At 35.6% G+C, this 42759-nt stretch carries 44 protein-coding genes; 4 read left to right on the forward strand and 40 right to left on the reverse strand.

Annotation, left to right across the window (positions count from 1 at the left end):
• Nucleotides 1-168 precede the first annotated feature (168 nt).
• The 4 genes from FD31_RS10425 to miaA all read right to left on the reverse strand — a co-directional run bounded on the left by FD31_RS10425 (nt 169) and on the right by miaA (nt 4167).
• Nucleotides 169-1152 carry a cation diffusion facilitator family transporter gene (locus tag FD31_RS10425; protein WP_057892721.1) on the reverse strand — a complete coding sequence of 328 codons (984 nt, stop codon included), beginning with the start codon at nt 1150-1152 and terminating at the stop codon, nt 169-171.
• Between the two features lie 292 nt (nt 1153-1444).
• Nucleotides 1445-1576 (reverse strand): hypothetical protein, encoded by a 132-nt coding sequence (locus tag FD31_RS14500; protein ID WP_263390693.1) that lies wholly within the window; start codon nt 1574-1576, stop codon nt 1445-1447.
• Nucleotides 1577-2000: 424 nt separating this feature from the next.
• Complete coding sequence (locus tag FD31_RS10430) at nt 2001-3251, reverse strand: methionine gamma-lyase family protein (RefSeq protein ID WP_057892722.1); 1251 nt, start codon at nt 3249-3251, stop codon at nt 2001-2003.
• Complete coding sequence (miaA, locus tag FD31_RS10435; RefSeq protein ID WP_057892723.1) at nt 3244-4167, reverse strand: tRNA (adenosine(37)-N6)-dimethylallyltransferase MiaA; 924 nt, start codon at nt 4165-4167, stop codon at nt 3244-3246. Before miaA ends, FD31_RS10430 begins: the two co-directional genes overlap by 8 nt.
• 85 nt (nt 4168-4252) lie before the next feature.
• Here miaA and FD31_RS10440 point away from each other — a divergent pair, with 85 nt between their 5' ends.
• Nucleotides 4253-4447 carry a DUF3042 family protein gene (locus FD31_RS10440; protein ID WP_057892724.1) on the forward strand — a complete coding sequence of 65 codons (195 nt, stop codon included), beginning with the start codon at nt 4253-4255 and terminating at the stop codon, nt 4445-4447.
• Between the two features lie 421 nt (nt 4448-4868).
• Here the strand turns inward: FD31_RS10440 and FD31_RS10445 are convergent, their stop codons facing one another.
• The 13 genes from FD31_RS10445 to FD31_RS10500 form a co-directional block, all read right to left on the reverse strand.
• Nucleotides 4869-5276: a rhodanese-like domain-containing protein gene (locus tag FD31_RS10445; RefSeq protein WP_057892725.1), complete on the reverse strand. Its 408-nt coding sequence runs from the start codon at nt 5274-5276 to the stop codon at nt 4869-4871.
• 12 nt (nt 5277-5288) lie between these two features.
• Nucleotides 5289-6251 (reverse strand): ROK family glucokinase, encoded by a 963-nt coding sequence (locus tag FD31_RS10450; protein ID WP_057892726.1) that lies wholly within the window; start codon nt 6249-6251, stop codon nt 5289-5291.
• The gene (locus FD31_RS10455) at nt 6248-6484 is read right to left on the reverse strand and encodes a YqgQ family protein (protein WP_083483652.1); all 237 of its coding nucleotides are present in this window, start codon (nt 6482-6484) and stop codon (nt 6248-6250) included. The genes FD31_RS10450 and FD31_RS10455 overlap by 4 nt, the downstream gene beginning before the upstream one ends.
• A complete protein-coding gene (locus FD31_RS10460; protein WP_235805356.1) occupies nt 6477-7157 on the reverse strand; it encodes a rhomboid family intramembrane serine protease in 681 nt (226 codons plus the stop codon). The genes FD31_RS10455 and FD31_RS10460 overlap by 8 nt, the downstream gene beginning before the upstream one ends.
• On the reverse strand, nt 7138-7707 hold the full coding sequence (locus tag FD31_RS10465) for a 5-formyltetrahydrofolate cyclo-ligase (RefSeq protein WP_057892728.1): 570 nt from the start codon (nt 7705-7707) through the stop codon (nt 7138-7140). Before FD31_RS10465 ends, FD31_RS10460 begins: the two co-directional genes overlap by 20 nt.
• Nucleotides 7708-7756: 49 nt before the next feature.
• Nucleotides 7757-7906: a 50S ribosomal protein L33 gene (gene rpmG / locus FD31_RS13975; RefSeq protein ID WP_075887565.1), complete on the reverse strand. Its 150-nt coding sequence runs from the start codon at nt 7904-7906 to the stop codon at nt 7757-7759.
• An 87-nt stretch (nt 7907-7993) separates the two neighbouring features.
• Nucleotides 7994-10090, reverse strand: a complete 2097-nt coding sequence (locus FD31_RS10470; RefSeq protein WP_371862664.1) for a peptidoglycan D,D-transpeptidase FtsI family protein — start codon at nt 10088-10090, stop codon at nt 7994-7996.
• Between the two features lie 37 nt (nt 10091-10127).
• Entirely contained in the window at nt 10128-10424 is a 297-nt protein-coding gene (locus FD31_RS10475; RefSeq protein ID WP_057892730.1) for a HesB/YadR/YfhF family protein, read from the reverse strand.
• Nucleotides 10425-10473: 49 nt separating this feature from the next.
• On the reverse strand, nt 10474-10953 hold the full coding sequence (gene greA, locus FD31_RS10480; RefSeq protein WP_057892731.1) for a transcription elongation factor GreA: 480 nt from the start codon (nt 10951-10953) through the stop codon (nt 10474-10476).
• A gap of 101 nt (nt 10954-11054) precedes the next feature.
• Nucleotides 11055-12164: an endolytic transglycosylase MltG gene (gene mltG, locus FD31_RS10485; protein WP_057892760.1), complete on the reverse strand. Its 1110-nt coding sequence runs from the start codon at nt 12162-12164 to the stop codon at nt 11055-11057.
• Between the two features lie 107 nt (nt 12165-12271).
• Nucleotides 12272-14677 (reverse strand): phenylalanine--tRNA ligase subunit beta, encoded by a 2406-nt coding sequence (gene pheT / locus FD31_RS10490; RefSeq protein ID WP_057892732.1) that lies wholly within the window; start codon nt 14675-14677, stop codon nt 12272-12274.
• A 4-nt stretch (nt 14678-14681) separates the two neighbouring features.
• Entirely contained in the window at nt 14682-15728 is a 1047-nt protein-coding gene (gene pheS / locus FD31_RS10495; protein WP_057892733.1) for a phenylalanine--tRNA ligase subunit alpha, read from the reverse strand.
• Nucleotides 15729-16054: 326 nt separating this feature from the next.
• The gene (locus FD31_RS10500) at nt 16055-16816 is read right to left on the reverse strand and encodes a TrmH family RNA methyltransferase (protein WP_057892734.1); all 762 of its coding nucleotides are present in this window, start codon (nt 16814-16816) and stop codon (nt 16055-16057) included.
• Nucleotides 16817-17081: 265 nt separating this feature from the next.
• Between FD31_RS10500 and FD31_RS10505 the strand changes: the two genes are divergently transcribed.
• On the forward strand, nt 17082-17357 hold the full coding sequence (locus FD31_RS10505) for an acylphosphatase (protein WP_057892735.1): 276 nt from the start codon (nt 17082-17084) through the stop codon (nt 17355-17357).
• Nucleotides 17358-17605: 248 nt separating this feature from the next.
• Complete coding sequence (gene yidC, locus FD31_RS10510) at nt 17606-18622, forward strand: membrane protein insertase YidC (protein WP_057892736.1); 1017 nt, start codon at nt 17606-17608, stop codon at nt 18620-18622.
• 180 nt (nt 18623-18802) lie between these two features.
• On the opposite strand, the gene FD31_RS10515 is transcribed toward yidC, so the two are convergent.
• The 18 genes from FD31_RS10515 to FD31_RS10600 all read right to left on the reverse strand — a co-directional run bounded on the left by FD31_RS10515 (nt 18803) and on the right by FD31_RS10600 (nt 33762).
• The gene (locus FD31_RS10515; protein ID WP_057892737.1) at nt 18803-19720 is read right to left on the reverse strand and encodes a peptidoglycan recognition protein family protein; all 918 of its coding nucleotides are present in this window, start codon (nt 19718-19720) and stop codon (nt 18803-18805) included.
• 41 nt (nt 19721-19761) lie between these two features.
• On the reverse strand, nt 19762-20730 hold the full coding sequence (locus tag FD31_RS10520) for a hypothetical protein (RefSeq protein ID WP_057892738.1): 969 nt from the start codon (nt 20728-20730) through the stop codon (nt 19762-19764).
• Between the two features lie 98 nt (nt 20731-20828).
• Complete coding sequence (locus FD31_RS10525; protein WP_057892739.1) at nt 20829-21941, reverse strand: sensor histidine kinase; 1113 nt, start codon at nt 21939-21941, stop codon at nt 20829-20831.
• Nucleotides 21938-22624 (reverse strand): response regulator transcription factor, encoded by a 687-nt coding sequence (locus FD31_RS10530; RefSeq protein ID WP_041499563.1) that lies wholly within the window; start codon nt 22622-22624, stop codon nt 21938-21940. Before FD31_RS10530 ends, FD31_RS10525 begins: the two co-directional genes overlap by 4 nt.
• 654 nt (nt 22625-23278) lie before the next feature.
• Nucleotides 23279-24703 (reverse strand): NADP-dependent phosphogluconate dehydrogenase, encoded by a 1425-nt coding sequence (gndA, locus tag FD31_RS10535; RefSeq protein ID WP_057892740.1) that lies wholly within the window; start codon nt 24701-24703, stop codon nt 23279-23281.
• A gap of 71 nt (nt 24704-24774) precedes the next feature.
• Nucleotides 24775-25329 (reverse strand): YceD family protein, encoded by a 555-nt coding sequence (locus FD31_RS10540; protein ID WP_057892741.1) that lies wholly within the window; start codon nt 25327-25329, stop codon nt 24775-24777.
• Entirely contained in the window at nt 25329-26426 is a 1098-nt protein-coding gene (locus FD31_RS10545; protein ID WP_057892742.1) for a nucleotidyltransferase, read from the reverse strand. The genes FD31_RS10540 and FD31_RS10545 overlap by 1 nt, the downstream gene beginning before the upstream one ends.
• A gap of 11 nt (nt 26427-26437) precedes the next feature.
• Nucleotides 26438-27169 carry a class I SAM-dependent DNA methyltransferase gene (locus FD31_RS10550; protein WP_057892743.1) on the reverse strand — a complete coding sequence of 244 codons (732 nt, stop codon included), beginning with the start codon at nt 27167-27169 and terminating at the stop codon, nt 26438-26440.
• Nucleotides 27166-27525 (reverse strand): ribosome silencing factor, encoded by a 360-nt coding sequence (rsfS, locus tag FD31_RS10555; protein WP_057892744.1) that lies wholly within the window; start codon nt 27523-27525, stop codon nt 27166-27168. The genes FD31_RS10550 and rsfS overlap by 4 nt, the downstream gene beginning before the upstream one ends.
• Before the next feature lies 1 nt (nt 27526).
• On the reverse strand, nt 27527-28129 hold the full coding sequence (yqeK, locus tag FD31_RS10560) for a bis(5'-nucleosyl)-tetraphosphatase (symmetrical) YqeK (RefSeq protein WP_057892745.1): 603 nt from the start codon (nt 28127-28129) through the stop codon (nt 27527-27529).
• Nucleotides 28122-28760 carry a nicotinate-nucleotide adenylyltransferase gene (locus FD31_RS10565; RefSeq protein ID WP_057892746.1) on the reverse strand — a complete coding sequence of 213 codons (639 nt, stop codon included), beginning with the start codon at nt 28758-28760 and terminating at the stop codon, nt 28122-28124. Before FD31_RS10565 ends, yqeK begins: the two co-directional genes overlap by 8 nt.
• A 550-nt stretch (nt 28761-29310) precedes the next feature.
• Nucleotides 29311-29625 carry a YhbY family RNA-binding protein gene (locus FD31_RS10570; protein ID WP_057892747.1) on the reverse strand — a complete coding sequence of 105 codons (315 nt, stop codon included), beginning with the start codon at nt 29623-29625 and terminating at the stop codon, nt 29311-29313.
• Between the two features lie 10 nt (nt 29626-29635).
• Nucleotides 29636-30760: a ribosome biogenesis GTPase YqeH gene (gene yqeH / locus FD31_RS10575; RefSeq protein ID WP_057892748.1), complete on the reverse strand. Its 1125-nt coding sequence runs from the start codon at nt 30758-30760 to the stop codon at nt 29636-29638.
• Nucleotides 30747-31274, reverse strand: coding sequence for a YqeG family HAD IIIA-type phosphatase (locus FD31_RS10580; RefSeq protein ID WP_057892749.1), 528 nt, complete (start codon nt 31272-31274; stop codon nt 30747-30749). The genes yqeH and FD31_RS10580 overlap by 14 nt, the downstream gene beginning before the upstream one ends.
• A gap of 72 nt (nt 31275-31346) precedes the next feature.
• Nucleotides 31347-31703, reverse strand: a complete 357-nt coding sequence (rplT, locus tag FD31_RS10585; RefSeq protein WP_057892750.1) for a 50S ribosomal protein L20 — start codon at nt 31701-31703, stop codon at nt 31347-31349.
• Between the two features lie 35 nt (nt 31704-31738).
• Nucleotides 31739-31936, reverse strand: coding sequence for a 50S ribosomal protein L35 (gene rpmI, locus FD31_RS10590; protein WP_025084493.1), 198 nt, complete (start codon nt 31934-31936; stop codon nt 31739-31741).
• A 14-nt stretch (nt 31937-31950) separates the two neighbouring features.
• The gene (gene infC, locus FD31_RS10595; protein ID WP_057892751.1) at nt 31951-32484 is read right to left on the reverse strand and encodes a translation initiation factor IF-3; all 534 of its coding nucleotides are present in this window, start codon (nt 32482-32484) and stop codon (nt 31951-31953) included.
• Nucleotides 32485-32742: 258 nt separating this feature from the next.
• Nucleotides 32743-33762 carry an NAD-dependent epimerase/dehydratase family protein gene (locus FD31_RS10600; RefSeq protein WP_057892752.1) on the reverse strand — a complete coding sequence of 340 codons (1020 nt, stop codon included), beginning with the start codon at nt 33760-33762 and terminating at the stop codon, nt 32743-32745.
• A 91-nt stretch (nt 33763-33853) separates the two neighbouring features.
• Here FD31_RS10600 and FD31_RS10605 point away from each other — a divergent pair, with 91 nt between their 5' ends.
• Nucleotides 33854-34294, forward strand: a complete 441-nt coding sequence (locus FD31_RS10605) for a MerR family transcriptional regulator (protein WP_057892753.1) — start codon at nt 33854-33856, stop codon at nt 34292-34294.
• 11 nt (nt 34295-34305) lie between these two features.
• On the opposite strand, the gene FD31_RS10610 is transcribed toward FD31_RS10605, so the two are convergent.
• The 5 genes from FD31_RS10610 to FD31_RS10630 form a co-directional block, all read right to left on the reverse strand.
• Nucleotides 34306-34629 (reverse strand): bacteriocin immunity family protein, encoded by a 324-nt coding sequence (locus FD31_RS10610; protein WP_057892754.1) that lies wholly within the window; start codon nt 34627-34629, stop codon nt 34306-34308.
• Nucleotides 34630-34717: 88 nt separating this feature from the next.
• On the reverse strand, nt 34718-35929 hold the full coding sequence (locus tag FD31_RS10615; protein WP_057892755.1) for a DUF2399 domain-containing protein: 1212 nt from the start codon (nt 35927-35929) through the stop codon (nt 34718-34720).
• On the reverse strand, nt 35919-40004 hold the full coding sequence (locus FD31_RS10620) for a TIGR02680 family protein (RefSeq protein ID WP_147007380.1): 4086 nt from the start codon (nt 40002-40004) through the stop codon (nt 35919-35921). Before FD31_RS10620 ends, FD31_RS10615 begins: the two co-directional genes overlap by 11 nt.
• A gap of 7 nt (nt 40005-40011) precedes the next feature.
• Nucleotides 40012-41112 carry a DUF2398 family protein gene (locus FD31_RS10625; RefSeq protein WP_057892757.1) on the reverse strand — a complete coding sequence of 367 codons (1101 nt, stop codon included), beginning with the start codon at nt 41110-41112 and terminating at the stop codon, nt 40012-40014.
• Nucleotides 41112-42590: a TIGR02677 family protein gene (locus FD31_RS10630; RefSeq protein ID WP_057892758.1), complete on the reverse strand. Its 1479-nt coding sequence runs from the start codon at nt 42588-42590 to the stop codon at nt 41112-41114. Before FD31_RS10630 ends, FD31_RS10625 begins: the two co-directional genes overlap by 1 nt.
• Nucleotides 42591-42759 lie beyond the last annotated feature (169 nt).

Genomic DNA, 42759 nt, shown 5'->3' on the forward strand with positions numbered 1-42759 from the left:
CGAATCTCACCTGTGACATAAATTAAACTCTCTGGAGTTTCACTTAATAATTAAAATAACTCATAAACGTCGTTCATTCAACGTTTATGAGTTATTTTTTTGCTTCCAATTAATCAAATTAAAAATTTTGCCCACATTATGCCCACAAAAATGGAAATATTATTTAACTTACTTTTTAGTAAATGGTACAGCCATCACGTCAGTATCAACAATTCCAAACTGACGTCTCATCTGGGCCTCAATCCGTTCTCCCAGACGATAACTGTCCTTAACTTCCATATATGGATCAACTGCAATAATAACGTCTAAAGTCACCATATTGCCATTATAACTAGCATTCAAATCAACTACATCTTTGACTTCTTCATATTTTTCAATTGCTGCTTTAAATTGCTCTTCAACTTTTGGATCAAAGTAATCCGCCAAATTTAAACTACTCTCACGAAAAATCTTAATCCCTGACGTCAAGATAAAAATACCAACAGCGATACTAGCAACGCCATCGAGCCAGACAATTTTAAAGAGTAAAGCCCCTGCAATGGCCACAAACGTACCTAAACTAGTCATCGCATCACTCAAACTATCTTGAGCTGCTGCTGTCAAAGCCGCATTTTGCAACTTCCGACCTCCAGCTTTGTTGAACCACCAAACAACCAACATAATAATCGTAGCAATCCCTGCCCCAGCCAAAGTTACTGGTTGTGGCACATCCATAGTTGTCCGCTTTATTAAACTCATCAAACCGGTATACATAACATTACAGGCAATAGCAATCATAATGATTCCAGTAATTAACGTAAAGACCGTTTCATAGTGAAAACGAGCTAATTGTAATTTTTGACCACTTTTAGTTGGATCATCAGGCAATGGCTCGCCCATGATATCGTCATCATCCGTATCACGAGCGATAAATATTCCAATCAACAATAAAACAGCCGAAATAATACCTGCCAAATTATTCAAAGCATCCGCACGTAAGGTTTGCGAATGACCAATAATCGCTAAGTAATATTCAATAACCGAAATTAACAAATACGCAGCAACGTTAAACCAAAGGTGGTGCTGGGCACTATGGAGTCGCTTAAGCTCTTCTTTTTGCATCTTTTTCCATATTTGTTGTTCTGCCTGCCTATGTGCTGTTTGTTCTTCCATAAATTCAAGTCCTTTTGATACGAAAAATATCTCTTCTTAAAATACAATGTCATAAATAATTACAACAAAGTACGCCATTCACCACTATTCTAACAATTAAAAAATCAGACCAAAACAAAAAGCCCTTTCTTTTTAGAAAGGACTTTCTTTAGTTATCGTTGAGGATAGAACTGCAACTCTCGTTGCTTATTCAATATATCATCTCATAAGCCAGAATTCTACTAATTCATACATACGTAAAGTATCTGTATTCTGAATTACATTTCTGTTAATAAATGATAACGAATTAAAACTAGGCGACCATCTTCAACAACTTATTCATAGCTTCTTCAATTGACTTACCGCATGCAGAAACCCTAGTGTTTTTCTTATCAAATACGGTAAACAACTGGTGCTTTGTGTCCAAAGTCACTTTATATCTCATATTGCTTACCTCCAATTATTTATGATTCCTAATCATACACGCATTTTTAAGAAAATCAATAGAAATAGACAAACTATTTTATTTTTTATTATAAAAATTGTTCGGCAACATACTCATGACGTTTCCCAAGCAATTCAGCTAAATTTATAAATAGGCTCTCATTTCAAAAAAATTAGGTCAATCTAAAACAGATTCAATTAAATCCCATAAATAGGCATTCTGTAATTTAATCGTAATATTGTAACAAAAGTTCTGGCATTAAAACACTTTCCAGAAAACATTCTTATTGTTCTGTTAAAACTGAATATTATTTTTAATATAGTCTCATTTGGCCCTATATTGTTCGGATTTCAGTCCATGTTAAGCACTTACAGCCTTAGAAATGTTTCATGAAAACAAAAAGCCTGACCGCTTGGTCAGACCCTTAAAAGAACAATTCTTTACATGCATTAGAAATGGCAATCTTAACGTGTTCGTAAGTTAGGCCACCTTGAATATAAATGATATATGGAGCACGCATTGGTCCGTCACAGGAGAATTCGATACTAGCACCTGAGACAAATGTTCCAGCAGCCATAACAACATTATCTTCATAACCTGACATTGGACTAGGAATTGGTGAAACATCTGAATCAATTGGTGAAAACTTTTGAACCATTTTGGCAAATTGAACCATTTTATCAGGATCTCCAAATTCAATCGTTTGAATCAAATCAGTCCGATCATCATTCCACTTAGGTGAAACATTTAATCCCAATTTTTCGAAGATCGCTGCTTCAAAAATAGCACCCTTGATAGCATTACCAGTTACTCGAGGAGCTAAGAAGAAGCCTTGGAACATTTCTGATTGACGATCGATCGTAGCACCCTCAGAAGCGCCAATACCAGGTGCTGTAAGACGATAACTAGCTAATTCAACTAAATCCTTCTTACCGACGATATATCCACCAACTTTAGCTAAGCCACCACCAGCATTTTTGATCAAAGAACCAGCCATTAAATCTGCTCCAACTTCAGTAGGTTCAATTTCTTCAGAAAATTCACCATAACAGTTATCAACAAAAATAATTGCATCAGAAACAGTCTTCACTTGTTTAATGATTTCAGCAATTTCCTTAACAGTTAAACTCTTACGTGTCGAATAACCGCGTGATCGTTGAATTGCAATAACCTTAGGTTGTTCTTCTTGAATCTTTTGTTTCATTAAATCAAAGTCAACTTGGTCACCATTCATTTTGACAGAATCAAAACCAACTTGATAATCAATTAAAGAACCCCGCTTATTACCGGCAATTCCGATAACTTCTTGCATTGTATCGTAAGGTTCACCTGTTACGTACAAGAGATTATCTCCTGGACGCAGAAGGCCAAAGAGTGCCGTAGCCAAAGTATGTGTTCCTGAAACAAATTGTGGACGTACTAAAGCTGCTTCAGTCTTAAAAACATCCGCATAGACAGCTTCAAGTTGGTCACGTCCACGGTCATCATCGCCATAACCAGTTGTTCCCAATAAACTTGATTCATCGATACTTTCTTTTCTAAAAGCAGCCAACACTTTATTTTGATTATCCAAAACTTGCTCGTCAATTTCAGCTAGTTTTGGTGCAATCATTTGGTCAGTCTCTTTGATAACTTCCTTTAATTTATCTGGAAATGCTGCGTTCCATTTAGTCATTTTGTCCCCCTAAAAATTTCATAATATTTTTTTCAATATCATTTTGATAATTTTTATCATCACTAATATTATACCAATCTACATCCATCTGATTACGGAAATAAGTAAATTGACGTTTAGCAAAATGACGCGAATTTTTCTTAATTTCATCAAGACAATCATCTAGGCTAGCCTGACCCTCAAAGTAAGGAAATAGTTCCTTGTAACCAATTCCATTCTTAGCTTGAGGAAAAGACTCCCGATGATCGTAAACGTACTTAGCTTCGTCTAATAATCCCATTTCAACCATCTTATCTACCCGTGCATTAATTCGTTGATATAACTTGGGACGATCATCAGTCAAACCAACTAAATAAAAATCAGCCCACTTTTGACCATTATTTTGCTCAGTAATTGATTTACCAGTCGAACGTTTAACTTCAATTGCCCTAATCAAACGACGCGAATTCTCAATATCAATTTGTTGATAGGCCAAAGGATCTTCTTGCTTCAAAATAGTTTGTAATTGATCAAGTCTACCAGCCTGTTCTAATTGAACCAATTCTTGACGATACAAATCGTCATCCTTCTTACCACCAAGATTAAGATTATTAACTAATGAACTTAAATAAAAGCCCGTCCCACCCACAACTAGCGACACTTTTTTAGCAGTTGATAAATCAGTAATAATTGTTTTAGCTTTAGCTTGAAAGTCTTTGACCGTATAACGTTGGTCAGCATCACAAATATCGACTAAGTGATGTGGAACTGCTGCTAATTCAGCAGGTGAATCTTTCGCCGTTCCAATATCCAATCGCCGATAAATTTGCATCGAATCCCCGGAAATTATTTCACCATTTAATTTTTGGGCTAATTTTAACCCTAGGGCACTCTTACCAACAGCAGTCGGCCCTACAATCGCAACAACTTTTATCAAAAAATTACCTCTCTTAGACAGTCTTTTATAGATATTTTAACCGAAATAAGCCATAATGAGAATTAAAGACAGGAGGAATATTATTATGGCAAAAAAACAAAAACATCTTCGTTTTGTTAAAGGCTTCCTTGTTGGTTCACTAACAACAGCTACAGCAGTTTATGGAGCATTACACGCTTTCAAGAAAAAGGTTATCGAACCCGAAAATGTTGAAAATGAACGTGTCGAAGCTAACCGCAGACGTGCTAACCGTAAGAGTCTCCAAGCACACCAAGGCTAATAACAATAGAATAATAAATTATAAAACAGATAGATTTTCTATCTGTTTTTTGTTTGCTTGAAATCTTGTCTCTATCTAATGTAATTGGAGATTCTGCCTCCAAGAACAAGAAATTTAGGTCGCTATGGGGACCGACCCGAGCCAAAGGACGGTCTCGTATCTCGATTTTGAACCTCGCAAAATGCGCGAGTTTCAAAACTCGTCCCGTGGTGTAATGGCTAAAGCCTAACGCCACCTTCACAGCGACCTAAATTCTTGTTCCTTCCGGCTAGTTTATTCGGCAAATTTTATAATCAAGTTAAAAAATTAATAGCAAGAATACCTTTATCTCAAAGAATAAAACTTTTCAGTTCTGGGGACGGAACCCTTCAATATCCCCAATAAAAAATGCTGTGTCAGATAATCTCTGCACAGCATTTTTTTAGATTTTAGTAGTTTTCTTTGTTTTGCCTTCCCAATCAACAAAACGGTCTTCTAACCACTTAACGTCAGTAAAGCCCCATTTGTTTTGCAACTTAAGAGCCGCACGGACACACATATTTTTGTTATCACTGTAAAGATAAACTGGAAGGTCTGGTCGTAATTCGCCCTCATTGTACTTGAGTTGTGAATATGGAAGACTTCTAGCACCCAAAATATGTTTGGCATCAAATGCGTTTTTCTCTCTTAAATCAACAATTTGAGCTTTTCTCATTGTTTCCTCAAATGACTTTTGATCCATTGAACCACCCATGCTTCTACCTTTTAACCAGTAGTATAGCCATGAGCCAACCCAATAAACTAAAAATCCGATTACAATAATATACAAAACCACATTCAAAACTTGCATTAACAAAAACTCCTAATCAACTTTAATCAATGAAGCGGCACCGATAACACCGGCACCATTACCTAGACTGGCTAGTTTTAGCTCAGTTGCATCCTTGATTGTAGCAAATTCGTTAGCACGCATAGCTGTGTCAACTTTTGCACGAAGGAATTCACCAGCAGCTGAAACACCACCACCGATAACGATGTACTTAGGGTTCAATGTGTTAGCAATGTTACCAAGAACAAATCCAAGTGAATCACAAACATAATCAGCAACGATCAATGCTAGATCATCGTTCTTCTTAGCTAAATCAAAAACATCTTTAGCTGAGATATCTTGACCATCATCAAGCATTTCTTTCAATTCTGAGTTGCCAGCATATTCTGAAGCACGATCTCTAGCAACACGTACGATACCAGTAGCTGAGGCGATTGTTTCCAAACAACCTTTCTTACCACAAGTACACATGAAACCGTTAGGATCAACTGTAACGTGACCGATTTCACCACCGGCACCATTAGCACCTTGAACTAGTTTACCGTTAGCGATGATACCACCACCAACACCAGTACCTAAGGTTACAAAGACAACATCATTAGCGTTGTTACCAGCACCTTGCCATCTTTCACCAAGAGCTGCAACGTTAGCGTCATTTTCGATTACGACAGGAAGGCCTGTACCCTTTTCAATGTCGCGAACTGGATAAACTTCGTTAGTCCAGTTAAGGTTGTAAGCACCTTTGATTGTTCCTTTTTCGTGGTTGATTGTACCAGGTGAACCTAGTCCAATACCATCAAATTGGTCAGGATTCATGTCATACATCTTGATATGGTGATTGATTGAATCAATGATATCAGGGATGATCAATTGTCCATCAGATAGAATATTTGTTTCAATACTCCATTTTTGTTGGATCTCACCTTTGTCAGTAAGAATAGCAAATTTAATTGTTGTACCACCAAGGTCAACACCGATTAACTTTTTGTCTGTCACTTTGATCTGTCCTTTTCTTCTTCTTTTTTCTCTTCTTTTCTGTGCTCACGTTTTAAGACTAATTGAACACGAATGAAAGTCTGTTTGTCGATTAATCCACCTTCGTACAAGCGTCTGATCTCGCTAGACATCAATTCGATATCCCAGATTCTTTTGCCCAAATGAACAAAAGTCCCAAAGCGTTTCAAAAGCTGTTGTACATCATAGAGGGTTCTAAAGCTCATATTATCCATAAACTATCATACCCTTTGCATACATATAGTAAGAAATAACGACAACTAGCACGATTGCCAGTATTCGAAAAACCATCTTAGGGCGACTGATCTTGGGTAATCCCAAGGCATAACCAAGGAGTAACCCACCAATTGCGCCACCAACATGACCCCAAATATCGATACCAGACATGGTCAGGTCCATTAACAAGTTAACTGCAATTAGACCTAAAAAACTTTTACCAAGTTCTCTCAAAAAACGATTTTCACGATAAATCACGCCTAATGCTAAAAATGCCGCAAACATCCCGAATAAGGACGTACTAGCACCAGCTGAAATAACATTTTCGGCACCGAAAGCAAAACTAGCTAGATTGCCCATAACACCGCTTAACATATAAATCACGAAAAATCGCCAATGACCGACCATTGGTTCTAAGATTTGACCAACATATAACAGTGTAAACCCATTCATAAAAATATGAAAGATGCCAATGTGTAAAAATATTGGTGTAATCAAACGCCACCATTGACCAGCTTGCACCAAAGAGTTGGTTTTAGCACCCATCAATAATAACGTTCGATAGTTTTGTGATCCACCAGCCAACGTTTCGACAAGGAAAATACCGATCGTAACAACCAATAGAAACCAAGTAACATATGATTTACTCTCTCTATTGATTATTTGCATCATTATCACCTGTTGATACTAAAATCTTATCTATTGGCTTATCGAGCACATATACTGGCCACGGAGTATCAGTATAGTATTGTCTCGACGAGGCTAAGGAAATTGTTTTTGTTGGATACTTGGCTAAGTAACGGTCAAAATAACCCGCACCAAAACCGAGCCGGTTGTTTGTCTTTGAATATGCCAAACCAGGCACAAGTAGAAGATCAGGTGGATCCATAATGTTATTATCAAAATTCTTAGGTTCTCTAACGCCAAAAGAACTCTCAGTTAGTTCAGTATCTTTCGTATATTTGACAAAAGTCATTGAATAATCCGCAAAAGTCTTGGGGATATAAACATCCTTCCCCATTTCCCAACATTGATTAATGATTGGAAAAGTAGGAATTTCATCATTCATACTCAAAGTAATACCGATACTTGGGGCGTTTTTAAAATCTAAATCATCAAATAATTGCATATATAAATCATTGATCTCTTTTTGAGCCTTATCGGATTTCATAAACTCACTGACTAAGTCAATTTGCTTTTTTCTGAAGCTTATCTTATCCAACTAATCACTCCCTTAGTAAAAAAAAACAACAGGGGTTTTAACCTGTTGTTTATTTTGTTTCACGGTGCAATGTAACAGTGCGTTCGCGAGGACAATATTTCTTAAGTTCAAGGCGATCAGGATTGTTACGTTTGCTCTTGTTTGTTAGATATGTACGTTCGTGACATGAAGTACATTCCATTGTTATGTTTACTCTCATATTGGGAACATCCTTTCATAATACTTAACTAAATTCAACTAATTAAATATATCATTTTTTCACATATTTTAAAAGGCTAAATTCAGATTATTTCTGACCCGTCATCTTATAATAGTCTGTATAAATTTGATGTGCAAGTAAGTTTGGATAACTACCATTCTCACTTGAAAGGTTAGGAAAGACAATTGCCATCGCCACATTAGGATCTTCATAAGGTCCAAAACTTACCAAACTAGTTGTAATTGTTTCTGGAGGATCAGAAGATGGATTATCAGGATCGTAGTAGAATGATTGAGCAGTACCAGTCTTAGCAGCTACAGCTGGTGAAAGATCAGCCAGTTTTGTAGCAGTCGTCCAGTAACCACTACCATGAACAGCAGCGTACATACCTTTTCTAACCACGTTTAAATCATCCTGAGTAAATCCAACTTTATTCAAGACAGATGGCTTTGTAACAGATGTCAACGCACCCTTAGTTCCGTCATCTTTGGTCTTTTGAATTGATTGAACGATATAAGGTTTCAAACGATAACCACCATTAGCAATTGTGGAAATGTATTGAGCCATTTCAATCAAGGTATAGGCATCGTAGTTACCATAAGCCAAATCCAGTGCAGAACCAGTCTTCAACTTACCTTCACTATTTGTCGTAGCACCTTCGATACCTGTTGTTTCACCAGAAATATCAATTCCGGTCTTAACTCCTAAACCAAATTGATTAAAGTAACCACGTAAGGTTGAGAAAATATCCGAATCCATGCTGATTGACTCGTTAGGAACATACTTAGCATGTCCTTCCTTCAAAGCCAAATTCATCATGTAAATATTAGATGAAAATTGTAGTGCTCGAACGGCATCCAAACTACCAAAAGTACCTGCTGGATAAACAGATTTCTTAACTGGAGTACCAGGTAAGTAAATCGGATCATCAGCTTGAGTATTGTTTTCAGGTGTAATAACACCATCCATCAAAGCACCCAAGACAGTGGCACCCTTAACAGCAGAACCCATAACGAATGTTCGGTTGATAACACCCAAAGCATCTTCAGATGTTTCACCCGTCTTAGGATCATTGTGAATCCCTGCCATGGCCAAAACAGCACCAGTCTTTGGATTCAAAACAACGGCATAAGCACCATCAGAATATTGTGTAATTCCGGCTGCTTTAGCTGCGCTGTATTGAGTATTTAAATCATCTTGAACTTTCTTTTGGAACTTCGAATCAATCGTTAAGTTAAGGTTACCACCCTTTTGACCTTTGTAGAGTACCGTACTCTTCTTGATCTGGTTGTTAGAACCTATCTGAACTTGACGTTGACTCTTGGTACCAGAAAGAATTGATTCATAATTCTTTTCTAGATAACTCGTACCGACACGGTCATTACGTGAATAACCAGAAGCTAGCATTGAGTTAATTTCATCATCCGGAATACCTTGTTGTTCTGTGGAAACACCACCGATGATACTGGCAATTGATTTACCTTGTGGGTAATCACGTGTCCAGTTACTACCGATACTGATTCCTGGTAATTCAGTCAAATGTTCACTAACTTGAGCAATTTCTCTAGCTGATAAATTTTTATCTTTCAAGAAAACTGTTGAAAGTGAATATGCGGCACTCATTTTCTTAAATAAAGAAGCTCGTTGGAGATCTTTATCATTCAAATGAATTCCTTGTTTTTGTACATATTTAACTTCATTGGCATAAATTTTATTGGCCGATAAAGCATCACCATTAGCATCAACACGATATGATTTTGGCATTTGTTTAGCAACTTGTGCTGACTTATTAGGTGCAGCCAAGATGTAATCAGCTTTATCACGGTCAGTTAAATCATCCACATCAACCGTCATAAATTTTGTTAATCTAGTAGCGATTGTATAAATATCACTCGACTTAACACTCCCACTCTTTGTATAAGTGATTGCGTTGGCAGTTGAGTTACCAACCAAAAGTCTACCCTTAGAATCATAAATCATCCCACGTGGTACACTGCCCGTCATTACTGTCTTATCTGTTCGATCAACCTCAGCTTCAAACTTACCACCATAAACAATCTGGAGATAAGCTAGCTGTGCGACTAACATTGCGAATAGAACAAAGACAATAAAAAAAAGCAGGTTTAGACGAAATGGAATAGTAGACTTCGCTTGACTACCTGTTCTTTTCTTTATTATATCCAGTATTCTTCTCATATTTATCCTTCAAAAAAACGAACAATTACTCATTCGATTTAAAAATATACTTTGGTCCCTCAAGTTCTGGGTCATATTCAACTAGCAGATCATATCTGGCGAAAAACCAAGTATCACTGTCAGTTATATAATAACTCACACCATTGATAACAGTACTGGACACCGGATCAATTGGCTTTTCTTTACGCATTGCGATTGAAAAACCTTCATGAACCATTGTTTTTCCATAGACCTTACCATAAAAATGTACACCATCACCGGGTACTAAGTCCAACTCTTCTTCAAACCATTTCACTGCTTCATCAGTTAGTTCAATCTTCATGACGCCCACCTCAATCTTTTAATTAAGATAAACATAGCAGAAAACATAGCTATTCGGCAACTGCAACGGCTTTCACAGTTACATCATAACTACCAACTGGTGTATCAATAGTAACTGTGTCACCAACATGTTTACCAATCAATGCCTTAGCAATTGGTGATTCGTTAGAAATCTTACCAGCATCAGGATCTGATTCTGAAGCACCAACGATTGTATATTCGTCAGGTTCCTCACCATCTTCTTCAACAGTAACTTTCTTACCGATTGAAATTTCATCATCAGCAACTTGATCAGCATCAATAACATTAGCGTATTGGATACGTTCTGTTACTTCAGAAATTTTTGATTCAATCACACTTTGTTCATCCTTAGCTGATGTATATTCAGAGTTTTCTGAAAGATCACCAAATCCACGAGCAATTTTAATACGGTTAATAACTTCGGGACGTTTTACTTTTTTCAATTCTTCCAATTGATCTTTTAAATCTTGTAAGCCAGCGGCTGTCATTGGATAACTTCTATCTGCCATTTTATAAATACCTCTTTCAAAAATTCATATTTATTCTAATTTCAAAATGTCATCTAATCAAGCACGATTAGATGACATTTATTTATATATACAATTATAGCCTATTGTCCAGTTTCTGCATATCTACTGTTGTGCTCTGCAAGAGTATGTGAGTAGGTAATCTTACCAGTCTTCAAGTTAGCGAAGAAGTAGAGGTAATTTTGATCTCTATCAGCAGGATTCAAGGTTGCTTCAATTGATCCCAAACTTGGCGTATTGAATGGTCCTGGTCCATAACCCGTATTCTTATACAAGTTATATGGCGATTTCACACTCGTATCCTTGTTTGTCAATTTCGTCTTATGTGTATTCAAAGCATACATAACTGAAATATCAGATTGTAAAGGCATATTGATTGCTAGACGGTTATAGAAGACACCAGCAATCTTAGCACGGTTCTTAGCATCTAGACCTTCACGCTCAACTAGTGAGGCAAGTGTCAAGACTTGTTGAACTGTATAACCCTTTTCTTTGATAGTTGAGTAGTATGGTTGTAATTTTTCATCTTCATTTTCAACCATCTGTTCAACTAGTCCCTTCATCGTCATGCCTTTATAGACACTGTACGTTGCAGGGAACAAGTAACCTTCGAGGTGATAACGAACATTCTTTTTAGCCATGGTTGAATCAAGTAATTCTGGATATTTCTTTTGAAGTTGTTTCATGTATGATTCATCTTTCATCAACTTCAAGAAATCAGACTTTTTGAAATTCAAGCTACCCTTGGTCCCACTCTGAATGGCATCCCCAACTTGATCGATGGTAATACCTTCACGAACAAGAACACGGTCGCCAGAATTTGTTGCTGGTGGTTGGGCACTTCCACCCTTTTGCAATTGCTTAACAACATCACCAACGCTCCATGACTGTTTAAACTTATAGTATCCAGCCTGAAAATCGTTGTAATTTTGAGCTTTAATGTAGAAATTAAAGACTGTTGCACTCTTGATAACTTTATCTTTTTCAAGTGTTTTAGCAATCTCTTTACTAGAAGAACCTATTGGGATTTTAACAACAATATCTTCTTTACTATTTGCATTATATGGTTGCAATGAACTATTTACGTAATTGAAGCCAATAATAGCAACGACGACCGCCAAGACAGCAATCACCCCGACAATCCAGTACGCAATATGGTTTGCGACTGTTCTTTCTTCGGCGCGAGTGCTCATCTTGTCATTCGACTCTTGCTTTAATGCTTCTTTTTTATCATCCTTTTGGCTCAAGACACAGCCTCCCGAGTTAATTTATTAGAATTATACCATTAGTTCTGGAATAATTATCTAATTTCCACATTAAATTTTTGTGCCAAGCTGTCTTTTACAAGTGAAAAGGCCTTTTCAACTTCATCATCTGTCAAAGTATCGTTAGGGTTTTGGAACTCTAAGTGATATCCGAGTGACTTGTGATTAGGTTTAATATTCTTACCTTCGTAAACATCGAAGATATTAACGTCCTTCAAGTATTTACCACCGTTAGCAAAAATATCAGCAACGATTTGACCGTTTTCAATATTCTTAGCAACAAGGATAGCAAGATCACGACTGATTGATGGGTACTTAGGAGCAGTTTGTGCTTTAACACTCTTGGCATTCAAATCAAACAACATATCGACATTCAATTCGAAGACAAAAGTATCTTTAACATTATGAGCAGTTTGGTAATTAGGGTGCAATTTACCAATCAAACCAATAACTTGACCATTTGCCAAAATTTTAGCTGTTTGACCTGGATGCATGTTTTCATATTCAGAAGTTGCCACAAAAGTAAACTCAGCATCAGCGTTAGTGAAAGCTAGTAATTCTTCAACAATACCCTTGACGTAATAGAAATCGACAGGTTGAGCTGTTGTATTCCATGAATCAGTTACAACATTGCCACTAATAGCTCCTGATAGGTATGTAATTTCGCTAGGACGGTCTTGTCCAGTAACTCTTTGGAAAACACGTGCATGTTCAAAAATCTTCAAGTCATCGTTCTTACGAGCTTGATTGTAAGCTACATTTCTAACTAAACCAGGAATCAAACTGTTACGTAAGTATTCATGATCTTCTGTCATTGGGTGCAATAATTTTGTAAATTCACTGTTATCGATATTGAAATCTTCAACTTCTTGTTTGCTCAAAAGTGAGAAGTTGATTACTTCGTCCATACCTTCACCAAGCAAGATATCACGTAATTTATTAGCTAATTCACGTTTAGGATCATAGCCACCACGAGTTTCCATTCCGGCAGGTAAAGTATTTGGTAAGTTTTCATAACCATAAATTCGGTTAACTTCTTCAACTAAATCAGCTTCAATTTCCATATCCCAACGACGTGTAGGAATTGTCACAGTTAAAGCATCCCCATTAACATCAACGTTAAAACCAAGACGGTCAAGAATAGCAACAATTTCATCAGTTGCTAAATCTAAGCCCATCAAGCGGTTAATATGGCTAGCACTACCCTTGATAATTGTTGGTTCAGCTTTAGTAAAGTTACCAGTAATAACATTAGAAATTTCTTTAACAGTTGTTGTCTGATCGATCAATTGAGCTACACGAGTCAATGCTTCATCAACGATGCCATTGTCGACACCTTTTTCAAAACGGTTAGAAGCATCGCCACGCAAATCATGTCTTTGAGCAGTCTTACGAACAGAGGCTCCATCGAAGACACCAGCTTCAACTAAAACATTCTTAGTATTTTCATCTACAGTAGCTTCGATACTGTTTTGGACACCAGCTAAACCTAAAATTTGGTCGCCTGCAACAATAACTAAGTCATTGTGTGTTAAATCTTTTTCACCATCAGCCAACTTCAACTTGTCGCCATCATTAGCAAATTTAACAGTTAAGTTTTGTGCAGCTAATTTGTCCAAATCAAAAGTTTGGATAGGTTGACCGTATTCAATCATCACATAGTTAGCAGCATCGATAATGCTATTTACCGGACGAATATTTTGATTCCACAGACGTCTTTGCATCCAAAGTGGACTCTTGCCAACAGTTACATCTTTTAATTCACGAAGTAAATAATCAGGTACAAGTTTCTTTTCAGCGACATCAACTGTCACATCACTCATATCCTTAACTTTATCAGCAGCAAGTTCTGGTTTAGTGAAAGTTGGTTTTTCGTTATATGTAGCACCAATTTCCCAAGCAGCACCGCGCATACCCAAGGTATCAGCACGGTTAGGTGTGATATCAATATCAATCATTTGATCTTTCAAGCCTAATAAATCGTAGACAGCGTCACCAGGCGTTTGAGGTTCATCGAAGACATAAATACCATTTTCAAATTCTTTTGGCATGTATTGTGTTGGTACGCCGACTTCATCAAGTCCACAGATCATTCCGTTTGATTCTTGACCACGAAGTTTGCCACGCTTGATTTTTACGCCGCCAGGCAATTGTGCACCGTGCAAAGCAACGATGACATATTGACCAACAGCTACATTAGGAGCACCACAGACAATTTGAATATCTTCTGATTCACCAACATCAACTTGGCAAACTTTCAAATGATCAGAGTCAGGATGTGGAACAACGCTAGTAATGTGACCGACAACTAGATTCGTTAACTCTTCACCTAATTTAACAGGACCAGATTCGATACCTGTTAGGGAAATCTTGTTAGCCATTTCTTCAACGGTGTGGTTGACCGGGATATATTCTTTTAACCAATTAACAGAAATCTTCATTATCTTAATTTACTCCTTTGAATTGTTCTAGGAATCTAACATCATTTAAGTAGAAATCACGGATATCATTAATTCCATACTTGAGCATTGCAAAACGTTCTGGTCCAAGACCAAAGGCCATGGCACTGTATTCGTTAGGATCAATTCCTGACATTGTCAAAACGTTTGGATGAGTAAGTCCGGCACCTAATACTTCGATCCAGCCAGTGTACTTACAAATACGGCAACCTTCGCCACCACAGTTGAAACAAGAAACATCAACTTCAACAGATGGTTCGGTAAATGGGAAGTAACTTGGACGGAAACGAATTTCACGGTCAGCACCGAAGACGTGACGACATAAAGCATCTAAAGTACCCTTCAAGTCAGCCATACTGATGTTTTTATCAACCACTAAACCTTCGATTTGGTGGAATTGGTGTGAGTGAGTGGCGTCATCATCATCACGACGATAAACGACACCTGGTGAGATCATCTTCAAAGGACCTTTTGAAAAGTCATGAGCTTCCATATCACGACCTTCTTGAGCAGAAGTTTGAGTTCTCATCAAGAGTTCATCTGACAAGTAGAAAGTATCTTGCATATCACGGGCTGGGTGATCCTTAGGGATATTTAATCTTTCAAAATTATAGTGGTCTTCTTCAACTTCATAACCACTGGCGACTTCGTAACCTAATCCGATAAAGAATTGTTCAATATCTTCAATTGTTTGGTTCAAGATATGTTTCGTACCTTGAGTTTGTTTTGTAGCTGGCAAAGTAACATCAATTGTTTCTTCTTCCAACTTCTTAGCAACTAATTTTTGGTTTAATTCTGTCATTTTTTCTTCAATGGCAGCTTGAATATCATTTTTAACGTTGTTAGCTAAAGTACCAATTTCTGGACGCTCTTCGGCTGGAACATCTTTCATTCCACGTAAAGCCTTTGTAATTGGGCCTTTCTTACCTAAAAGATTAACTCTTAGGTCATTTAATTCTTGAAGTCTTTCAGCACGCTTGGCTTCGTCGATACCATTTGCTCGTAAGTTCTTTAATGTATCATTTAATGACATTGTTGTTTCCCTCCGTCAAGAGTTGTTGTTGTGTAACTCTTTAATTTTTGAATTCTTTTGTAAAACAATTCTAATACGCAAAAAGTCCCCATCCCAAATAAGGGACGAGGACTCGCGGTACCACCCTAGTTCATGTTAAACATGCACTCAAGTAGTTATATAGTAACTAACTAAAAACTCAGAAAGTGAATTCACTGTTTCATTCATCAAGCCTATTTCAGTTAACGGCTCTTCCTGACATGAATTTGACAGTTACTATTTTTCGTCAAAGTTTAATATTATTTGTATATCAATTATTATACAAAAACTGAAAACTTTCGCAAGTTTTAAAGTGTTTGTAAACCATACATCAAAACGCCTGCAGCAACGGCCACATTAAGTGATTCAGCTTGTCCCAAAATTGGGATATAAATATTTTCATCAGTTTCATTGAGAACGTCTTGTGTAATACCATGAGCTTCATTACCCATGATTAAAGCAAATTCATCAGTTTTATCTAATTCGGTATATGGCTTAGCCTGTTTGTTAACTTCTGAACCATAAATTTTTAGTTCTGACTTCTTAGCCAAACTGATAGCCTGGTTAATATCCATGCGGTAAATAGGAAGATGAAATTGACTACCCTGCATTGAGCGTTGAACCTTTGGTTGATAGAAATCGGCTGTATCTAAACTAGTAATAACTCCATCGTAACCTGCAGCATCAGCAGTCCGAACGATTGTACCAACATTTCCTGGATCTTGAACGTCATCTAACATGACCCACTTTCCAGAAAATTCTTTGAAATCAGAAGCATCTTGGACTTTAATAACAGCAAAAATGCCTTGTGGTGTTTTTGTTTCTGACAATTCATTGGCAACGTCTTCGGAAACTGTCACAGCAATGTCGTGATACTTCTTAACTAGACGGTCTTCAGAATATTTTTCAGTAACCAATAATTTTACAAAATCTTGGTCAAATTGATCAGCTTCACGGACTAAGTGAAAGCCTTCAATCATGTAAGTTCCCGTCTTACGAATATTTTTTGTTGCTGACAATTTTTTTAATTGCTTGATCTCATCATTTTTCTTCGACTCAATATATTTCATATCATCCATCCCTCTTGTTCTATAATATAGATATTAACACATGTGTCGTCTCCAGACACGCCCAGCGGCATGATATAAAGTTAACGATACTTTCACTGCCTTTTAAGCTTTCTTCTTCCGGATAGTTTTTCTTTGGAACCGCACATAATTGATATAACGAAATCCTATGATAATATTTATTTACCTTTCAATTAAGGTTAAAATTTAGTAGGATTTTTTTAATACATAATATAGTTAATACATTCAAAATTTGAGGTGATTAGTTGTGAAACATCTTTCCATTAATGTTAATGGTTTGGTTCAAGGCGTTGGCTTTCGTTATTCGACATTCCAAGTAGCACAAGAACTAAGTGTTACTGGTACGGTACGTAACGAAATGGATGGTTCAGTCTCAATAGAAGCCGAGGCTGATGAAAAGATTCTTTATATTTTTTTAAATCGAATAAAATCTTCCCCATCTCCCTTTGGAAAAGTGAACAAAATGGACTATACTTTTTCTGACGACTTGCAACATTACACGAAATTTACCGTGATTGGTTGAAACGTCAAATGAGTTAACGTATATTACTTTGTATACTAAAGGTCGATTGTTTCATTGTTATTTTAATGCCGCCTCCGGTTGTGAGAGAATTTTGTCTGCTGACAAAATCTCTCACAACCTCCGGCTAGTTTATTTTTTTGTTCTAAATCTTTAATTTGATTTTTTAGAAATATAACTTAATAAACTTTAAGGTAATCAACAAACTTTCGCTTTATAGTCTGTATACAATCAAAAGGGTGGTTTATTAAGTGAATAAAAAATACGTCAAATATTTATCAGTACTGTCTTTAGTCTTAGTACTGACACTAGTTTTGACGGGGTGTGCACAAGGCTCATCAGCTAATTTACATGCTCCTACTAGTGGGCCATATGGATTTATCTATAAATGGCTAGGAATTCCTTTCCAAAACTTGATTCTTAAGACAGCACAAACTGTCGGTGGTAAGAACGCTTATGCTTGGGGAATCGTAATCATTTCCTTCGTTGTTCGTCTAGTGCTTGTTCCGTTGTCATTGAACCAACAATACAAGTCAACTACACAACAAGAAAAAATGCGTGCCGTTCAACCACAATTGAAGTTGATTCAAGAATACCAAAAGAAAGCCAAGGGTCCTGATGCACAACAAAAGATCAGTGGTTTGATGATGGATGTTTATAAGAAGAACAACTTGAGTCTAACTGGTGGTATGGGATGTCTCCCATTACTTCTCCAAATGCCAATTTTGATTGGTATTTATCAAGCCGTACAATATTCTAAGCAAATTGGTTCAGCTACTTTCCTATCAATCCCATTAGGAAAGCCAAGTATGTTAATTGCTATTATCGCGACTGTTTTCTACTTGATTCAGGGTTGGATGTCACTTCAAGTTGTGGCTCCTGAACAAAGAAAACAAATGCAAACAATGATTTTGATGAGTCCTATGATGACATTCTTCATTTCATTGATTTCTACAGCCGCTTTAGCTCTTTACTTCTTGGTTGGTGGTATCGTAATTTTGATTCAACAATTTATTACAAATTACATCATCACACCTAAGATTAGAAAGAGAACTGATGAAGAACTCGAAAAGAATCCGGTTAAGGTTGTTGTTACAAAAGAAATGCTTGAGGGTATTTTAAATAGTACCGGTTCAGCCACTGCATCAGCTTCAACTACTAACGTAACTCCTGAACAAAGAGCTGCCGAGGAAAAAGATGCTAAAGATTTCCACAAGAACATTCGTGAGTTAAATAAGGGTAAACAAAATCGTAATAACAAAAAATAATCAATTTGATTGTTTTTAACGTTTTTAACGTTACAACCATAGAAGACCAAGCAAATCATTAATTTGATTGCTTGGTCTTTTTTTGAACAAAAAAAAATCCACCATAGGAGAATCAATCGATCTCCTATGGTGGATTTTCCAAATTAGCATAATTTAATATAATTTTCAGTCTACAAGAACTTAAATAACGTAACTGGCTGCAACCCATTCGTTTGTTGCGACACGGTGATAAGTTACTCCTTCTGATGTCTTAACTTGATCAGTATACCAAGCTGAATTATTGGCTAATGCACGATCCATAACTCTTCTTGTTGTTCCGTCGTTATTAAATGCTACGATTGGAACAAAATCACCGTTAGCATTTTTAACATTGATTGTATTAGCACTGTTAGTGGCAGGTTTTGTTGAAGCTGCGCTTGTTCCGCCGTAAACATTGCCGGTAGTTTTCAAATTATTGTAGTAATAACCAATCATATCGTAAAGTTGGTACATGCTGTACCCCCAGTTGTTAAAGTAGCCAACTGGATCGGTATGATCTGTTTCGTGATACATCTTGCTGACCTGATTGTGTGAAACAATTGTCACTTCTGGTTTATCTGGAAGATTATATTGAATCAATTTTGATGCAGTATAGTAAGCATCGTTTGCAATTGATCTAGCAAATGAATCGTAATCATGCGTATGGCACAATTCCACTTGAATATATTTACTATTGGCTGTGGCACCTGCACCCCAAACACCATAGTCTGTGTTGTGAATATTGATAATTTCATTATTATCGACAAACGCATGTACGTAAGCACTTATTTTAGGCCAATTGTTGTTAAAATACGTTGCTTCATTAGCTGCCGTGGCACTAGCATGGTCATCGGCTGTCTCATGAATAACAACTCCTTCAGGCTTACCAACACCATTTTCGTAAGGTGTCCAATTACTAAATGTTCCCTCACGATTTTGAATCTTAGCTGGTTGAATACGATTGCTAATGATGTAATCATTGACCGTTCCAGCTTGAACAGTTTCTACATTGCCTAAAACAAATAGAAAACTGACAAAACTGGCTAATAACATATAAAGATAAATATGTTTTTGTTTCATTCTTAAATTTCCCCCTAATACTAGAAAAGACTGATTAAAAATCAATCGACATCGTCAACATCATAATCATCATTTGTATCTGTATTTTCATCAGAATCACTTTGATTGTTACTATCTACCGAGTTGTCATCATCTGAATCATTATCATCACTATCTTGAGTTTGACTGTTTTTTGATTCTCCAACAGCTGGTGGTGCTTGATGAATTACAGTCCGGTTTGGAAAGACTGTCCAATCGTCAACTGTGATTGCAACGCCATTGCCACTTTCAAACAATCGAACCCAATAAACTGCCTGGCCATCATTGGTTTTAACTAAACCATTCGTACCAGAAGTTTCATCGGTCATAAAGGTATATGAAGTCCCTTGTGGAGCTGGACCGTTCATACTCTGAACTAGTGCTACGGCTTGTTGTCCACTAGTAATTTGACCGGTTGGTACTGAATTTTGACGCTCGGTATCATTTCTAGCTTTAGGCTTTTTGTTAACAACTGGTTTTTTCTTGGTAGAAGCTGTCTTATAAGCCTTTTGCAAGCTCGATTCCTTTAAATTAGTCGACTTAGCAGATAAGGAATTAATTTCACTGTAAGCTAATTTATTGTTTTTATTTTTGTAACAATACAAGCCAATCGTAGAAAAATCAGCACTGTTTAGCCCTTCAAATAAGTTTTTGAAAGTTTTCGTACTGTTCGAGCCAATTTTAATAGTTGAATCCTTAGTTGAATTAATTTGCGATTTCTTGGGATAAATCAAAATAAATTTATTTCCGTTGAAAGTTACGTTTTTACTTGTTCGATTAACAATTTTTAAATCAACTGCTGAAGAGTCGTTATTTCTGACAAAAGTAAACGTCATTTCCGATTGTTCAGAATCACTCAACTGTGCGTAATCGATTGTTTTTTCTGTCGTCTTAGTACTTTGACTGCTTTTTTGACTAGTCGTGACTTTGCCACAACCAACTACTAGAAGCAGCAGCCCTAAAAGAATGACAGCTAGTCCATTTTTCCTCATGATGTCCCCCCAAAATAACTTGTCTTTTATAATATACCTTTTTTGCGACTGAGCCAAAAAGGTCCGAAAACGAAAAAAAGTAACTCTCAATTTGAGAATTACTTTTTATTATTTGTTGCTTGATTATTTTCAGTGGCTTCTTTTTCAGTTTGTTCTTCTTCAGGAACCTTTTGAATCAATGGCAATTCAATTTTGAAAACTGTCCCGGAACCCACGACACTTTCAACTTCCAAACTACCATGATAGATTTCAATTAAACGTTTGGCGATAGAAAGTCCTAAACCGTTCCCTCCACGTTTTCTAGAACGAGCCTTGTCAACTCTGTAGAATCGATTGAAAATGCGTTTAAGGTCGTTTTTAGCGATTCCTAGGCCATAATCTTGAACAACTACTTCCAGTAATGCGGAATTAGTTGAAGCAGCCAAATTAATTTCTTTTCGATCAGCTGAATACTTAAAAGCATTGTCCAGCAAAATCACCAACACTTGCTCCAAGTGATTGCGATAGATCTTAACTTCACTACCCTCACGGATATCGTCATCGAAATTGATCACAAAATCTGGGTGCAACATTTTAAAGTCATTGTAAACTTGCGTAAACATTGGCTTAACTTCTGTTGTCTGTTCCAAATATGCACTGTCGATCTGTTCAACACGTGTAAGATCTAGCATCTCTTGAATCAAGGATTGCATTCGTTTCAACTCTTGCAAGGATGAGTTGATTGAATCATTTAATACTTCTGGATCGTCTTTGCCCCAACGTTGTAACATACTCAAGTGACCTTCCAGCACAGCTACTGGCGTCCGAAGTTCGTGAGAAACATCTTCCACGAATTCCTTTTGCTGATTAGTGTAAGCTTGCATCCGGTCTAACATCTTATTGATATTAACAGTTAAATCGTAAATCTCATCATTTCTTTTACGTAATTTAATACGTGAATCAGAGTCAGGTTTTTTATTCAAATCATCAATTGTTTTGTTGATTTTACGCAAATCATTCAAAACTAATGTGACCGCATAAAAAGTTAACACGACTCCCAAAATAAAGACTACGACACCACCAATAATCAACTTCGTTGTAAATGAATGGATTTCATTGACTGAAGCCACACTTTGAACTGTTCGCATCGCTAAGATACCAACAAAAATGTAGGCCATCAAAATGACGATTGAAATCAATGCCGTCCATTTAAATCTAATCGAAATTCTCATCGACGCATCACGTACCCTTTACCACGAACAGTTGAGATGTAACTTGGTGCACCAGCTCGATCAATCTTATTTCTCAAATACTTGATGTAAACATCAACAACGTTAGTTTCAGTTGAAGAACCTGTTCCCCAAACACGTTCTAGTAAGTCATCACGACTCAAGACCGTACCAACATTTTCCATTAAAGCACTCAATAAGTCATATTCACGACGAGTCAAGTCAATAACTTCACCGTTACGTTTCAATGTTTGAGTAGTTTTATCAATCACAAGATTCTTATATTTAAGAACTTGATCATTATTTCTAGTTACATCAATATCTAAATCAATGCGTCTTAACAATGCCCGAATGCGAGCAAGTAATTCTTCAATTGCAAATGGCTTAACGATATAATCATCAGCACCGTGGTCCAAACCAGATACACGATCGATGATTGAATCACGCGCAGTCATCATAATAATTGGAGTATTTTTTTCTTGACGAATACGACGACAAACTTCGATACCGTTTAACTCGGGAAGCATTAAATCAAGAAGAATCAAATCCCAATCTTCAGATAACGCTGCTTCGAGGCCGGTTCTACCATCACGTTCAACAGTTACTTCGTAGTTCTCATGTTGAAGTTCAAGTTGAACGAATTTTGCCATGTTCTCTTCGTCTTCAATAACAAGTATTTTAGCCATACGTATCTCCTATACATAAAATATTAAATTATCTTTAATTATAGCTTAATCATTATTTCGAATATGTCACGTTGTTGGCAATGCATTAATGATTTTAACATATAGCAAAAATTAAAAGAAGACAAGCTTTAATTTTTATTTTTTTAAAACAGTAAAAATATTGCTTTTAAAGATTAAAAGTTTTCCATCATGCCGCCTCCAGCCGGGAGAAAGTCTACCTGCTAGATCAATTTAAATATAAACCATCTTCAATATAAACAATAATTGCATCCCATAAATATTTATACTAAAAAAATTATCCGAAATTGTTTATCTTAAATTTATCAAATGATAATCTCATAAATCTCTTACAAAGTAATAAAATAAAAAAATTTTCTGTTTAATTTACAAAACTAGCAACTAATAAACTAGCTGGAAGGAACAAGAAATTTAGGTCGCTGTGCAGGTGGCGTTGGTGCTTTAGCACTTACACCACGGGGCGACTTTTGAAACTCGCGTATTTTGCGAGGTTCAAAATCGAGGTTGGAGACCTTGGCTCCAACCGGTCCCCATAGCGACCTAAATTTCTTGTTCCTGGAGGCGGCATCCCAAATAAAAACCTCCACTTCAATATCTGAAATGGAGGTTAATTTAATTATTTAATCTCAAATTAAATTATTGTTCTTCGTACCAAGTATAGTGGAATGTACCTGGTTTGTCGTTTCTCTCATAAGTATGAGCACCGAAGTAGTCTCTTTGAGCTTGGATCAAGTTAGCAGGCAATACTTCTGAACGATATTGATCGTAGTAAGAAATAGCTGCCATGAAACCTGAAACAGGAATTCCGGCTTGAACGGCAAAGCTCACAACATCACGAACATCTGATTGATATTCTTCAACGATACCCTTGAAGTAATCGTCTAGTAGTAAGTTATCTAGTTTTGGTTCTTCATCATAAGCGTCAGTAATCTTTTGTAGGAATTGGGCACGAATGATACAACCAGCACGCCAGATTTGAGCAATCTTACCATAGTCAAGATCCCAATCATAGTGGTCTGAAGCAGCCTTCATTTGAGCAAATCCTTGAGCATAACTGATAATCTTACTGAAGTACAAAGCTTTACGAATCTTAGCAACTAATTCATCCATATTTTTGATTTCTGGAGTCTTAGCTGGAGCTGGTAGAACCTTGCTTGCTTTAACACGTTCGTCTTTATAAGCAGAAACGTAACGTGAGTAAACTGATTCAGTAATCAATGATTGTGGAACACCAAGCTCTAGAGCACTTTGTGAACTCCACTTACCAGTACCCTTGTTACCGGCTTTATCCATGATCTTATTAACGATGTAGTCATCTGAGCCTTCATCGTCTTTTCTTGTCAAGATTTGAGCAGTGATATCAATCAAGTAACTTGAAAGTTCACCCTTGTTCCAGTCATTGAAGACATCAGCAATCTTGTTAACGTCATTGTTAAACAAGTGCTTCAACAAGTTGTAACTTTCTGAGATCAATTCCATATCACCATATTCGATACCGTTATGAACCATCTTTACATAGTGACCAGCACCGTTAGGTCCGATATATGTAACACATGGGGCACCGTCTTCGTCAGCTTTGGCTGAAATTTGTTCCAAAATAGGAGCAACTAAGTCATAAGCTTCTTTTTGGCCACCGGGCATCAATGAAGGACCTTGAAGTGCACCTAGTTCACCACCAGAAACTCCCATACCGATGAAGTTAATTCCTGATTTATCTAAACGTGCATTACGTTCCATAGTATCTTCGAAGTTTGTGTTACCACCATCGATCAACACATCACCTTTATCTAGTAAAGGTAATAATTGTTCGATAACAGCATCAGTACCAGCACCAGCTTTAACCATCATCATGATACGACGTGGTTTTTCTAGTGAGTTTACAAAATCCTCAATTGTATAACTAGGTACTAATTTCTTTTCTGGATGCTCTTCAACAACCGCCTTAGTCTTTGAACCTGTACGGTTATAGATAGCAACTTCATATCCGCGACTTTCAATATTTAGGGCAAGATTCTTACCCATGACAGCCATACCGATAACACCAATTTGTGGTTTCGCCATTATAATAATTACCTCCGATTTTTGTTCACATATTCATCTTAACAAAAAAATAAAAAAGGAGTATATAAAAACTACTCCTTCTCATCATTATTTTTAAATAAATCTTTTAATTTAGCAAATTCAGGATTAACATGTTCTTCCTCTTTTTGCTTCTTAAAATCATCTTCCGAGATGACTTCCCAGTTTTTACCAGAAGGCATGATATTTTCAGCAGCTTCTTTTTCGGTTAAAACTTTTTGCGGAATACTCAACAAAATATTATCAATAATTGACTCATACACATTAATCGTTGGGTCTTCTTCATCAACTGGAATAACGACATTGTAGTCTTCCAAGTCTTCTGTCTCAACATTTTCAACGTTGTAAGCTTCATTAATACGAATATCTAGTGGTAATTCAACTGGCAATAAACTTCTTGTGGAAGGAACTTTCAAAGTTGTTTTGACCTTTACATCTGAAATAACTAGTCCATTGTCATTAAACAATTGGCCGGCAACCTCAACTGGTGTAGCGTCTAAAATTTCATTTGAACGTTGCTTTAGTTCAGCAGTTAAATCGAGTTTTTCCTCAAATTCGAAGGGTTTGTCTTTGTAACGACGAACGTCTTGAACATCCCAATTTAGCATTAATTTACCCCTTTCATATAAGGCATTTTTCCAAAATTTTCTTCCTGACCAGTAACCAATTGACGAACACGGTCCGCTTTGATTTCTAGATCAAGCAATTCATTTTCTTTTTTCCCAACACGTGTAATGAGTTTAACATCAGTTTTCTTTAAAGTATTTAAATACTTTTGTCCCACCTTGTTAAATCCTAATACTCGTAAATAAGGATTTTTATAAACATTATTAATTTCTGTAGCCTTAACATTCAACAATACGTAGATCATCAAACGTCTTAGCCGAGCCATAGTATAGCGTTTTGACTTAACTTGTTCAACAAATTGAGTGAAATTATTACTTGAAACAATTTCTTTCTTCAATTTGTATTCCAAACCCTCAACCATCTGATAAGTTGACTGTAATTCAGTAACCGATGAACTCGTAATACGATATTTCAAATATGGAAAGTAATCATCCCATGTCACCAAATTTTGTTCAACCAATTGTTCCTGCGTTAACAATGGTACTAAACCAGCAATTGATTGCTTTGCAGCTAACCTTTGACGAATCTTCGTCGCACTGAAATCACTCGGTTCACGTAAAATCGTCTGGACAGTGATTGGAAAATCGTGTTGTTGAATTTGTTGCACATAGTTTAAGCCTAATAGTTGATTTGGCAATTTAGTAATGTCGATATCTAATGACTGATAATAATTCGTCAAATTGGTAGCTGAACTTTGTTGATAGTCTTGTTTAAAAATTCCAGCAGAGTGGTTAATCTTATCGGCAATCTCTAAAAAATCAGTTGGTTGTTCAGTTCCAAAGACTAATGTATCAATTCCAGCCAACTGCAACAGTTTAACTGCTCCTTGTGCAAACAATTCCGCCGGTTCAACTGCATATGCCATCGGCAATTCGACAACTAGATCAACGCCTAATTCAACTGCTAACTTAGCTCGGTCCCATTTATCTAAAACTGCAAAATCACCCCGCTGGACAAAATTGCCAGACATGACGGCAATCAATACATCAGGGTGATATTTTTGTTTAATCGAATCAATGAACAATTTATGACCATTGTGAAACGGATTGAATTCGGCAATTAAACCATAAACTTTCATTTTTAGATCCTCTATTTTTCTGCAGAGAAAAACCAGCGTGTTGAATCATCTTGCACAGCTGATTCGCCAAAGTCGGCAGTAACTTGAACATTCTTAAAACCAATATCCTTCAAAATCATGACGAAAGTATCAACTGGATAAGTTCTTTCCTTGTGTAATTCAGTGTTGACTGAATAACCCTTGATCTTTTCGTTCCAATTAAAGAATGTCAATTCATGTTCGATACTGTGTGGATACTCGCCTTCAAAACTGTTCCACATAAAGGCAGAATCCTCTGTTCGATGATTGAACATATAACCAGGGAAAACTTCATCCATTTGATACAAAGAATGGGCATCAAATAAATATTTTCCACCAGCATTCAAATGTTCAAATGCTTGGTTAAAAGCCACTGCCAATTCATCTTCGTCCTTTAAGTAACAAATTGAATCATCAAAACATGTAATGACGTCGAACTTGTCGAAATCATATAGATCCATCATATTACTTTGCACAAATGGAATTGTCTTCTGAGCTTTTTTGGCCTTTTCATCCGCAATTTTTAACATTTCTTCAGACAGATCAGTCCCCGTAACTTGAAACTTATCGGCCAAGAGAATCGTTAAATCCCCAGTCCCACAAGCAACATCTAGGAGTTTCTTATCATCTGCAGAAACTTGTTTTTCAACGTATTGTGCCCATTTAGCATAAAGTGAATCATCCATCAATTCACTGTAAACACGTGCAAATGAGTTGTAAATCATTCTTCAGTAACCAAGTTTGAAATATCAACTTCTGGTGCGTTTGACCAAAGTTTTTCAAGGTTGTAGAAGTCACGTTGTTCTGAAGTAAAGACATGGATAATAACATCGTGAAGGTCAATTAGAACCCATTCAGAGTTACGGTTACCTTCAACGTGACCAATTTCGATATCATTTTTACCAGCATTGTCCAAAACAGATTGAACAATAGCGTCGACTTGGCGTTGTGATGAAGCATCCATAATTACAAAGTAATCAGCCACAATACTTACTTCACTGATATTTAAAACTTTGATGTCATTTGCGTGCTTTTCATCGGCTGCTTTCACAGCAATTTCCATTATTTTTTTTGAGTCCAAATTATAAATCTCCTTTAGCTATCCAATAATTGTAACTTACAAAAGTTGCTGGATAGATTGTTCTATTTTTATCTACTAAATGTTGTACTGAATGTTTTAATTCAAATTCCACCGCAGCATCTAAGGATTTTTCGGCATACTTTCTTGCTTCGTCAATTCCTGGAAAATCACGGTTTGGTTCAATAAAGTCAGCCACAAAAACACATTTATCATCTTGTGTCATATGTGTTGAGCCAACGGTATGTCTTCTAATAGCGTTTAAAACATCCTCATCATAAATACCCAATTCATCTTTAATAATCTCAGCACCAACAATTCCGTGCCAAATAGCATTATTGTAGTTTAACAAGTCAGGATCTAAATCATGTTTTTTAATTGTATCGATAAATTCTTGATCATCACGTTCTTTAGCGTAGTCATGTAACAAACCAGCTAAGCCGGCACGATTAACATCACCATCATATTCTGCAGCTAAAGCACGACTAACTTTTTCAACTCTTAAACAGTGCCCATAGCGAAAATCACTTAGGTTGTCCTGCATCCGACTTAAAAGCTCATCACGATCCAATCCCTGCTTAATACTACCATAATTAAAATCAGTCATTATAAAGTCCCCTATCCTTTATGTACCACGCAACATCATCAGGAATCAGATATTTCACTGATTGTCCCTTTTGAATACGCTCACGAATCATACTCGAACTAATTTCTAGCTCAGGAGTATTTACCCAAAGTATAGGATAGTTTGACTTTTTCTCAAAACCTTTTCGGCAAACTCCAACAAAATGAACCATTTGTACCAATTCATCAATGTGTGACCATTTAGGCAAATTTTCCACCATATCGCCACCAATAATAAAATAATATTCCGTATTCGGATTCAAATCCTTCAACAGCTTGATAGTCTCATAAGTATAACTAACACCACCGCGACGAATATCAGTTAGATCTAAATCAAAATGCATATTATCACGAATGGCAAGTTTAATCATTTCAATGCGATCATCACTACTAATATCAGGAATCGTCTTTTTAACTCCACGATGAGGCGGAATTTTGTCAGGTAAAAATAAGACTTTATCCAAACAAAGTTGTTCATAAACTTGTTCTGCAATCACTAAGTGACCGAGATGAATTGGATTAAAAGTCCCACCTAAAATACCGACATGACGCTTAGGCAATTTGCTATGAAATTCTAATTTTGCTTTGGTTAATAATTGTTTTTGAGTATTCATATTTTTATCACTTAAATTTAATTTAATGATGCCGTCTCCGGGGACGATGGTGGATGAAGTCTGCCCTGGGACCGGTGCGAGCCAAGGTCTCGCGCCTCGCTTTTGAACCTCACACAAACCGCGAGTTTCAAAAGACGTCCGTGGTGTAAGAACGGAAAATCACCGTTCTTACACCACCTTCGCGGCTGACTTCATCCACCATCGTCCCCTCCGACTAAAATAATGCGTTGTTTTGTATTATTTTTAAGATTGAAGTTACTTTTGATGTAATTATTTAAGAAACATCAAAACTTATTTAACCGTTTAATCAACTTGAGCGTAGTTAACAACACTCAAGCTAACCAACACATTAGCCGGAGGTCGCACGAATCTTTTTTAAGCCGCAGTGAAATTGTTGTTAGGACTTTAGTCCTTACAACAAGGACGTCTTTTGGAATTCACGCGATTTTCGTGAAGTTCAAAAGCGAGGTTCGAGACCTTGGTTCGAGACCTTGGCTCGAACCGGTCCCACAGCGGCTTAAAAAGATTCGTGCGACCGCAGGCGGCCACCCTACATTTTTTCTAATTCGATTGAATATTTACGATTCTTAATCTTAGAAGCTTTCTTATAAAAAATCATCTTTGAACCGATTGTTTGAATTGGTACGATGCTGTCATCAAATTGATTTAAAGCATCAATCATATCTTGAGGTTCCACTTGGGTATTTTGCAAAAGTGAAATCTTGATAAGTTCGCTCTTTTCAATCAAAACTTCAAATTGATTCAAAAGATTTTCAGTGATTCCTTCACGTCCAACTTGGAGTGCTGGTTTCATTGTTGCGGCTTGACTTCTCAAGTAACGGTTCTTTTTTCCTTTAATAATCATGTAATTCTCCTTAAATAATTGCGTTTCTAATTGAAACACGTACTCCATCAGGAACGTAAGCTTTAACCTTTGTTCCAGCAGGGATTGTTAGCCAGCCTAAACCATAAATAACGATATCTGATTTTTCATGAGCAGAAAAGATTTGACTCTTGAACTCAGGGAATTCTGTTACATCAGTTGGTGGTGTCAAAATATCGCCAAGATGCTTTTCATAAAATTCATCAGCATTTTCGGTCTTAGTTCTGTGGAGTGGCAATCCTTGTGTAACGTAGAATGTTGCATTTGTACGTTCATTTAGAAAATCGAATCTAGCCAAACCGGCAACAAAAATCGTTTGATTATCGCGTAATTGGAATGTCGCTGGACGCAATGGTTTCTTTGGTGTAACAGTTTTTAAATCATTAGCATTAAGAAAATGTGCTAGTTGGTAACGGTGAATGATACCTGGTGTATCGATCAAATTGTGACCATCGTCTAATGGAATATCGATTTGATCCAAAGTTGTTCCAGGGAATCTTGAAGTTGTGATTAAATCTTTCACATCAGTTCTGGCACTAATAATCCGGTTGATCAAAGTTGATTTACCAGTATTAGTTGTCCCAACGACGTAAACATCTTTACCATCACGATATTTTTCAATCATATCCATCAATTTATCAACGTTAGTTCCCTTAACTGCAGAAACCATAATTTGATCGACTGACTTGATACCATTTTCCTTACTCTTTTGTTGCAACCAGTTCAATAAACGATTGTTATTAACTGAATTAGGCAATAAATCAACTTTATTACCGACAACTAGAATCTTCTTGTCACCAACAAAGCGTTGCAAACCAGGGATAACACTACCTTCGTAATCAAAGATATCAACAACGTTCACAACTAATGCATCTTCGTCAGCAATTGAATCCAAAAGCTTTACAAAGTCATCGTCTGATACGTCAACATCAGTGATTTCGTTATAGTTACGAAGACGGAAACATCTCTTACAAAAGAGTTCTTTCTCTTCGTCGCCATCATCTTCAAGGTACTTCTTTAAAGTAGAAGCTTGAACATATCCTGGCTTATCTTTATCCTCAGTTTGAATTTGTGCACCACAACCCATGCAGTACAACTTTTCATCATTTTCTGTCATTTAATGAATCCTTCCAATATAAATTCTTATCACGCTTTTGTTCAACTTTTAGAATCGGACGTTCAAAAAATCTATTAACGCGGGTTTTCTTAGCATCTGTATCGACTAACGGTTTGACCAAAACAGTCTTTAACTTAGCCATATTACCAGCTAAAACATCTGTCATGACTTGATCACCGACAAATAAGACTTTTTTTGGATCGATACTTTCTTCTTTAATATGTTTCTTGATCACGAATGGCAATGGTTTCACAGCCCGAGCTACGATGCTGACGGGTAACTCACGGACAGCTTTCTCCACACGTTCATAACTGTTGTTAGACACGATCATAACTTCTATATCATTTTGGGCCATTTGATTAAGCCATTTACGGAGTGATAAATCATAATCATTACTATTCCATGGCAAAAGTGTGTTATCTAAATCTGTCATGATAGTTGTGATACCGAGTTCTTTTAAATCCTCAACAGTGATATCAGTGATTTTATCAAGCATAATATACGGTTTAAACATTAATTTAATCCTCATCTCTGCAAATTAGTAAAAAAACGTAATTTGGGTTTATCCAAATTACGTTTTAAAAAATTAAGCTAAAGCTTTCTTAGCTGTATCTACTAAACTTGTGAATGCCTTTGGATCTTCAATAGCGATTTGAGCTAGCATCTTACGGTTGATGTCAACGTTAGCTAATTTCAAACCATGCATTAATTTGCTGTAACTGATTTCATTCATTCTTGCAGCAGCATTGATTCTGGCAATCCAGATCTTACGGAAGTCGCGCTTAACTTGGCGACGATCACGGAATGCATAACGGTATGAAACCATGATTTGTGTATGTGCTGCTTTAAAAGTGATATGTTTTGAACCACGATATCCCTTAGCTAATTTTAAAACTTTCTTACGACGTTTGCGAGTTACTGTTCCACCTTTTACACGTGGCATAATGACTCCTCCTTTTGATTAAAAAAAATAATTAATTAGTATGTAGCTAACATTTGTTTGATACGTTTCATATCACTTGAGCTGACCATACCTGGCTTAGCCAATTGGCGACGTTGCTTCTTTGTCTTACCGTGGAAACGGTGACTTGTGTAAGCATGCATTCTCTTCCAACCACCATTAGCAGTCTTCTTAAATCTCTTTGCTGATGCGCGGTGTGTCTTTTGTTTAGGCATTGGAAATCCCTCCACTATTTTTTCTTTTTGTTATCTTTTGCGTTAATTGGATCAAGCATTAAGAACATACTACGACCGTCCATTTTAGGCCTTGTAGTTACCGTAGCAACATCCTTGGTCTGTTCAGCAACACGGTCTAAGACTTCCTTACCTATCTCTTTATGAGTGATTGCTCTACCCTTAAAGCGAAGAGAAACTTTGACCTTATCACCTTTAGCCAAGAACTTGCGAGCATTATTAAGCTTTGTATTAAAGTCGTTTGCTTCAATAGTAGGACTCAATCGTACTTCCTTAAGACTAACAGTTTTCTGTTTTTTACGTGCTTCTCTATCTTTCTTTTGAAGATCAAACTTATACTTACCGTAGTCCATAATTCTGGCAACAGGTGGTTTAGCACCTGGTGACATTAGAACTAAGTCCATATTAGCCGCTTCAGCCAAACGTTGTGCTTCAGCTACTGGTTTAACACCAACTTGATCACCATTTTCAGAAATTAGTCGTACTTCTTTAGCACGTATTTGATCATTTATTAATAAATCTCTTGCTATGAGTAGTCACCTCCGGAGTAATTTAGCCCACAAAAAAAAGCAGGCTGCACAAGCATGCCCACTATAATTATCTACGTAATCGTATTAACCTAGAGGCAATTGCATAGGTGAGAAGCGGGCGCTTCTGCTTAATCTCAACAGTTATTAACTATACCAACAAAGTTGTATTCTGTCAATACATTGAAAGAACTTTCTGGTTAGTTGGTTGAAAAATTCAATAATGTTAATTTAGCATAATTAATAACGGAATACAAATATTTAAACCTCTTGATAATTAATCAAACTATCAACTGCCGTTAACACGGTCTGTTCATTATCAGATTGTGGTATCCAGTTTAACATATCCTTTGCTTTTTGATTGCTGACATTCCGATTCATGTCTTTCATCAGCTTACCCTCTCTGGCTGTTTCATTGACAACTGCAGCCAGGTTGAGTACCCAATTTGGTAAATTCTTTGAGCTAACATTTTGAGCTATTTGTGGACGCTTAGTACGAATTAACTTGGCAATTTCTCGCATGGTTATCTTTCCATCTGCTGAAGCAATAAAACGTTGACCAGCGGATTCTGGAGTTTCCATAGCCTTAATTTGAATGGCAGCCACGTCTCTAACGTCAACTACGTTCAATGGTAAATCAGGAATTAATTTCATCTTTCCCGATAACAGATTCTTCAATAAATCAAAACTGTCGGAAACATGAGCATCTAATGATGGTCCAAAAATTGCTACTGGATTAACAGTCACTAACTCCAAATTAACATCTGATTGAGCAACATACTTCCATGCAGCCTTCTCAGCTAAAAGTTTCGACTTTTCATAAATTGACAAACCAGTTTGATTCTCATTCGTCCAATCCTTTTCAGTTGTTAATCCGCTCTGCTTACTAAAACCAACTGCTCCAAAATTAGAGGTCATAACCACTCGTTTAACGTCACTTTGATCTGCTGCCTTTAAAATACGTAATGTTCCATTTAGCGCTGGCTTGATTGCATCAGCCTCATTTTTAATTTTCCCAAAGAAAACGGGCGAAGCAACACTGAATACACCATCACGGTCTTGCATAGCCTCTACCCAGTTGTCATCACTAGATAGATCTGCCTTGATAAATGATAAGTTTTCCAAATTTTGAGCATTGTTAGCCTGCAACACTTTTAAAATTCTTTCTTCTCCACTATCCTTGCGAATCGTTGTTCTAACGTCATAGCCCTTTTCCAATAATTGTAAAATAATTTGTAATCCTAAAAAGCCTGTTCCACCCGTTACTAATACCTTTTTCATATGTAATACTCCTTGATATCTTCTATCTTATTGATTATCATCACTTTAAACCCTAAACTACGGTTTATAGCAAGCTCTCGGAGGAGATTTTATGGAAAAAACGTATTCAATTAAAGAAGTTGCCGATTATTTCAAATTACCTATTTCAACGATTCGTTATTATGATAAAAAAGGACTCTTACCGTTTGTATCAAAAAACGAAGCCGGCTATCGTGTTTTCTCCGAATCAGACTTTGGTTTTATTAAAACAATTTGTTGTCTAAAAAATACTGGCATGCCAATCAAAGATATTCAGACATATATCGAACTTTGTATGCAGGGCACCCGTACAATCGACCAACGTAAAGAAATGTTGCAGCAACATAAGCAAAATGTCGTACAGAAACAACAGCTTTTAGCCGAAAGCCTTCAAGAAATCAATACTAAGATTGAACGCTACGATTCAAAAGATTCGCAAACTATTATCAGTGCACAAATCAAATTTGTTAAAGACGAAAAAAGAGACCTTCATTTAAAAGATCCCTTTATATAGGAAGAAACTTATTACAAAATTGAGGCCAATTTATCATCTTTAAACTGTCTACGTAACCTTTTACCAACAACACTTTTAGCGGGAACATCCTTTTGAATTTGTTCATAGATTGCTTTAATTTCTTCAGGGACGTCTTCCCTACTTGTTTGATAGTAATTGACAATGTAGTGGGATAACTTAGCAATAACTTCAAAATAAACTTTGTCATCGTTGTTTCCCATCAAAGGTCGGGCACATTCTGCGACGACCTTTTTTAGTTCTGCATTATTTTTAATTATTTGATTGTTATAAACGGCACCTAGACTTTTTATTAAATTATTACTTTTTTCATCCATAATTTATTTATGCCTTCTTTATTTAATTTCAAACCATATCTATTATAATCACAGATGGAAATATTACATAATATTTTTGTTTTTATAGTTAACATTTCAAGTGTTTCTCGATACTTTTAATTAATTCAGAAATTATAGCTTCTTGAAAAACAACACATTGCTTTTCTTTCATTAATAATTTGAGAGATAATAATCTTTCATTTTTTATACCATTCAAAACATCAGTTTTGATACTTAATTTTTTCAGGCTGGTTGTATATTCACAAACAAACAATTGATCCGACATACCAAAAAGATGGACCCTCTTGGGATATTTTTCAAGTATTTTTTGGGACATAACCAATCCAGCTGGATCAAGATCACTTGAATAATAAATTTCAATATTATTTGGTAATAAATCTAGTAATTTCCATGTTGCATATTTAAACTGGCCGCTAGTCATAATCAGTGGTACCATCTTAAATTTATCCGCAATTACTGCATAAACACTAGAGTTCTCAATTAAAAAGACTTTATTACCTATAATGGGTTCAATTATTTTCATCTTCATTAACTGCATAAGTGGAACATTCCAAATTAAGTGATTATCTGCTGCAGCTTTAAAAATGGGCGAATCTCCCTTCAAATTCTTAACAGTCACAAAATTCAAAATATCATCTTTTACAATATTGACAGCTAGATATACGTCAATATTATCTCGATTTTTCACACCCATTGACACTATACAATCATAAAATAAATTTCCTAACAATCTTCCTTTATCCAAACTATGAGGATTTTCAAACAATTGATAAGCAAAAACTGGCAGGCGAGTTAATTTTGTTGGCAAATTTTTTAATGCTAATTCAACCTTTTGAAAACTATCAATACTTAACTCCTTGTTAAAATTCCGTTTAATTATCGATACTGCCAAAAGCTTATATACCGTCGGTGCTATTTCTGACACTTTAGAAAGATATTGTTGCCATCGAATCTCTATTCCTGCATCGATATCTCTTTTGGTAAGTAATTTTTTTCCAATAATAAATTCAATAACTGTTTTTATATTGATTTCTCCAAATTTACTGTCATTATAAGCAGAAATAAATTCGGTTACCTGAAACCGTTCTGTTTTTCTCCATTTTGATTGGCTTATTCCGAGAAATAACAAAAGTGCCTCAACATTCTTCAGATCTGATTTATTTATAGAACCTTTGAATTCACCATAATAGTAATATTTTTTTGCAATTTCCTTAATAACGTGCAAAAGCTCAGGATCACTCTCAAAATAGAAAATAGCTTCATGTATTTTATTGTCCATTATTTTCTACCCTCTCCTTACCATCCCAATGTAATTGAATAGCAGTTACCAAATCACCATCTTTACCTTTATCTCTCAGCAATTCATATGTATTAAGACTAGGTACAGTATCGTACTCTGCCTGTAATTGTTGAGAAGTCATAATATAATTAAATCCTAATTGATCAATAGTTTTAAAAAGCTGGCTAATGTTACTCTCATCAATTCCGGCAAAAGCTTCGTCCAATGTAATGATTCGAGGAGCATTCTTACGTGCATTGTTATAACGAGCTGACATAGCAACAAATAATGGTGTATACATCGTAATTGCTTTCTCACCACCAGAAAGTTTGTTAAAAACGACCTTAGTCAATTGACGTTTGTTTTTACCATTTTGTGTATAGAATATTCTAAATTGAAACCAATTGCGATAATCCAATGCATCCCTCAATATTTTCGTCATTTGAATTTCTTGACCATGATCTTCATAGGCAATCCTTTTTTCATTAATTTTGCTATTCAAAAAAGTTTTAATTTTAGATAAATCTTGATGGTTCAAAACCTTCGGATCTTTTTTCAAAAGAGCAACACCTTCTTGATTCTCATTATTACTCAATTCATCTGAAGGTTTAATTTCCCACTTAATACTAAGCTTCAAGTTAGAATTATTTTCCTGCTGGCTTAATATCTGATTCATATCTACGATCCAGTCCTGGGCCTTATTTATGTTTTGCCTAATAACTTCACCCAGACTATCAAAAATAATTTCCCTGAATAATTTCTCTTCAGCTTCTGTCATTGCCTCAAGGTTAACTTGCATCTGTTCTTTAAGCTGGTGATCTAACTTAGTTATTAACTCATCAATACCTGATAATTCAACCAATACTTCTTGATGATGATTCAAGTACAATTTCCAGAAATCAATGTCCCCCCTATTCTTAGGGAAATTTTTAATCCAATCCGGGACATCTAAAGTATCTCTCGCTTTTTGCCTTGGCCTGAAATTCAACAAACTATTACTCTGAGCACTGAATTTACTATTCATAATTTCAATATCATGATTTAAAGTTTCAGAATCTATTGCCTCATCTGAAATCAAATTATCCTTAAATTCCTTTTGTAAATCTTGATTGGATCCTACTTCTAAGTATAATTCCTGATTCAAAGTCTCTACCAATAATTTTGAAAAAGGACATTCAAAGTCTAACTTTTTTTGAAGATTTACGATATTTATTTTAGTTTTTTCTGATCGCCCAGCTAAATCTTGAAGTTTAACGCTATTCTCCTTTTGTACATATTTGATTTGATCAATTCTTTCTCCTATTTCGACAAGCCGTCTGTTAATTGTGTCTAGATTACCAGCAATCCGTTGGCGATCTTCATTTACCTTAATCTCAAATTGAATATCTTTAATATCACTAATCAATTGAGATAATTCTTTTTGTCTTACAGCTAATTCCTTATTCATTCTAATCAATGATTCTTCTAAATCCTTAATTCGTTCGATTAGATTACTAATATGACTTAGTTCTTTGTTCCAATCATTGATTGAATTAACATATTGCTGCATTCCATTCTTAGCCGATTCAAATGCTGACTTACTTTTTGAAATAGTCTGATAATTCTTACTTAATTGTTTGATTTCTAAAAAATAATATTGCAATTCTTCCTTTTTGTGCTCTAATCTTTCACTAAAATCTATAGTTGTTTTCGTTTGAGATTCAATGTTTCTATTGACATCCTCCAATTGAAATTTTAATAAAGATAAATTATCGTCTTTGGGAATTCTAACTATATCCTTTTCCAAAGTATCTATTTGATTCCCTTTTTCGGTTAAAGAATTCTCTAATTTTTTCAATTGAATTAATTTATCATCAATTCTTTTTTGTAAGTTGTCTATTCTAGCTTTACGAAAACGTTCTTGTGCCGTAGCACCAATAAATTGTGCTTCATAGTTGTCCTTCGCTTTTCCAACTAAGATTCCCACTTGAAACTCACCATCTGGCGTAATAACAACATCAACATCAGTACTATCTTTGTTAACAGCTATGCTACTCAATAGGTCATATATTAGCGATTCAGGAATTGCTGTTGTAACATCAATATCAGGTTTTAAATAATCCATCAAAGTAGGCATAAACATTTTTGGATTAGCTTTCAAGGTCGTGTCGCCAATTGTAATTACTCCGTCTTGTGAAACCAATCCATCCAAAATGCCACTCTCTAGTAAGGCACCTTCTATTTGATTTATAGTTGAAGTATCAACATTTTCTTTAAATTTCAAAAGTTGATAAAAGGGAATCAACTTTTGGTTCTGTCTAATTTTTTTGCGATAGTGCAACCGTTCCGGTACAGGATATTTCTGTGCTCTAATTTCATCTTGTTCTGTTTGAAGTTCTTCTATCTCTACATTAACATTATCAATATTGTAATTAATTTCTTGAATTGCATTTTGTATGATTCCTTTTTTCTCATTAAATACGTCTATCAATGGTTCAATCACTTTCGATAATCTTGGCATATCAATGGTATATATCTTATCTAAATTAGTTTGGATTATTCCAACAACATCCTTGTCAATTTCAAATTTTAAACTATCACTATATTTCTGAAACATTTGTTTTAAATCAAATAACTCCTCACTATATTTTGATTCCAAATTTCTTTGTTTCATTTTATAGTCATTTAATTTTTTATTTTCATCTTCCAATTGTCTATCCAATTGATCAACGTTTTTCTGAATCCACTCGCATTCTTGATATTTATTGACTATCTTTTCTAAGCAATCCAAATTTTCAATAGATTCTTTTTTCCATTGTACAATATCGACGCTTGGGTAATCACTAGCAACCAAAAAGACTTGCTTATGCTGTTTATAAAAACCAGACTTAACCGCTAAATATTCAAGAGTCTTAGATATTTGAGTAAGATTTTCTTCATAATTCGTTTCTTTTTTCTTTAAATCAGATATTTTATCTTGAAGTTTTTTTATATCACCTTCGTAAATCAAAATCCTGTCATTCTTATTATTCTCATTTTGATTCATCTGTGAGAGTTTTTGTCTTAGCTTTTTAGCTTCTTCCACTAAGTTAAAACCTTCATTACCTGCTAACTTTTCTTTTAATTGGATATTTGAATCAAGTTCTCTATCTAGTTCTATATTGGATTCATTAATTGAATTTCGCTTATTTTCGATTTCTCTACGTTTCGAATTCAATTGAGAAAATTTCCGTGTTAACTTTTCAGCTTGCTGCAGATGATTTTCCGTAACATGAGCTAAGGCGACTAGTTGATGCCGCCTATAATTTGTATAGGCTTTTAGTAATGGCTGTAGTTCTTTTTTCTGATATTCATTGTGATCAATATTTGCATTTGACTGATCGATTTGGTCCAATGTTCTCGCACTGTCCTGAACATTATCTTCGGTCAGACTTGGCAGAGAATCAGATAAAATACCTTCAAGTTTAGCCGGCTTCAAATCATTATTTAATTTTGGATTTCTTAATTGAATCAGCAATTTGATAGTGTTTTCTAAATCATCAATATTTTTAAATCCAAAAATATTTTCACTAATATAATTTGCATATTCTTTCTGAGAGTTAAAGACTTGCCCACTACCCTCTAACCTGTTTCTCAACTGTTTTTTACTCAATGTGATAGCAGAATTCGTAGTTTCATTAATCATTAAAGAAAAATCCGAACCTATTCTACGACCATCATTTATTACGAAGTACCAACGATTAAGATTAGTGGATTTCCTTCCACCACGCATCCCGATACCGGTTGTAATATATTGCTCTCCAATTTTATATTCAGCCCATAAATACCCAACTCCTTCTTTATCCTTCCCATTTACATCCTCATCACCTAAAAAATAATCAATCATTTTTTTATCACGGCTACCAAAGGAGTCTAATCTACTAGGCTCAACATTACCGTCTAAAAGAATCGGCATCAAACTCTGCATAGTGATAGACTTACCGGCCCCATTTCTACCTCGGAATAATAGATGACCATCACTCAATTCAAAAACCTGATTTTGATAATACCAAAAATTAATTAGGCCCAATCGATTCAAAACAAATTTATTTTCCATATTTTCCCTACTCACTTAGTGTAAACTCCCCATTGAGACGATAAAATATTGGTGTGACTAACAATAAACCATCACTTTGGAGTATCAAACCATCATTGACCGTTTGCATCAACAACTCTTTTGCTATTGATTCAAATGATTTTTCTCGGTAAGCTTTTGACAATAATTCTCGGTTTTTCTGTACAACTTCAGAAACAATACTTTGCCATTGTGTAAGATTTAAGTGAAGTTGACCAAATTCATCTGGTACAAAACTTCGATTTCTAATTTTTGATCCTATTAGCATTAATAGATCCCCACTACTTCCATTATCAGGAATATACTTAATTCCAATTCGTCGATTTTCACTCACTAATATTCCAAGATTTTTTGAAAGTTCAAATTCATAAAATGAATTAATTTCGAAAAACTTGGTCAAACGTTCTTGTTCACTGCGCATATACCTAAATAAGGATTCTGTTTCATTGGTTCGACAAATTCCAACCGACAAGAATAATCTTTGAATCACCTGCATACTAATATTCTTAGTTTCACTTATAGGAACTAACTCACTAGAATCAGTTAATGACTGTATATTTTTCGAAAACATATTTAAAAAGTACCTAGAATAATTAGTCGAGTTAAACAATGCCACCTGTTCCTCATTCCTATCAAAATCATCGAATTTTCCATCTAAGACAATAATTATTTTTAAAGCAATCATCTGTTGTAAAATACGAACAAGCCTTTTTCGAATATGATACTGTGTCCAATCTAAATCATTAGGCATGGTCCGTTTTAAATAGCTAGTCAAGTCTGGCAGTATGAATGGAGATTCCGGCCCACTTTCTTCAACAAATGCCATTGCACACGCAAACATCACATAATCGCTTGTCTCATTAAATCCTTCAATACCCATGAATGCCTCTGTATGGAATGGCTTTTTTTCTATCTTTGCAAAGTGTGCATTTAAAACTAAAGCCATATTCAAATCGTTGTTACAAATTTTTTGAATATCTTTCGAATATTTTTTTATTAACCGAAAAATTTCTTGATTGTCTTTTTCTAAAATCACGTGGAATTCTAACAATCTATCAAGACAAATTTTTACATCTTCATCATCTTTCATTATGCTATTCCCTCCACAATTTTGAATTTAGCATCTGGAAGCGTTAGATATCCATCATCAAATTCAATAGTAACTTTCTTTTCAGGGTTAATCTCGATTTCAAAAATCCAACCTAATTGTGTAGAAACACGATGATTGGTTGTCATTATTGCAATAGAAAAATATCTTATCAGCTCACGCCTAATTTGTTTTGGTAAATGGTTATTATCTGACAAAACTAGTTCACCGTTTTTTAAATAACTATTCCAAAGCTGTTGGTTTTTATTGCGTTCTTCTAGTTTTCTCTTTCTAACTACTTCTTGTCTTTCCGAATTGATTATAAATGATTTGTTAGCCACTCGAGGGCGGTTCTTACGACTCTTAGAAGTTAACGATGTGGTAGGTACTGTCATCTTCCAAATGTCATCCAACTGGCTGGTAACATCCATGTTACATGATTGTATATGCCTCGTTTTGCTTGCTCCAAACAGTGTTGCCGATAATTTATTTGCTTTGAAAAAACTTTTTTCTTCAGATTCATCACTATCAACCAACACTTGAAACCATTCTGCAATTTTCAAGTAGTCCTTAGATCGACTATGATATTGCAAATTGCTTTCAGTAATGGCCTGAATAATGTTAGTCACTCGACTCATGGCTTCATTAGTTTGGCTAATTAAATTAGTATATTCACTTTCACGACTGTCAGTATCCATAAACCAATAACACATAAATTTCCATGTATCACGAACACGTTTCTCTACACCTTCGATATTCTGCTGTCCCAAGCTTAATTTATTGCTCTCGTGTATTTCTTGTAGTTTGACGATATTAGTAATTGTATCCTGAGAAACAGAATTCAGTGCCAAGCTTATTTTTATACTCGTTTGCTGCATACTTCTAATAAATTCCCGCAAATATTTCACAAATTTTAGTTTGTAAACTAGAAATTCAGTTGTCTGCATTAAATCTTCCACTCTACTGCTAGTCAAATATGCAATATAACCTGTTGCATTCTTACGTATCTTATCAAATCTAGTTTGTAGATCATCCCAACCATCAAGTAAATCTTGATTTGATAGTGAATTAATGATTTTTAAAGACTCTAGAAAACGTTTGAACATATGTGAATCAAGGTCACTTGTATTATCATCTTCTTCTGGAAGTGCTTGAATAAATTCCTCTATTTCAATCCCCACCGTTGTGATCTGATAACGAAAATGTTTATTACGATATTCTTCAATGGTTTTTGGTTGACTCATCTCTTGCTGAACCTGCAAATTTCCCCACTCAACCAATCCTGAAAGATCATTGTCCAGTTGATTAGTTGTATATTCACTTAGACCAGACATATGGACACCCTTCAAAATATCTTCCTTGTACAACAAATTATTCATTCGTTGATTTTGAAGATAAAAGAATCTCATAATTCGACGATAACGGTCTACATTATCAGCATTTAAATATGTGAATTGTCTTACTTTTTCGAAATCACTCATTTATTAACTCCAAATTGTATTGTTTGTAACATTTGAATTGTATAACATTAGAAAAATTGATATACGGATTTTCTCCTTAATCTGTAACTTTTGTTTTTAGCAGATGATATACTGAATTTTTAAAAAAATTCTTTTTTTTAAGACAAAAAAAGGGGCTGTGACATAACTC

Source organism: Companilactobacillus nantensis DSM 16982 (genome assembly GCF_001435815.1).
GTDB classification, from domain to species: Bacteria; Bacillota; Bacilli; order Lactobacillales; family Lactobacillaceae; genus Companilactobacillus; species Companilactobacillus nantensis.

Coding starts and splice junctions, on each gene's coding strand:
- rpmG (WP_075887565.1), bottom strand. CDS start 7,906: ATGAGAGTAAACATAACAATGGAATGTACTTCATGTCACGAACGTACA.
- FD31_RS10520 (WP_057892738.1), bottom strand. CDS start 20,730: ATGAGGAAAAATGGACTAGCTGTCATTCTTTTAGGGCTGCTGCTTCTA.
- greA (WP_057892731.1), bottom strand. CDS start 10,953: ATGGCAGATAGAAGTTATCCAATGACAGCCGCTGGCTTACAAGATTTA.
- FD31_RS10550 (WP_057892743.1), bottom strand. CDS start 27,169: ATGATTTACAACTCATTTGCACGTGTTTACAGTGAATTGATGGATGAT.
- FD31_RS10610 (WP_057892754.1), bottom strand. CDS start 34,629: ATGGATGAAAAAAGTAATAATTTAATAAAAAGTCTAGGTGCCGTTTAT.
- yqeH (WP_057892748.1), bottom strand. CDS start 30,760: ATGACAGAAAATGATGAAAAGTTGTACTGCATGGGTTGTGGTGCACAA.
- FD31_RS14500 (WP_263390693.1), bottom strand. CDS start 1,576: ATGAGATATAAAGTGACTTTGGACACAAAGCACCAGTTGTTTACCGTA.
- FD31_RS10605 (WP_057892753.1), top strand. CDS start 33,854: ATGGAAAAAACGTATTCAATTAAAGAAGTTGCCGATTATTTCAAATTA.
- FD31_RS10475 (WP_057892730.1), bottom strand. CDS start 10,424: ATGAAGATTGAACTAACTGATGAAGCAGTGAAATGGTTTGAAGAAGAG.
- FD31_RS10425 (WP_057892721.1), bottom strand. CDS start 1,152: ATGGAAGAACAAACAGCACATAGGCAGGCAGAACAACAAATATGGAAA.
- FD31_RS10545 (WP_057892742.1), bottom strand. CDS start 26,426: ATGAAAGTTTATGGTTTAATTGCCGAATTCAATCCGTTTCACAATGGT.
- gndA (WP_057892740.1), bottom strand. CDS start 24,703: ATGGCGAAACCACAAATTGGTGTTATCGGTATGGCTGTCATGGGTAAG.
- FD31_RS10565 (WP_057892746.1), bottom strand. CDS start 28,760: ATGAATACTCAAAAACAATTATTAACCAAAGCAAAATTAGAATTTCAT.
- FD31_RS10530 (WP_041499563.1), bottom strand. CDS start 22,624: ATGGCTAAAATACTTGTTATTGAAGACGAAGAGAACATGGCAAAATTC.
- FD31_RS10580 (WP_057892749.1), bottom strand. CDS start 31,274: ATGTTTAAACCGTATATTATGCTTGATAAAATCACTGATATCACTGTT.
- rplT (WP_057892750.1), bottom strand. CDS start 31,703: ATGCCACGTGTAAAAGGTGGAACAGTAACTCGCAAACGTCGTAAGAAA.
- rpmI (WP_025084493.1), bottom strand. CDS start 31,936: ATGCCTAAACAAAAGACACACCGCGCATCAGCAAAGAGATTTAAGAAG.
- FD31_RS10430 (WP_057892722.1), bottom strand. CDS start 3,251: ATGACTAAATGGAACGCAGCATTTCCAGATAAATTAAAGGAAGTTATC.
- mltG (WP_057892760.1), bottom strand. CDS start 12,164: ATGAGCACTCGCGCCGAAGAAAGAACAGTCGCAAACCATATTGCGTAC.
- FD31_RS10630 (WP_057892758.1), bottom strand. CDS start 42,590: ATGAGTGATTTCGAAAAAGTAAGACAATTCACATATTTAAATGCTGAT.
- FD31_RS10515 (WP_057892737.1), bottom strand. CDS start 19,720: ATGAAACAAAAACATATTTATCTTTATATGTTATTAGCCAGTTTTGTC.
- FD31_RS10445 (WP_057892725.1), bottom strand. CDS start 5,276: ATGCAAGTTTTGAATGTGGTTTTGTATATTATTGTAATCGGATTTTTA.
- FD31_RS10600 (WP_057892752.1), bottom strand. CDS start 33,762: ATGAAAAAGGTATTAGTAACGGGTGGAACAGGCTTTTTAGGATTACAA.
- FD31_RS10525 (WP_057892739.1), bottom strand. CDS start 21,941: ATGAGAATTTCGATTAGATTTAAATGGACGGCATTGATTTCAATCGTC.
- FD31_RS10440 (WP_057892724.1), top strand. CDS start 4,253: ATGGCAAAAAAACAAAAACATCTTCGTTTTGTTAAAGGCTTCCTTGTT.
- FD31_RS10615 (WP_057892755.1), bottom strand. CDS start 35,929: ATGGACAATAAAATACATGAAGCTATTTTCTATTTTGAGAGTGATCCT.
- FD31_RS10460 (WP_235805356.1), bottom strand. CDS start 7,157: ATGATGCAAATAATCAATAGAGAGAGTAAATCATATGTTACTTGGTTT.
- FD31_RS10500 (WP_057892734.1), bottom strand. CDS start 16,816: ATGAAATATATTGAGTCGAAGAAAAATGATGAGATCAAGCAATTAAAA.
- FD31_RS10540 (WP_057892741.1), bottom strand. CDS start 25,329: ATGCTAAATTGGGATGTTCAAGACGTTCGTCGTTACAAAGACAAACCC.
- yqeK (WP_057892745.1), bottom strand. CDS start 28,129: ATGACTGATTTTAATTATGGTAGTATTAAGCAGGGATTGGATCGTGAT.
- FD31_RS10625 (WP_057892757.1), bottom strand. CDS start 41,112: ATGAAAGATGATGAAGATGTAAAAATTTGTCTTGATAGATTGTTAGAA.
- pheT (WP_057892732.1), bottom strand. CDS start 14,677: ATGAAGATTTCTGTTAATTGGTTAAAAGAATATATCCCGGTCAACCAC.
- pheS (WP_057892733.1), bottom strand. CDS start 15,728: ATGTCATTAAATGATACATTAAAGAACTTACGAGCAAATGGTATCGAC.
- FD31_RS10620 (WP_147007380.1), bottom strand. CDS start 40,004: ATGGAAAATAAATTTGTTTTGAATCGATTGGGCCTAATTAATTTTTGG.
- FD31_RS10570 (WP_057892747.1), bottom strand. CDS start 29,625: ATGATTATTAAAGGAAAAAAGAACCGTTACTTGAGAAGTCAAGCCGCA.
- FD31_RS10455 (WP_083483652.1), bottom strand. CDS start 6,484: ATGGATAATATGAGCTTTAGAACCCTCTATGATGTACAACAGCTTTTG.